Below are 57,671 nucleotides of genomic sequence, written 5' to 3' on the forward strand. Positions count from 1 at the left end.
GGCAGAGCCCGCTCCCACATTCTGGTGCGAGGGCACCCTTCGCGGACATAGCTTGCTTCTGCTTCCCTGTGGGAGCGGGCTCTGCCCGCGAAAGCCACACCGCGCTTCGCCTGACACAGCGCATTCCAGAAGCAGGGTCAGCCGCGTTCGGCCGGTACCGAGGACAGTTCGAACGGGCTGCTGCTGCGGCGCTGGTTGCGGTCTTCGCGGGGGGTGGCGCCGAAGAAATTGCGGTAGGCACTGGAGAAGTGCGGCCCGGAAGAAAACCCGCACGACAGGCCGATCTGGATGATCGACTTGCTGGTCTGCATCAGCATCTGCCGAGCCTTGTTCAGGCGCAGCTCAAGGTAGTACTGGCTCGGCACCCGATTGAGGTACTGCTTGAAGATGCGCTCCAGCTGACGCCGCGACACACACACGTGCTGGGCGATCTCGTCGGTGGTCAACGGTTCTTCGATGTTGGCCTCCATCAATAATACCGCCTGGGTCAGCTTCGGGTGGCTGGAGCCCAGGCGATTCTGCAGGGGAATGCGCTGGCGCTCCCCGCCTTCGCGGATACGCTCCACCACCAGTTCCTCGGAGACCGCCCCGGCCAGTTCGGCGCCATGATCGCGGGCCAGCACCGCCAGCAGCAGGTCGAGCACCGACAGACCGCCGCAGGCCGTCATGCGGTCGCGATCCCAGTCGAACAAATGGCTGGTGGCGATGACCTTGGGGAAGCGCTCGGCGAAATCATCCTGCCAGCGCCAGTGCACCGCCGCGCGATAACCGTCGAGCAGCCCCAATTGCGCCAGCGGGTACACCCCGGCCGACAGTCCACCGACCATGCAGCCTGCTCGGACGGTTTGCTTGAGCGCGGTGGACAGTGCCGGCGCCAACGCCGCCGGTGGCTCGTCGGCCAGCAGAAACAGCTTGTGGCACCCTTCCAGGCGACCGTTCCACGCCTCCCCCGGCAGCTGCCAACCACCCGGCACGGGCGGCTCGGCCTGCAGGAACAGCAACTCGTAGGTCACGTCCGGGTGCACCTTCTGCGCCACCCGCAGGGCCTCCTCGGCCAGCGCCAAGGTCAGGGCTCGCGTGCTGGGCCAATAGAGGAAACCGATTCGTTGGGCTGTCATCTGATGCGGACCGAAACCTTAAGTATCAAAAACCGAATGGGACATGGTACTGCGCCGGATCAGGCATGCCTGCCCTGCCCACACGAAAACACTCGGCAAAATGTTTCAAGCAACGATCACTTGAGGCTGCCGGACAAAAACTGCTGCAACCGCTCGGAGCGCGGATTGGCCAACACCTCGCGGGGGTCACCGGTCTCCTCGACCAGCCCCTTGTGCAGGAAGACCAGCTGGTTCGAGACTTCGCGGGCAAAGCCCATCTCGTGAGTCACCACGACCATGGTCCGCCCTTCCTGGGCCAGGGCCTGCATCACCTTGAGCACGTCACCGACCAGCTCAGGATCCAGCGCCGAAGTCGGCTCGTCGAACAGCATCACCTCAGGCTCCACCGCCAGCGCGCGAGCGATGGCCACACGCTGCTGCTCGCCGCCGGACATGTGCCCCGGATAGGCATCCTTGCGGTGCGCGACGCCGACCTTGGCCAGATAGTACTCGGCTTTCTCCAGGGCTTCCTTCTTCGAAACACCCAATACGTGCACCGGCGCTTCGATGATGTTTTCCAGCGCGGTCATGTGCGACCACAGGTTGAAGTGCTGGAACACCATCGACAGCCGCGAGCGCAGGCGCTGCAACTGCTTGGGATCGGCCGCCTTGAGCGCACCGTCCTTGCCGGGCACCAGCTTGAGTTCTTCGTCATTGAGCAGGATCTTGCCCGCATGGGGCTGCTCGAGCAGGTTGATGCAGCGCAGGAACGTGCTCTTGCCCGATCCGCTGGAGCCGATGATGCTGATCACATCGCCCGCCTTGGCCGCCAGCGAGACACCCTTGAGCACCTCGTGCGAGCCGTAGCGCTTGTGCAGGTCCTGAACTTGAAGTTTGTACATGATCGGGGGTCTCGCAGATCGGTCAGTCACGGCTCACTGGCTCGCGACGAAAGGGTTTTCGCTGCACGCGGTCAGTGCCTGCGTGGCGCGAGATAGGCCAGCCAGCGGCGCTCGGCCAGCTTGAACAGGCGCACCAGAATGAACGTCAGACACAGGTAGCAAACGCCCGCCGTGATGTAGGCTTCGAACGGCAGGTAGTACTGGGCGTTCACCGTACGCGCCGCGCCGGTGATGTCGATCAGGGTCACGATCGAGGCCAGACTGGTGGTCTGCAGCATCATGATCACTTCGTTGCTGTACTGCGGCAGCGCCCGACGCAGTGCCGACGGCAATAGAATGCGTCGATACATCCCGGCCTTGGACATGCCCATCGCCCGCGCCGCTTCGATCTCGCCCGGCGGCGTGGCGCGCAGGCTGCCGGCGATGATCTCGGCGGTGTAGGCGCTGGTGTTGATGGCAAACGCCAGGCAGGCGCAGAACGTGGCACTCGACAACCAGGGCCAGAGCACACTGTTACGCACGACCTCGAACTGGGCCAGGCCGTAGTAGATCAGGAACAGCTGCACCAGCATGGGCGTGCCGCGGATGACATAGGTGTAGAGCCACGCGACACCGTTGACCAGTGGCTGCCGGGACACCCGCATCAAGCCCAGTGGCAGTGCCGCCAGCAGACCGAAGAACAGCGAGATGGCCAGCAGTTTCAAGGTTTCCAGCATGCCGCTCATGTACAGCGGCAGGCTGTCCCAGACGACGTTGTAATCGAAGATCATAGTTCAGCCGCCTTGATGCCCACCGAATAGCGTTTTTCGACGGCGCGCAGCAACAGCAGCGACACGCTGGTGATCACCAGGTACATCGCCGCTACTGCGAGGAAGAAGGTGAACGGCTCGCGGGTGGCATCCGCCGCCTGCTTGGCCTTGAACATCATGTCCTGCAGGCCGACCACCGAGATCAATGCCGTGGCCTTGGTCAGCACCAGCCAGTTGTTGGTCACACCGGGGATCGCCAGGCGAATCATCTGCGGCACCAGCACCCTGAAGAACACCTGCAGGCTGCTCATGCCATAGGCCATGCCAGCCTCGGCCTGGCCCTTGGGAATGGCCATGAACGCACCGCGGAAGGTTTCCGAGAGGTACGCCCCGAAGATGAAGCCCAAGGTGAAGATACCGGCGAGCAGTGGATTGAGGTCGATGTAGTCGTCGTACCCCATCAGCGGCGCAACGCGGTTGATGATGTCCTGGCCGCCATAGAAGATCAGCAGGATCAACACCAGATCGGGAATGCCGCGAATCACCGTGGCGTACAGATCGCCCAGCCAGGCCAGCCAGCGTACCGGCGACAGGCGCAAGGCCACGCCCAACAGACCCAGCACGATGGCCAGCGCCATGGACGACAAGGCGAGCTGCAGCGTCAGCCAAGCGCCATCGAGAATGACGGCCCCGTAGCCTTTCAACATGTAGAGATCCTCGCCCGGAGAATGAAAAATGGTGCGAACCGCGGTTCCCCGCCGTTGGCACCATCAGTCAGGTAACGCCTGCCGGCTTATTTGCCGTAGATGTCGAAGTCGAAGTACTTGTCCTGGATCTTCTTGTACTCGCCATTGGCACGAATGCCCGCGATGGCCGCGTTGATGCGTTCCAGGTTGGCCTTGTCACCCTTGCGCACGGCGATGCCGATACCGTCACCGAAGTATTTCGGATCGTTGACCGATGGGCCGACGAAGGCATAGCCCTTGCCCGCGTCAGTGTTGAGGAAACCGTCCTGCAACAAGGTGGCATCGGCCAGCGTACCGTCCAGGCGACCGGCAGCCACGTCCAGATAGATCTCGTTCTGCGAGCCATACGGCATCACTTCCACGCCCAGCGGCTTGAGCACTTCAGTGGCATAACGGTCATGGATCGTGCCGCGCTGCACGCCAATCTTCTTGCCCTTGAGCTCGCTCATGTCGTCACTGACCGTGGTGCCCGCCTTCATGACCAGGCGCGCCGGCGTGGCGTAGTATTTGTTGGTGAAGTCGACGGATTTCTTGCGGTCATCGGTGATCGACATCGACGACAGAATAGCGTCGATCTTGCGCACCTTGAGGGCTGGAATGAGGCCGTCGAATTCCTGCTCGACCCAGGTGCACTTGACCTTCATCTCGGCACACAGCGCGTTGCCGATGTCGTAGTCGAAGCCAACGATGCTGCCATCCGGCGCCTTGGAGGCGAATGGTGGGTAAGCGGCCTCGATGCCGATCTTCAGCGGCTTTTCATCGGCGAACGACGCCGCCGACAGCACGGACAGTGCCAATGCGCCAAACAGTGCGAGTTTCTTCATTGGGTGAGCTCCAGCGAAAAGGGCAGTATGGGCAAAGTGAGCGCAGGCCCAGAATGCGAAAAAATGAAGCTGAACAGGCGACGCCGCAGGGTCCGGCGAGTGAGCGCATTCTAACGGCACTGTGCCAGTCGATATTTCGTCAATGCGACAAGTAGTTACAGAAGCAACGAGACACCCAGACCAGGGGATTGACAGCCCTCATCGAGTGTGATTTGGAAAAATGAGAGGCAATCTGAGACTGAAGCAATTAGCGCGCCCATTATTGGCAAAGCCTTCTAGGACGGCAAGTGTGGCGTTGCAGGTGGAAGCAGGTAGGCGTTGCAGTGGGGTATTGAGTGGCAGGTGGTGTGTGCTGAACCTTCATGCAGTAACACAGGCAATCGTCGATAAGCCTTGATGGCCCCTTCGCGGGCAGAGGGCTCGGCGGCCCGCCCCCGCTCCCACATGAGCGTGCATTGACGCGCACATGTGGGAGCGGGCTCTGCCCGCGAAGAGGCCCTCAAGATCACCTCAAATCACGCAGAAGCCCGATGCATGTCCTTGTGGGTATCGATCAACTGCTGCACCACCCCCGGATCGGCCAAGGTAGAGATATCACCCAGCGCGTCGTACTCGGACGTGGCGATCTTGCGCAGAATGCGCCGCATGATCTTGCCCGAACGCGTCTTGGGCAATCCCGGCGCCCACTGGATCACATCCGGCGACGCGATGGGACCGATCTCCTTGCGCACCCAGTTCTTGAGCTCCAGACGCAATTCCTCGCTGGCCTGCTCGCCGCCATTGAGCGTGACGTAGACGTAGATGCCCTGCCCCTTGAGGTCGTGAGGCACGCCCACCACAGCGGCTTCGGCCACTTTGGGATGGGCGACCATCGCACTTTCGATCTCGGCCGTGCCCATGCGGTGTCCGGAGACGTTGAGCACGTCATCGACCCGCCCGGTGATCCAGTAGTAGCCATCTTCGTCGCGACGCGCACCGTCGCCGGTGAAGTACATGCCGCGGAATGTCTTGAAATAGGTGTCGACGAAGCGATCGTGATCGCCATACAGGGTGCGCGACTGGCCCGGCCACGAATCGAGGATCACCAGATTGCCTTCGGCCGCCCCCTCGATGATGTTGCCCAGGTTGTCCACTAGCGCCGGCACCACGCCGAAGAACGGCTTGGTCGCCGAGCCCGGCTTGAGGCCGATCGCACCCGGCAGCGGGCTGATCAGGATGCCGCCGGTTTCGGTCTGCCACCAGGTGTCGACGATCGGGCAGTTCTGCTTGCCGACCGTGTTGTAGTACCAGTTCCAGGCTTCCGGGTTGATCGGCTCGCCCACCGAACCGAGCAGGCGCAGGCTCGAGCCATCGGCGCCCTCGACCGCCTTGGAGCCCTCGGCCATCATCGCTCGGATCGCCGTGGGCGCCGTGTAGAGGATGTTGACCTTGTGCTTGTCGACGATCTTCGACACCCGGGTGATGTCCGGGTAGTTGGGTACGCCCTCGAACAAAAGCGTCGTGGCCCCGTTGGCCAGGGGACCATAGACGATGTAACTGTGGCCGGTGATCCAACCCACGTCCGCAGTGCACCAGTAGACGTCGCCGGGCTTGTAGTCGAATACCCGCTCATGGGTCAGCGCGGCATACACCAGGTAGCCGCCGGTGGTGTGCAGCACGCCCTTGGGCTTGCCGGTGGAGCCGGAGGTGTAGAGGATGAACAGCGCTTCCTCGGCGCCCATTTCCTTCGGCGCGCAGGTGCTCGACGCCACTTCCAGCAGCGAGTGGTACCAGATGTCGCGATGACGGTTCCACTCGATGTCGCCGCCGGTGCGCTTGCACACGATGACCTTTTGCACGCTGCTGGTTTCAGGGTTGGTCAGGGCCCGGTCGACGTTGGCCTTGAGCGCCGTCTTACGCCCGCCGCGCAGACCTTCGTCGGCGGTGATCACCACCTTGGACTGGCAGTCGATGATGCGTCCTGCCAGTGCTTCGGGTGAAAACCCGCCGAACACCACCGAATGCACCGCGCCGATGCGCGTGCACGCAAGCATGGCCACCACCGCCTCGGGGATCATCGGCATGTACAGGGTCACCACGTCGCCACGGTGCACGTCCTGGCCGCGCAGGGCATTGGCGAACTTGCACACTTCGGCATGCAGCTCACGGTAAGTGATGTGACGGCTCTCGGAGGGATCGTCACCCTCCCAGATGATCGCGACCTGATCGCCGCGCTCGGCCAGGTGCCGGTCCAGGCAGTTGTAGGAAACGTTGAGGGTGCCGTCGGCGAACCACTTGATGTCGACATGGTGGTCGTCGAACGAGGTCTGCTTGACCTTGGTGAAGGGCTTGATCCAATCGAGACGCTGCGCCTGCTCGCGCCAGAAACCGTCCGGGTTGACCACGGACTGCTGGTACATGGCCTTGTAGGTCGCCTCATCGGTCAGCGTGGACGCTGCCACTTCGGGACGAACGGGATACAGGGAAGCCGCACTCATCATTCTTACCTCGGTTGAATAGTTGTTGTTGTATAGACCTGTTTTAAGGGTATCTGCCCCAGGCAGCCATTCGACGATGGTAGTACCAAGACCAGTACCGAGGTCCGTACCCAGACCAGTATCGGTGCCTGCTCAGCGAGGCGGGATTAATGCAGATTCGGATAAAACTGTTTATCCAAACCCGCTCTGTTTACCACAGGCACCGGGGCTTAGAATCGTTTTCGCCAGCAACGGCACTGCGATCGACAAAGACTGTATCCCCCACGAAGGCTGTCGATCGCAACTTCCCCACTCCCAAGTTTCACACGTGACCTCACAAGGGCCGCGTGCACCCTGACGACTGCAAAACAGGAAAATCGACATGAAAGCTTTGTTAATTCTTGCGCTGATTGGCTCGAGCGGTATCGCCCTGGCCGAAGAGACCACCACTGCCGCCACACAGAAACCCGTGGTGGAACCCTATGACTATTCACAGCACCCGGACATCGCCCATGTCATTTCCAACTCGGCGATCCCCAATGTCTGCGCCGTGGTGCCAGCGCGCTTGACCTACGAGGACTCGCAGGGCAAGCGCCACATCATGGAATACCACGTCATGGGCAACGGCTGTACCAACAGCTGAGCACCTTTCAGCGCCGGGGCCCAGGCCCCGCTGCTGGCTCCTGCCACACGCCACTGGCGCTGCACGCAAACCAAGCCTTTCCTCTCCCGACCTCTCTTTTTGTGCCTCGTGCCTCTATCATGAGCGTCACGTAAGCCTGTCCATGCTTTCACGCGCATCGAGTACTCCACCTGCCTGGCGGTGCCTGCGCCTACTTTCTGCTTTTGCGACGGATCTGCCCATGCCCCACTCCCAGCGCCCCCTGACGGTCACGCTGCAAGTCGTTTCCATCGTGCTGTTCACCTTCATTGGCTACCTGAGCATCGGCATTCCCCTGGCGGTATTGCCCGGCTTCGTCCACAGCGATCTGGGCTACGGCGCGGTGATCGCTGGCCTGGTGATCAGCGTTCAATACCTGGCCACCCTGCTCAGCCGTCCCCAGGCGAGCAAGATCATCGACAACCTGGGCAGCAAGAAGGCCGTGATCTACGGGTTGGTCGGCTGCGGCATCAGCGGGTTGTTCATGCTGTTAGCCGGCTGGTTGCAAAGCTGGCCGGCACTGAGCCTCACCAGCCTGCTGCTGGGTCGGGTGTTGCTCGGGTCGGCGGAAAGCCTGGTGGGCTCCGGCTCCATTGGCTGGGGGATCGGTCGCGTCGGGGCGGCCAACACGGCCAAGGTCATCTCCTGGAACGGCATCGCCAGCTACGGCGCGCTGGCCATCGGCGCGCCGCTGGGCGTGTTGATGGTCAAGCATCTGGGCTTGTGGAGCATGGGCGCGAGCATCATCGTTCTGGCAGGCGTGGGTATCGCCCTGGCCTGGAACAAGCTTCCCGCGCCAGTGGTGGCCGGCGAGCGCCTGCCGTTTCTGCACGTTCTGGGTCGGGTGCTACCCCACGGCACCGGACTGGCCCTGGGCGGCATTGGCTTCGGTACCATCGCCACGTTCATCACCCTGTACTACGCCAGCAATGCCTGGGACAACGCAGCGCTATGCCTGAGCCTGTTCGGTGCCAGCTTTATCCTCGCTCGGCTGTTGTTCGGCAACCTGATCAACCGTCTGGGTGGCTTTCGCGTGGCGATCGTCTGCCTGAGTGTAGAAACCCTGGGTTTGCTGCTGCTGTGGCTGGCGCCCAGCCAGGAACTGGCCATGGCCGGCGCGGCCCTGACCGGTTTCGGTTTTTCCCTGGTATTCCCGGCACTCGGCGTCGAAGCGGTCAATCTGGTGCCAGCGTCGAGCCGCGGTGCGGCAGTGGGGGCCTACTCGCTGTTCATCGACATGTCGCTGGGCATCACCGGGCCGGTGGCCGGCGCCATAGCCGCCGGCTTCGGCTTCAGTTCGATCTTTCTGTTTGCCGCCGCTGCTGCGTGCACGGGCCTGGGCCTGACCTTCTATCTGTACCGCCAGGCCGCTCGCCTCCCACCATCGGAAGACGAGCTGGTCTGAGGATAACGCCCTTCAGAAGTCGATCTTGCCGCGCCCGGCCTTGATCGCGCCACGCTTGGTCTTGCCTTCCAGGCGGCGGGTCTTGGAGCCCAGCGTGGGCTTGGTCGGCCGCCGCTTCTTCTCGACCTTGGTGGCCATTAGAATCAGCTCACGCAAGCGCTGCAACGCATCGGCCCGGTTCTGCTCCTGCGTACGGAACTGCTGCGCCTTGATCACGATCACGCCATCACCGGTGATCCGGCTGTCACGCAGCGCCAGCAGCCGCTCCTTGTAGAACGGCGGCAACGACGAGGCGCCGATGTCGAAGCGCAGATGCACCGCGCTGGAAACCTTGTTGACGTTCTGCCCACCCGCGCCTTGCGCGCGGATGGCGCTGAGTTCGATTTCAGCGTCGGGCAGATGGACGGCGTTGGAGATATCCAGCATGCGGCACTCCGCTCAGGACAGGGGTTTGGGCTTGAGGCGATAGCACAGGTACATCCCGCCGACCCACAGTGGAATGGCATACACCGAAATGCGAATACCCGGAATCATCAGCATGATGATCAAGATGAATGCCACGAACGCCAGGCACAGGTAGTTTCCGTACGGATACCACAGCGCCTTGAACAACGGCACCTGGCCCTGGCGCTGCAGGTGCTGGCGGAACTTGAGGTGCGAGTAGCTGATCATCGCCCAGTTGATCACCAGGGTCGCGACCACCAGCGACATCAACAGCTCCAGCGCCTGCTGTGGCACGAAGTAGTTCAACGCCACGGCCACCAGCGTGATTGCCGCCGACACCAGCAGCGCACGTACCGGTACGCCGCGCGCATCCACCTTGGCCAGCGCGCGCGGTGCGTCGCCCTGCTCGGCCATGCCCAGCAGCATGCGGCTGTTGCAGTAGGTGCCGCTGTTGTACACCGACAAGGCTGCGGTCAGGACCACGAAGTTGAGCACATGCGCCGCCGTGTCGCTGCCCAGCATCGAGAACACCTGCACGAACGGGCTGCCGCTGTAGGCGTCGCCCGAGGCATTCAGGCTGGCCAGCAGGCCATCCCACGGGGTCAGCGACAACAGCACCACCAGCGCGCCGATGTAGAAGATGAGAATACGGTAGATCACCTGATTGATGGCCTTGGGGATCACCGTCTTCGGGCTGTCCGCCTCGGCCGCCGTGAAACCGAGCATTTCCAGGCCGCCGAACGAGAACATGATGATCGCCAGGGCCATGACCAAGCCGCCAACACCGTTGGGGAAGAAGCCGCCATGCTCCCAAAGGTTGCTGACACCTGCCTGCGGACCACCATTGCCGCTGACCAGCAGGTAGCTGCCCAGGGCGATCATGCCGACGATCGCCGCCACCTTGATGATGGCGAACCAGAACTCGGCTTCCCCGAACACCTTGACGTTGGTCAGGTTGATGGCATTGATCATCACGAAGAACACCGCGGCCGATACCCAGGTCGGTATCTCCGGCCACCAGTAGTGCACGTATTTGCCGACGGCGGTCAGCTCCGACATGCCCACCAGAATGTACAGCACCCAGCAGTTCCAGCCCGACAGGAACCCGGGAAACCGGCCCCAGTAGCTGTGGGCGAAGTGACTGAAGGAACCGGCGACCGGCTCCTCGACGATCATCTCGCCCAGCTGGCGCATGATCAGGAAGGCGATGAAGCCGCAGATGGCGTAACCCAGGATCATCGACGGCCCGGCCGATTTGAGCACGCCCGCAGACCCCAGGAACAACCCGGTGCCGATGGCTCCACCCAGGGCGATCAATTGGATGTGGCGATTCTTCAGCCCACGCTTGAGCTGGTTTGGTTCAGTCATAAGGGAGAAGTCACTTCTTCGACGTTCAAGGTATCAAGAGTGCAATGGTCCGCCGCAGGCAGACCTTGTGGGAGCGGGTCTCTGCCCGCGAAGAGCCCCCCCACCGACACCCCACAAAAAAACGCCAACCCTGGAAGGTTGGCGCACGCGGACATCAGCTGTCCTTACTCAGGCTTGGGCTTGCGACGGCCGAAGCCTGGACGCTGACCCGTGCCTGCTGCCGGACCGCGACGATTGCCCGAAGGCGCGTCGTCCACCAGCTTGATGCCCGGACGCTTGGCCGCAGGCTTGGCACCTGGCTTGCCCGCAGGCTTGGCCGGACGCTTGTTCATGTCCGCCGGACGCTCAGCCACGGGCGTGCCACGGCCGCTGTCCTTGCGCGAAGCCGGCGCCGAATCGCCACGCGGCTGGCGAGCCGGGCGCTGTTCGGTGGACGGCGCGCCGTCGTGGGCCGGACGCAGGGTACGCACACGCTCGCCACGGCCCATCGGGCGCGAGGATTTGCGCTGCATGCGCTCCAGCTTGTCCTTGGTCTTGGTGGTCATCGACGGCATGGCGACCGCTGCCAGGCCCACCTCGGCGCTCAGGGTATCGACTTCACCCTGGGTCAGCTCACGCCACCGGCCCATCGGCAGATCGGAATTAAGGAACACCGGACCGAAGCGCACACGCTTGAGGCGGCTGACCACCAGGCCTTGGGATTCCCACAGGCGACGCACCTCACGGTTACGGCCTTCCATGACCACGCAGTGGTACCAGTGGTTGAAGCCTTCACCGCCCGGTGCTTCCTGGATGTCGGTGAAACGCGCAGGGCCGTCTTCCAGGATCACGCCGTTCTTGAGGCGCAACAGCATGTCTTCGTCGACTTCGCCGCGTACACGTACGGCGTACTCGCGGTCCATTTCGAACGAAGGGTGCATCAGGCGGTTGGCCAGTTCGCCATCGGTGGTGAACATCAACAGCCCGGTGGTGTTGATGTCCAGGCGGCCGACGTTGATCCAGCGGCCTTCGCGCGGGCGCGGCAGGCGGTCGAAGACGGTAGGACGGCCCTCAGGGTCGTCGCGGGTGCAGATTTCACCGTCGGGCTTGTTGTAGATGATCACGCGGCGCACGGTTTCCGAGGCTTCCTCGCGCTTGATCACCTTGCCGTCCACGGTGATGGCGTCGTGCAGATCGACGCGCTGACCGAGTGTGGCGACCTTGGCGTTGACCTTGATCCGGCCTTCGCTGATCCACGCCTCTACGTCACGGCGCGAACCCACGCCGATACGGGCCAATACTTTCTGTAGTTTTTCGCCGGCGGGGCCGATTTCCTGGCTGCCGTCTTGCTGATCGAGATCTTTCATCGTAAGCACCTCCCGGTGGGTCGAATGGAATACTGCTCGGCGCAGGCGCGCCGGAGGGCCGCGAATGATACGCGCAACACAGGTGTTGCGCATCCAAGGCTAGCCGATTTTTTCAGCCTTTCTTCTTTTTCCGCTTGGCGGTGCCCTTCATGTCCTTCAACCGCTGCGCCGCCTGCTCGTTCACCTCGCGGCGCTCATCCTTGTCCATCTTCTTCCAGGCCTTGCACTCAGGCTTGGTCCGTCCGCAGGCGATGCAGGTGTCATCGGTGAACTTGCAGACGCTGATACAGGGGTTCTTGCTGCTCATGGGGTACGACACCGGATTCGTGATTGATCCATTGATAGACATTGCCAAACCCGTAACGCACCAAAGAATGTCGGGTATCGGCAAACACCTGCCCGATCGACCAGTTGCTGACCGCGAGACCCTACCCATTCCGAGCATCTTATTGCTTGCATCAACGTGCAATTCTTTGGCGATTGGCTACGCTCTGAGTTAAGTCTGATGTCGAGCAAAACTCCTCGGTCGTAGCCCGAATGCGACTGGTCCAAATGGGTTCCAGTCGCTCAAGAATGTCTATTCGCTGCCATTGCCACTAGGCAGCGAATACCCTCTCTTGCTCAGGAGCCCTCGAGAATGCAGACGTCGATCTTCCTCACAGCACGGCTGCTGCGTAAAGCACATTCTCGCGCGAAGCCAAATATCCTACGCGCGCTTCCCGGTGTGTTCTTGCTGGGCTTGCTCGACACAAGCTTTGCCTACGACGCCGCACGCCATCCTGTCTATACGAATCAAGCCGTAATCGCTTTTCGAGGATGCGGGTACACCTTGCCCGCAAGCGCAGCAGAAGCACTGGCGGCTGGAACACAGGATGAGGACACTGCCCCTCTCAATCTCTATGACCGCAGCACTAACTGGCACTTTTACAACCGCGAGGGCCGCCTGCGACCGTGGGCCCTCGGTCATCGTAGCCTTGATCGTATTTTCGCAAAGCGTGCTCAAGCCTTGGAAATCGCGCTGCGCGGCGAATCGAATATCAACGATGTTTATCACAGAGCGGGTCAGGTACTTCACTACATACAGGACATGAGTGTGCCTGCCCATGTAGCACCTGCTTTCCACATGAAACTTCCTCTTTGGGACCGTTCCGATCCCTTCGATAACTTTACCGCACCCGTTGACTCAGCTCCGTTTGCCCTGACAAGCAAACAGTGCAGTGAACTGAGCGACCAAATCACCACGGACCCGGTCACTGCAACCACGCTATTAACTAATGCTGCCAAGCGAACGTTGAGCGCTATATCCCCATCCGCGGGGCGCGACCAAACCAATGATACTGACTGGCAGGACTACTGGATTTACCCATCGAACGACCGGACCGATGCGGCGCATGGCTGGGGCGCCTACGGACATTGTGTGTTTGCCAAACGTCCTCAGCAGTCTGGATGTAAAAACCAGAAACAAGAAGAAGCGCTGTTCGAACTCCAATATCAACGCACCTTAGCTGATTCGGTTCGCATACTCATCTATCTGGACAAGCGCAGAGCGCAGTACACCGCCACTGCTCTCCCGCTACAGCAATGACCAAGCGGTTAACACTAGGGAGCGATCGCCATGGGTAACTATCCGAAACTTCTACGTTTGGCCAACTGGCGCATCGGCTCACGCGCTTGCCTCTATGCCTTCGCCATTGCAACTATAGCCACGCTGATCATCATTCTGCAAAGTTGCTCATGGATCGTTGGTGGCGCCGCCAACACAGTCTATCCAAGCCTCGCCTCACCGGAAGAGACCGAAGCGCCCCCAACGTTCACCACGTATTACCCCTCGGCCGCCACTGAAGCGATTTTCGGCGGCCGCGGTGTTGGACTAGATTGCTCGATACCCAAGCCACTGAAAGCCTTTGCGTTCAAAACCGGCGCTGGAGGCGCACCTATTTCGTTACAGTTCAGACAATCCTGCATTATGCATGACCTGTGCTATCGCCATGGCTACGCGACCTATGGATACACTCAGGCCCAGTGCGATGTCATGCTTCAAGAGTCCGCTTATCGCCTGTGCCGTCAGATAAACAAGTCCAATAGAGAGGAAACCAGGTCGAGCGTCGCAGCGGCGTACACCGAGTGTGAAACCGAGGCTCGTAAAGTCCTTCTTGGAGTAACACTCGGCGGAGGCGGCTCATTCAAGTCCAAGGGACGATCCACATACTTCGAATACGACCCTATGCCAACACACGCTGACGACTACGTCGTGGGGCGTGCAGTAGACGACGCTACTGCGCGCGCAACAGTCGGCGACTTGGGTATCAGAACGTTTCACATCCTGCGGCAGACAATGTCGATGAGCAAGCTGGTCAATGACCGAGCCTCATCGACCGGCGAAAAGCAAACGACGACGCCTCGACTGTTTCCCGATCAGAGAATCGCTACCCCCCCACAGCTCACAGGCTACCCCGACGCCGGATCGAGAGTCGCTGTGGCCAGCCTTGTCTCCATAGCGAGAAAAGATCTGAAAAGCACTGACCTGAAGCTCTATGAGTTGCAGACACTCGCCCCGTCACAAAGCGGGACAGGCGCATACGAATTGCAATTCAAAGCATGTCCTGACAGGCACAACTCTCCCTGCAGTACGGACGTAGATGCACCTATTCACAAGTTTGTAACGGTAGACCACAAACCTTTGCTGTTGTCGGTCACCCACCGGGGAAGTATTCCTGAGACAGATTCAAATCCATGCCCAAGCGGCCATAACGTCTTGGGGAGCACTGTCAAAGTAGTGCAGAAATCCGTCATGTTTGACGAGACGCAACCTTTGGAGTCGCCCCAGATAGTCTGCAAAGATGGGAAAAAAACTCCTGCCTGGCCTATGGATGACTACCCGCTAAATGCAAAGACGCTGATGAGACAAAAATATCGGTTCATGCAGCATGACGTGCTGATCGAAAAGAATGCTGCCAATCAGGCAACACATGCGTGGGTTCTGGGTCGAGGTGCAAAACTATCGACTAGGACAGCAGGTCATGAACCCCTGTTCGAAGAAGACAGCGCTGGAAGCACCTATCAGACCCATGTGTTAGTGGCCCGGCAAGCACTGGGTAATCGCAAATTCACCGAGATCGATCGATTCGAACTCGAAGCATCCGAGACCGACGAGCCCTTCCAACTGGTCCGTCTCGGCGGATCACAAGGGGTAGCGCTCATGTCGCTCGGCTGGCAGGCTGCCGACCGCGCACGGGTAAGCGATGATCAGACTCCGTGGGCTCCGCCCATACTCAAACTATGGAGAGTTCCTGGCAAAGATCGTGATGCCAGTCAGCAACCGATGACAGTATCACTTCCCGAAGCCCTCAGAGACCGCTACACCGACATCCCACCTGTCGTGGCACGGCTAAGCACTCGGAAAGAACCTATTTTGATTTTCGCAAAACTCAGTCCGCCGCCTACGCTCAACCAGGAAGAGGAAGCTGCAGCTTTGGACTTCAAAGACACCACAGCAGCGAGCTCTATCGTCATGGACTTAGTCGTGATCAGTCTCATGCCCGAGGCGGACACCCGTATTAGACCATTGATAGTGCAGCAACTGAGCTGCAAAATCGATTTATGGAAACAGATGAATAATGCTAAGGCCTCCATCCTCAAAACAAGGGCTTATGGTGCGGAAGGTATATCGCCGCCCGCTAAAGCCGAACCACCCCTTAAAGAAAATTCGCACGCTACCGCCCGAGGCATGACCGATCTAGCCAACCGCTGGCGGATGAGCCAGCTCATAGCGTCAGAGCGGTCGAGCAGCGACAGCTCCAGAGCGCTGGAGCTCACGATGGTCTTCAATGGATTTCCCAGCATGTCTGTTCAAGTACGGTTTAAAACCTATGATGGCAAGATCGAAGGTGGGCAGCCAGCAACCTTGAATGACTACTTTAGCTGTGCACCACCCTCTATCGTGGCCAAAACCTGAAAGCAACAATTCAAAAGTTACAAGACACAAAAAAAGCGACCCTAAGGTCGCTTTCTTTGTTCGCTTCGAGGAGTTCAAGGGCCTCGGAGCTATGTATGGCGCAGCGGACGGGACTCGAACCCGCGACCCCCGGCGTGACAGGCCGGTATTCTAACCGACTGAACTACCGCTGCGTATCGCTCGGACTTGCGTCCGTTTGAAACCTGTTGATCGAGAACTTTCGAGTTTCTCGATCGCTGACCCGGAGAACCGAATCAGTGCAAAAAATGGCGCAGCGGACGGGACTCGAACCCGCGACCCCCGGCGTGACAGGCCGGTATTCTAACCGACTGAACTACCGCTGCGCAGTGTGTGCTCTCGAACTTCAGCACGTGTTGCTCTTTGTTGCGTTCTCAGCTGCATTTCAACGAAATGGTGGGTGATGACGGGATCGAACCGCCGACCCTCTGCTTGTAAGGCAGATGCTCTCCCGGCTGAGCTAATCACCCTTTGCTTCGCTGAGGCCGCGAAATTTACGCAGGTACCGAACCTAAGTCAATACCCTGTATGAAGTTTTTTTGAAAAAGGTGTCAAACCCCAGAGCTTGTGAAACCTTGCGGACCTCTTCGCGGGCAGAGGGCTCGCCGCCCGCCCCGCCCCCACACAACCCCAGTTCATCCGAGGACCCTGTGGGAGCGGGCTCTGCCCGCGAAGAGGCCTTCAGCCCTTACAGCGCAGCCAGCCCGCGCGCGAGATCGGCTTGCAGGTCGCCCACGTCTTCCAGGCCTACCGCCACCCGGATCAGGCTGTCACGAATCCCTGCCGCTTCGCGCTCGGCTGGCGACAGGCGCCCGTGCGAGGTGGTGGCCGGGTGGGTGATGGTGGTCTTGCTGTCACCCAGGTTGGCGGTGATCGAGATCAGACGCGTGGCATCGATGAAGCGCCAGGCGCCCTCCTTGCCTCCCTTGACCTCGAAACTGACCACTGCGCCAAAACCCTTGGTCTGACGCTTGGCCAGTTCGTGCTGCGGATGGCTCGCCAGACCCGAGTAATGCACCTTCTCGATCCCGTCCTGCGCTTCCAGCCACTCGGCCAGCGCCTGGGCACTGGCGCAATGAGCACGCATGCGCAGGTTGAGCGTTTCCAGGCCCTTGAGGAAGATCCAGGCGTTGAACGGGCTCAGGGTCGAACCGGCGGTGCGCAGGTAACCGAGCACCTCGTTCATCTCCTTGCTGCGCCCACACACCGCGCCGCCCATGCAACGACCCTGGCCGTCGATGAACTTGGTCGCCGAGTGCACGACGATGTCGGCACCCAGAACCAGCGGCTGCTGCAAGGCCGGCGTGCTGAAGCAGTTGTCGACCACCAGCATCGCACCACCGGCCCTGGCCACTGCGCTCAGGGCGGTGATGTCCACCAGCTCGGCCAATGGATTGGACGGCGACTCGACGAACAGCAGCCTGGTATTGGCCTTGATGGCCCGCTCCCAGCCGCCGACGTCAGCCAGTGGCACGTAGTCCACCTCGATGCCGAAGCGCTTGAAGTACTTCTCGAACAGGCTGATGGTCGAGCCGAACACGCTCTGCGAAACCAGCACATGGTCGCCCGCGCTGCACAGGCTCATGACCACCGCAGTAATCGCCGCCATGCCAGTGGCAAAACCGACGGCCTGCTCGGCGCCTTCCAGGGCGGCCAGGCGCTCTTCGAAGGAGCGCACGGTGGGGTTGGTGTAACGCGAGTAGACGTTACCCGGCACTTCGCCGGCAAAACGCGCCGCAGCATCGGCCGCGGTACGGAAAACGTAGCTGGAGGTGAAGAACAGCGGATCGCTGTGTTCGCCTTCCGGCGTGCGGTGCTGGCCGGCGCGAACGGCCAGGGTGTCGAAGGACACCCCTTCCAGATCGCTATCCAGTCGCCCGGCATCCCATTCCTGTGTCATGCCGTTGCTCCCAATCAGTTGTTGTAGAGGTCTATGATCGCGCTGACCGCCTGAGACTTGCTCTTGTTGGAGTCATTGCGCGCCTGTTCGATCTTGTTCAGGTAGAACTCGTCGATATCGCCGGTGACGTACTTGCCGTCGAACACCGCGCAGTCGAAGTTCTCGATCTTGACCTTGCCGCCACCGACCGCGTCGATCAGGTCGGGCAGGTCCTGGTAGATCAGCCAGTCGGCACCGATCAGATCGGCCACTTCCTGGGTACTGCGGTTGTGCGCGATCAACTCATGCGCACTCGGCATGTCGATGCCGTAGACGTTCGGGTAGCGCACGGCTGGAGCAGCCGAGCAGAAATAGACATTCTTGGCGCCCGCTTCGCGCGCCATCTGGATGATCTGCTTGCAGGTGGTGCCGCGTACGATCGAGTCGTCCACCAGCATCACGTTCTTGCCGCGGAATTCCAGCTCGATGGCATTGAGCTTCTGGCGTACCGATTTCTTGCGCGCAGCCTGGCCGGGCATGATGAAGGTACGGCCGATGTAGCGGTTCTTGACGAAGCCTTCGCGAAACTTCACGCCCAAATGGTTGGCCAGTTCCAGGGCTGCGGTGCGGCTGGTGTCCGGGATCGGGATGACCACGTCGATGTCGTGCTCGGGACGCTCGCGCAGGATCTTGTCGGCCAGCTTCTCGCCCATGCGCAGACGTGCCTTGTACACTGAGATGCCATCGATGATGGAGTCTGGACGTGCAAGGTAGACGTGTTCGAAGATGCACGGCGCGTATTGCGGGTTGGGTGCGCACTGGCGAGTGTGCAGCTTGCCGTCTTCGGTGATGTACACCGCTTCGCCCGGTGCGAGGTCGCGGATCAGGGTAAAGCCGAGCACGTCCAGGGACACGCTTTCGGAAGCGATCATGTACTCCACGCCTTCGTCGGTGTGCCGCTGGCCGAACACGATCGGGCGGATCGCATGCGGGTCGCGGAAACCGACGATACCGTAGCCGGTGATCATGGCCACCACTGCGTAACCGCCGGTGCAGCGCTTGTGCACGTCGGTGACGGCCGCAAACACGTCTTCCTCGGTAGGCTGCAGCTTGCCGCGCACCGCCAGTTCATGGGCGAAGACGTTGAGCAGCACTTCGGAGTCGGAGTTGGTGTTGACGTGACGCAGGTCCGATTCGTAGATCTCCTTGGCCAGCTGCTCGACGTTGGTCAGGTTGCCGTTGTGCGCCAGGGTGATGCCGTAGGGCGAGTTGACGTAGAACGGCTGGGCCTCGGCCGAGGTCGAGCTGCCTGCCGTGGGATAGCGCACATGGCCAATACCCATGTGCCCGACCAGCCGCTGCATATGGCGCTGCTGGAAAACGTCCCGTACCAGCCCGTTGTCCTTGCGCAGGAACAACTTGCCATCGCTACTGGTAACGATACCGGCAGCATCCTGGCCGCGGTGTTGGAGGACCGTTAGCGCGTCATACAGCGCTTGATTGACGTTCGACTTACCGACGATACCGACGATGCCACACATGCGACGCAACCCCTACTTAATGAATCTGAACTGAGCACCACTCACTGCGCTTTCGCGGCAGGCAAGAGGTGTTCCTTGAACGGAATGTCAGCCGGTGCGCTGATTCCGCTGGCGAGCCACTGACTGGACATCCCCAGGATGAGGTTTTTCGACCAATCAGCAACCAAAAGAAATTGCGGCAGCAGGCGTGATTCCTGCCACCAGGCATCCTGTTGAACCGGCCCCAGGCTCAGCAGTCCGGCGGCCACCACCACCAGCAAGCCACCGCGCGCGGCGCCGAAGACCATGCCCAGAAAGCGGTCGGTGCCCGACAGTCCGGTGACGCGAATGAGTTCGCCGATCAGGTAGTTGACCATGGCGCCGACCAGCAAGGTGGCCACGAACAGCACGGCACAGCCTGCGATGACACGTGCCGATGGCGTCTGGATGTAGTTTTCGAAGTAACCGGCGAGCGAACCGCCGAACAGCCAGGCCACGCCACCTGCGACTATCCACGTGACCAGCGACAGGGCTTCCTTGACGAAGCCGCGTGTCAAGCTGATCAGTGCGGAGATGGCGATGATCGCAATGATCGCCCAGTCGACCCAGGTAAATGCCACGGTGCGGCCTGCATACGGATAAGGCGGCGCATTTTAGCAGAGCGCGGGCGCGGTAGTAAGCGGCGATTGTCGCCTGCACCGTAGCGCGCCCTTTCGCGGCCGCTGAGCGCTCCTGCAGCTTCCCGCAGGAGCGCTCAGCGGCCGCGAAGAAAGCGACACGATCCAACGGCGGACCAAGTCCTCAGCCGCGCTCAGGCTCGAAGCGCACCACGAAGCCCTGGAGCTTCTGCTGGCGATTGATCACGTCACGCAACCGTTCGGCCTCGGCGCGTTCGACCAATGGCCCGACGAATACCCGGTTCTTGCCATCGGCCGAGCGCACGTAGGCGTTGTAGCCCTGTGTACGCAAGCTCTTCTGCAGAGCGTCGGCACTGGCACGGTTGGACAGACTGGCCAACTGCACCGACCAGCTGACCGGCAGCCCGTTGGGGTCGATCTTGCTGGCGGTGTCCGGCTTGGCAGCCGGTGCCACCTTGGCGGCTGCAATCGGTGCCGAGGGCTGCACCGATTCCACTGGCTTCTTCGCAGCTGCGGCAGGCGCTGTGGGCACCGGCTGGATGGGCTGGCTCGGCGCGCTCGCTTGCACCGGGGCCTGCTGAGGCACTGGCTCGGACTCGATGATCTGCGGCTCGGGCACGGCAACCGGCTCGACCTGTACCTGTGGCGCGGCCGGCGCCTGGGGTGCTGCCGGGGCCTGCACCTGAACCTGGCGCACGGTGTCGTCCTGCCGCGAAAACAGCATCGGCAGGAAAATCACCGCCAGCGCGATCAGCACCAACGCGCCGATCATGCGCTGCTTGAACACCTTACTGGGCAATGCCATCCACGTTCTCCCGTTCTACGTTGCCATACATCCATTTCAAGGCCTGGGCGACACAGTGGAACGAGCCGAACACCAGAATCTCGTCACCCTCGCCCGCTGCTTCGCACTGCGCTTCGAGTGCATCGGCGAGGCTGCCATGAGACGTCGTGGTAGCGCCAAGGTTCAGGAGTGCAGCATTCAACTCGGCGGCTGGCCGGGTGCGAGGCGTTTTCAGCGGTGCCACCGCCCACTCGGCGATGACAGGAGCCAATGGCTCGACCACACCGGCCAGATCCTTGTCGGCCAGCAGGCCGAACACCGCCAGACGCCGGCCCGTCAAAGGCTGGCGGGCCAGACGCTCGGCCAGGAAGCGCGCAGCGTGCGGGTTGTGACCCACGTCCAGGAGAATGTCGAGCGTCTTGCCTGCCACGTTCACCCGGTGGCGATCCAGGCGACCGGCCACTCGGGTATGTGCCAGTGCCCACCCGATGCGCGCGGCGTCGCGCGGCAGATCCAGGGCGACGTAGACCTGCAGGGCCAGCGCCGCGTTCTCCAGCGGCAGGCTGGGCAGCGGCAACGACAGCAGCTCGACCGGGTAGCCTTCGACGTCCACGCCTCGCCACGACCAGTGATCGTCATGCTCGGTGAAATCGTAGTCGCGACCACGCAGATAGAGCGGACAGCCCAAGGTGGCCACCTGATCGAGCAATGGCTGTGGAGGATCGATATCGCCGCACAAGGCCGGCACGCCGGCACGCAGGATACCGGCCTTCTCGAAGGCCACCGACTCGCGGGTATCGCCCAGGTATTCGGCATGATCCAGACCGATGCTGGTGATCACGGCGAGGTCGGCATCCACCAGGTTGACGGCGTCGAGCCGACCACCCAGGCCGACTTCCAGAACCACGGCGTCGAGCTCGGCACGCTGGAACAACCAGAACGCGGCCAGGGTGCCCATCTCGAAATAGGTCAGGGTGGTCGCACCACGCGCCGCTTCAACGGCCGTGAACGCTTCGCACAACTGGGCGTCGGTGGCCTGCTGGCCATCGATCACGACCCGCTCGTTGTAGCGCAACAGATGCGGCGAGGCATAGACCCCGACCTTCAGCTCGCGGTCCTGCATCAGTGCAGCGATGTAGGCGCAGGTCGAACCCTTGCCGTTGGTGCCGGTGACCGTCACCACACGTTCGGCCGGCCTGCCCAGGCCCAGGCGTTGCGCGACTTCGCGGCAACGGTCCAGGCCCATGTCGATGGCCGCCGGATGCAACTGCTCCAGGTAGGCGAGCCACTGGCTCAGGCTACGCTCGGTCATACGTTGGCAGGCGCCGGTGGCACCACGATGGGCTCGATCGGAGCGGCCACGTAGGTGGGCGTCGGCAGGCCCATGAACTGAGCCAGCAGGCTGCCCAGGCGCGGACGCAGTTCCTGGCGCGAAATGATCATGTCGATGGCGCCATGTTCGATGAGGAACTCGCTGCGCTGGAAGCCTTCGGGCAGCTTCTCGCGCACGGTCTGTTCGATCACGCGCGGGCCGGCGAAACCGATCAACGCCTTGGGCTCGGCGACGATCACGTCACCCAGCATGGCCAGGCTGGCAGAAACGCCGCCGTAGACCGGGTCGGTCAGCACCGAAATGAACGGAATGCCCTCTTCGCGCAGGCGCGCCAGGACCGCCGAGGTCTTGGCCATCTGCATCAGCGAGATCAGCGCTTCCTGCATGCGCGCACCACCGGAGGCGGCGAAGCAGATCATCGGGCAGCGATTTTCCAGGGCATAGTTGGCGGCGCGCACGAAGCGCTCGCCGACGATGGCGCCCATGGAGCCACCCATGAAGGAAAATTCGAAGGCGCTGGCCACCACCGGCATGCCCAGCAGGGTGCCGCTCATGGAGATCAGCGCATCCTTTTCACCGGTCTGCTTCTGCGCGGCGGTCAGGCGATCCTTGTACTTCTTGCCGTCGCGGAATTTCAGGCGATCGACCGGCTCCAGATCGGCGCCCAGCTCGGCACGGCCCTCTTCGTCGAGGAAGATGTTCAGGCGCGCGCGTGCACCGATACGCATGTGGTGGTTGCACTTGGGGCAGACGTCGAGGGTCTTCTCCAGCTCCGGACGGTACAGCACTGCTTCGCAGGACGGGCATTTGTGCCACAGGCCTTCGGGCACCGAGCTTTTCTTCACTTCCGATCGCATGATCGAAGGGATCAGCTTGTCTACCAACCAGTTGCTCATGCTTTATTTCTCCAGTACCGGGGACTGCTGGCCTGGCCAGGTCCCGCGCATGCTCTTGAGCGTGTTCAGATATGAAACGAATGCGTGGGCGAGCGTGGCGCAGGCTTGATACCTGCGTGCCGCGCGTTTCGCGAAACGTATGGACGGTGCCGGGCAGCGCGCCGTCACATGCCGCTCCCACGCACCGCCTTGATGAAAGCGTCGATCTTGCCGTGGTCCTTGATGCCCTTGCTCGACTCGACCCCGCCGCTGACATCCACCGCCCAGGGTTTGACCTGAGTGATGGCCTGGGCGACGTTGCCCGCGTGAAGCCCGCCGGCCAGCACGATCGGCTTGTCCAGGTGCTCGGGCACCAGCGACCAGTCGAAGGCTTCGCCAGTACCGCCGGGCACGCCGGACACGAAGGTGTCGAGCAGAATGCCGCTGGCGTTGCGATAGGCGCGGCAAGCCGCCTGCAGATCGTCGCCGGGGCGCACGCGCAGGGCCTTGATGTACGGACGGTGGTAACCCTCGCACTCGGCCGGCGTTTCGTCGCCATGGAACTGCAGCAGGTCCAGCGGCACGGCATCGAGGATTTCGCCCAACTCGCAGCGGCTGGCGTTGACGAACAGGCCCGTAGTGGTCACGAACGGCGGCAGCGCGGCGATGATCGCGCGGGCTTGCTGGACGTTCACCGCCCGCGGACTTTTGGCATAGAACACCAACCCGATCGCATCGGCACCGGCGTGCGCAGCGGCCAAAGCATCCTCTATGCGGGTAATACCGCAGATTTTGCTGCGAACGGCTGACATGTCGGCGAGTACCTCGACTTGGCTAGGGAACGGCGGATGTTAGCAAATGCTGTCGGTAACGTCAGCCAGTGTGTCGAACCCGGTCAGGAAGTGGGGGCCGATATAGCGTTCGGGCAAGGGAAACTCGTCACGGTACTCGACCTGCACCAGGTACAGCCCGAACGGATGGGCAGTGACACCGCCGGTCCTGCGCACCCGACTCTGTAACACTTCCGCGGCCCACTCGATGGGCCGCTCGCCGGTGCCGATGGTCATCAGCACGCCGGCGATGTTGCGCACCATGTGGTGCAGGAAGGCATTGGCGCGCACGTCGATGACGATCATCTTGCCGTGCTGGGTGACCCGCAGGTGATGCAGTTGCTTGATCGGTGACTTGGCCTGGCACTGACCGGCGCGGAAGGCGCTGAAATCATGGGTACCGACCAGTGCCTGCGCGGCGGCGGCCATGCGGGTGACGTCCAGCGGGCGGTGATTCCAGGTGATTTCCTCGCCCAGGTGCGCGGGCCTGATCTGGTCGTTGTAGATGACGTAGCGGTAGCGTCGGGCGATGGCCTTGAAGCGCGCGTGAAAATTGGGCGGCATGACCTTGGCCCAGGTGACGCTGACGTCGTGGGGCAGGTTGATGTTGGCGCCCATTACCCAGGCTTTCATGCTGCGTTCGGCCTGGGTGTCGAAGTGCACCACCTGGCCGCAGGCATGAACCCCGGCGTCGGTGCGGCCGGCGCACATCAGCGAGACGGGCGAGGCTGCGACCTTGCCCAGAGCGTCTTCGAGGGTTTCCTGGACGGTGCGCACGCCCGACGCCTGGCGCTGCCAGCCGCGGTAGCGCGAGCCTTTGTACTCCACGCCCAGCGCGATACGGTAAAAGCCGTCGGCCGCCGATTCGGCGGCCGAGTTGTCGATGTTTTGCACGAAGTTGCAGCCTGTTGGTTAAGCGATGGCGGCGATTATACCGGATCCTGAAATTGCGACGCCTGGTCCGCCGCCTTCACGGGCAGAGCCCGCTTCCACAGGGGGCCGGCGACGGCACCCCCGGATTATCGGCTGATACGCCCCAGCATTTCGCGTGCCTCGCCCTGCTGCCCGGCGCTGCCTTCCTTGAGCACTTCACCCAGGATGTCGCGCGCGCCGTCGTTGTCGCCCATTTCGATGTAGGCACGAGCCAGGTCCAGCTTGGTGCCGGCCTCGTCGCCACCGTCGAGGTAGTCGAAATCATCTTCGCCTTCGATCGGCGGGAGGTCTTCGGGTTTGGGTGGCGTGGCGAACGGTTCGGCCATAGGTGTGCGGGCAAAGCCGTCGGAGAGTTTTTCCAGCTCCGCGTTGATCTCGGTCAGGCGCGATTCCTGTGTCTGCGGCTTCTGAGCATCTTCGGCCAGGGACAGGTCGAAATCTTCCGGCAATGTCGTGTCTTTGTCGTCGGCCGGGCTCGCGGCTGCCGCTTTCTGTTCGGCCAGCAGGGTGTCGAAATCGATGTTGCTGTCCGTGGTGGGCGCGGTGTCCTGAGTGTCGTCCAGGTTCAGATCGAAATCGGTGTCGAAGGTGCCGTCCAGCGAATCGGCCGCGCCAGGCTCGTCCTGCAGCAGCTGCTTGACATACTCCGCATCCATTTGCGCAGCAACCGCCGCCGCACCGGCAGCTGCCGCAGCGGCGCCGAGCATGGCCGGGAAGCGGGTCTTCAAGCGCTCGACATCGGCGTGGTTCTGGCCCGTGGCAATCAGCTGTCGCTCCTGACTGACGAAACCATCGCGGTCACCTTGCAAGCCGTAGACTTCCATCAGCTTCAAGCGCAGGTCGCTGCGCTTGGGCTCACGTTCGGTCGCAGCTTCCAGCAATTCGGCGGCGTGATTGAGACGGCCACGGGCTATGCTCTGTTCCACTTCCGCGAACAGACCTTCATCGGTGTCGATGCTGGGGCGCAGTGGTGGCGTGGGCAGTACGGTCTGCTCAGGCGCCGCAGCGAACGTGGAAGGCGCGGCGCTGGCTCGGGCGCCGGCTACCGAGGCGGCGACCATGGCCGGGGTCAGGTGCACGGTCGCGGCCGGGCGCTCCAGCCCTTCGAAGCTGTTGGGCGGCAGGTCGAGGTCCGGGCCGTGGTCCGGCTCTTCGGCCAGGGCACGGGCCATGCGCATGTGCTTTTCGGCTTCCTGTTGCGCCTTGCGGCGGCGGGCCAGCAACAGCAGCAGCAACAGCAGCGCGGCCAGGGCGCTGGCACCGACCACCATCAGCAGGGTGGAATTGTCGGCGGGCTGGTCGGAAGCGGCGGCGTCGGCCGGATCGTTGACGGCGTCCAGCGGCTCACCCTGAGGCGCTACCGGCGTACTGGCGGCAGCGTCCGGGTTGACCTGTTCGGTGGCACCCGGCACGGTCGGTGCCGGAACCAGCTCGGCGTTGGTTGTCGCAGTGGGGTCACCGGTGGCAGGCGCGCTGCCATCGGCTGTGGGCGCCAGCGCCTCGGCCGGGACCAGGGCTTCGGCAGGCACCGGCACATCGGCGCCAGCCGCCTGCATCTTGGCCAGTTGGTCGTTCTTGAGCTGGATCAGCTTCTGCAACTTGTCGAGCTGGCTCTGCAGGTCGGCGTTGCGGCTGCGCAGTTCTTCGTTGTCACGCCGGGTGGCATCCAGCGCTTCCTGGGTCACGGCAAGCTTCTGGTCCAATGCCTTGGCATCGCCTGCCGGACCGTTGGCCTCGCTGGCACCCGACACCAGGCTGAGGTTGTCCTGCGGCGGCGCAGCGGCCGGGGCCGGTGTGCCATTGCCGCGCCGCGTGGCGTCGACCTGCTGGGCACGCGGGCCCAGCCGACGGCCTTCGCGCCACGCAGCATTCTGTCGCGCGACTTCGGCCACTGCCGGCCCAGGCGCAGTGGCCGATGTCTGTTGCACGTCAGGCATGCGCAGGACCTGCCCGGTCTTGAGACGGTTGATGTTACCGTCCAGGAACGCGTCGGGGTTGAGCGCCTGGATGGCCAGCATGGCCTGCTGGACCGAACCGCCCTGGCGATTGCGCGCGGCGATTTCCCACAGCGTATCGCGCGAACCGGTTGTGTAGGACGCCTGGTTGACGGTGGCCGCCGGCGCACTCACTGCAGGTCGAGGAGCGTTCTGCGCGGCTTGCGCGGCCTGCGGAGCAAACTGCGCCGGATCGAGCAGCATGCTGTAGTCGCGCAGCAGACGACCGCTGGGGAAGTTGACCTGAACCAGAAACTTCACCAGCGGCGCGGACAAGGGTTGGGTCGAGGTCACACGGATGATGCTGCGGCCATTGGCGTTGATCACCGGCGTGAAGCGCAGGCTGTCCAGAAACGCCTGGCGCTCGACGCCCGCCTTGCTGAACTCCTCGGCCGGGGCCAGCACGGGCTGGACCTCGGCGGCGCTCAGACCGCGCACGTCGAGCAGTTCTATCTCGGCCAGCAGAGGCTGGTTCACCGCGGACCTGAGGGTCAATTCCCCCAGCTCCAGGGCGTTGGCGATACCGGACGACAGCGCCGAAGCGGCAGCCATTGCTAACACCAGTTTGCGAACTTGAACCATGGCCTAATCCTTGTTTGAACATTCCTCGGCAAGCGAGAAGAAGCTTGCACTGTCGCACGAACGACTGTCACACGCGATCAGCTGGGCAAAGCGTGCCAACCCTCTGCAAATTGTCGGCAAGTATCTTTTAGCCATGACCTTTAATCAACAACTCGGCCACTTGTACCGCATTCAGGGCTGCACCCTTGCGCACGTTGTCCACCGTGGCCCACAGGCTAAGCGCCTGGGGATCATCAATGCCGGTACGCACACGGCCCACGTACACCACGTCCTGGCCCACCGCATCGCCCACCGCTGTAGGGTAGTCGTCTTCCACCGTTTCGATACCCGGCGCTGTCGCCAGGACCTGGTTGACGGCGGCAAGGTCGAGCGCGGTGCCGCTCTGCACGGCGATGCTGTAGCTGTCGCCGAAGAACACCGGGGCCTGCAAGCAGGTCACCGAAATCTTCAAGGTCGGCATGCCGAGCAGCTCACGCAGTTCGCTCACCAGACGGCGTTCCAGCGGCACATGGCCCTGCGCGTCGGGCGTGCCAACCTGCGCCAGCAGGTTGAAGGCCATCTGGCGGTCGAAGAAGCGCGGCTCCAGCGGCCGTACATTGAGCAGTTCGGCAGTCTGCCGGGCCAGTTCGCTGACCGCTTCGCGACCAAGGGCCGACACGGCCAGGCACGCCGTGACGTGGACCTGCTGGAGATCCAGCACAGCGCGCAGGGGCGCCAGGATCACGGCCAGGGCAATGGCGGCGGCGCTGGGGCTGGCCACCTGCACGGGCAGCGGTAGATCGGCAAGTATGGCGGCGTTGGCTTCCGGCACCACATTGGGCGCCTCGTTCACCGGCAGGCCGCCCGAAAGATCGATGATCGTGCAACCGGCCGCCGTCGCACGCGGGGCGAAGCTGCGGGTCACTGCGGGACCGGCTGCGAAAAACACCCATTTGACCAGACTGAAATCGAACTGATCGACTTCACGCACACGCACGTTCTTGCCGCGATACGCCACCGACGCGCCAGCCGATTCGCTGCTGGCCAGCAGATGCAATGCGCCGACCGGAAAGTCCCGTTCTTCCAGCACCTGCACAAGCGTTTCGCCGACCGTACCGGTGGCGCCGATCACGGCGATGTCGAAAGTCTGGGGCATGGGCAGGTCCTCGAAGTATGAACAGGCCGCGCACTCTATCGGTTATCGACCGTTTTGTCCGCGTCGCATCCCGCAGCAGCGGTCATCGGCCGCGAAACAGACGCCGGGGCTCGCCAGAACCAGCGCGGCGCACTCTTCGCGGCCACGGACCGCTCCTACGAACATGCGCACGCCAGAAGTAGGAGCGGTCATCGGCCGCGAACGGTGCGATGCGATCGCTCAGTCCTTTTTGTCTCTTTTGAACGCCGCTTCGAGTGCGTCGTTGATCGTGCGCAGCACCTTGACCCGTGCCCAACGCTTGTCATTGGCCTCCACCAGCGTCCAGGGCGCCACCTCGCTGCTGGTGCGGTCGACCATGTCGCCCACGGCATCGCGATAGGCGCCCCATTTCTCACGGTTGCGCCAATCGTCTTCGGTGATCTTGAAACGCTTGAAGGGGATCTGTTCGCGCTCCTTGAAGCGCTCGAGCTGGGTCTGCTCGTCGATGGCCAGCCAGAATTTGACCAGCACCACGCCGGCCTCGGTGAGTTGTTCTTCGAAGTCGTTGATTTCGCTGTAGGCACGCATCCAATCAGACGCACTGCAAAAACCCTCGACCCGTTCCACCAGCACGCGGCCATACCAGGAGCGATCGAACACGGTGAATTTGCCGCGCGCCGGCAGCTGGCGCCAGAACCGCCACAGGTAGGGCTGGGCCAGTTCGTCCTGAGTGGGCGCGGCGATGGGCACGATGTGGTACTGGCGCGGGTCCAGCGCAGCGGCGACGCGTTTGATCGCACCGCCCTTGCCGGCCGCATCGTTGCCTTCGAACACGGCCACCAAGGCATGACGGCGCATGCGCTTGTCGCGCATCAGCCCCGCCAGACGCGCCTGCTCGGCGATCAGTTGGCGTTCGTAATCGTCTTTTTCCAGCCGCTTGCTCAGGTCCAGGCTGCCGATCAGGCTGCGCTTGTCGATGCTCTCGCCCAAAGTGGCCACAGCCTGAGCCTTGGGTTTGGCAGGCGCCTTGAGGGCGGCCTGCAAACCCTCCAGAAGAATCTGTCCAACCGCCAGGCTGCGGTAGTGGGCATCGGCACCTTCGATCACATGCCACGGCGCATAGTCGCGGTCGGTCCTGCGGACCACGCGTTCGCCGAAGCGTACGAAGCGGTCGTAGGTCTTGGACTGTTGCCAGTCCAGCGGGCTGATTCGCCAGCTGTGCAATGGATCGTCACGCAGCGACTTGAGCCGCGCCTTCATCTGCTGTTTGGACAGATGGAACCAGAATTTGAAGATCAGCGCGCCTTCGTCGTAGAGCATCCGCTCCAGCCGCTGCGCACCGTTGATGGCTTGTTCCAGACGGCCGTCCTTGATATCGCCATGGACGCGATCCTGGATCATCTGGCTGTACCAGTTGCCAAAGAACACGCCCATGCGGCCCTTGGCCGGCAGCTGACGCCAGTAGCGCCAGGCCGGTGGGTGGGCGAGTTCTTCGTCGGTCTTGTCGTCGAAGGTCCGCACCTCGATCAGGCGCGGGTCCATCCATTCGTTGAGCAACTTGACCGTCTCGCCCTTGCCGGCCCCTTCGACCCCATTGATCAGCACGATCACCGGAAAGCGCGCCTGCTCCTTGAGCTCGTACTGGGCCTCGAGCAGCGCTTCGCGCAAGGCTGGCAAGCGCGCTTCATAGGTGTCCTTGTCGATGGCATGACCAATTTCAGCAGATTCGAACATGGGGCAGGCATTCCTCGTCGGTTAGCTTGACTGAACCTCGCTGGGCTCGGCGCTACGCTGTGTATCACTATTGAAGCCGACCTGTTCGAGCAGGGTTAGTTCGGCAAGCAAGGTGTTCTCGGCGTCCTGGCGACGCCGGGCGATGTCGTTGGCGCGACGCAGGTAATCACCACTGCTGCCCGGCTCCTGGCTGTCATCGAGCGCAGTGAGTTCGTCGGCGAAGGGCGCCAGGCGCACCTCCAGGGTTCGTGCGTAGCGTTCGCGCAGGTAGTCGGCCCAGAAGGTCTGACGCGGCATGAACGTCGCGAAGGCCGCTCCGTTTTCGGTTTGCAGGACCTCGGTCTGCGCCGCGTCGTAGATCTCGACACCAATGCCGGCAGTCGCCGCATAAGCCATGCTGTGCGGCTGCCCGGGCAAGCTCAGACGACGAGCCAGGTAGGTCCGCAAGGCCATGCGCACTTCCGCTTCATCGACGACGATGCCCCGGCGTCGGCGCTCGGTGATGATACGGCGGGCGATGGCTTCGAGCTGGTCGAGCCTGAACAGCCCACGGGCCAGTTCATAAAGGCGCTGGCCACGCTGCGCCCAAGTGGCGCCTTGCAGGGCGTCGTGCTGCAGCACCTGCACCTCCATGTCGCTGAACATCAGCCGCTCGCCATCCACGCAGGTGTCCAACTGCTCGGCCATGGTGTAGAGACGCTGGCGCAACTGACGATTCGCGGAGGCACCGACGATGACGTTCCACACGCGCCGCGTCATTTCGGCCGCATTGCTGATGAAATCCGGCGTACGGCGCAGATTGTCGATCAGGTCGATGAAGGCCGCCGACCCCTCTTCTTCGGTCAGTCCCTGCCAAAGCTGCGCGCGATGGCGTCGCTCCACTTCACTGGCACCCTGCAGCCAGGGGTCGACCGAAGGCCGTCCCACCCGAGTCGGACGGACGTCGTTGGTGCGGTGGGTATAAAACTGGAACCGTCGTTGCGGCCGTGCGCTGCCCAGCTGACGCAGCGTTTGAGTGTCCAACGAATTACGATCGAGAAAGACATCGACACTGCGCTCCTCGGCCATTTCGGCAAATACTGCATCGGGGATGTGACGCAGTCGAGTGCGGTACAGGTTCAAGGTGCGCAACGCTGGCAGACGCGAAGCCCACTGTGGCCAATGAGGCAGAGCCAGGCCTGCCAGGTTCAGTTGCTGAAGCTGGGCGAAGCCGCTGGACGAAGCGATCTCGCCCACGGTGTTGCCGCTCAGGTTCAGCATGCTCAGATTGGGCAGGCGGCCAAGCCGGTCGAGTAACGCCTGATCCAGGGTCAGATTGCACAACGTCAAGTCCAGCTCGGTCAGTTGAGTCAACCGATCGACCGCTTCGGGTAGATGGCCGAGGGCGCATTCACGCAGCGTCAAACTGCGCAGTTGCGCAAAGCTGCCCAATAGGTTGGTCAGCGCCTGAGCATCTATCGTGCTGCCGGTCAGGTTCAGGTGTGTGACGAAGCGCAGGTCAGCGCTCAGGGCGGGAAAGTCGAGCAGCGGCACGTAGGTGAGGTTGAGGTAATAGTTGAAGCCATGGGCGGCGCGCTCGGAGGGCAGTTGGCGGCGCCAGGCAATGTCCAGCCGTGCCGTGACATCGGCGCGGTAGTACACCAGGTCGCCGCTGCTGGCGTTGTACCGCGCCGGTAGATTGGCCGGCGCCGGTCGACGGGACCAGGCTTCCAGTTGAGCGTGCATTTGCCCGCGCTCGTAGGTCAGGTTGTCCAACCCCTGCATGATGCCGGCGCGACTCATGCCGGTCTCCTCGTACAATCCCAACAATTCGCGCGCGGCCCGTTCGCTGGTGCCGGGGTAGACACGACGAATGCGCGCCACCAGCACTCGGCGCGACAGGGCCACCTCGCGCCGGCCGCTCATGGGGTAACCCGCGCGCCCGTACCCATCGCGCATCGGTGCTCTGAAGCGATCCAGTGACGGCGTCTGCCCCAGCCAGCGGGCACAGTCGTCGCGATGGGCGAAAGCGTAGTCACGCACCGCATCGGCCTGGGCGGTTTCACCCAGCACCACCTTTATGGCCTGCGCCAGCTCGAGGCTGTCCACCGACTGCGCGACGCTGAAGCACAGGCCTTCGAACGCGCGGTTCAGGCGTTGGCACTGCTGATAGATGCGGGCACGTTCGGCCAGTTTCAGGGGAATGCGGCGGTTGGACAGCATCTGCGCCTGTTCGCCCGGCGGTACATCAAGCAACACCTCTTCGGCGGCTGCCACGCTCAGGGCAGGAAAATCGCGACGAATCAGTTGGCTGGCAGAGCCGCTGCCGAAATGGGTGGCGTCGTAGAGTGCTTCGAACCGGGCCTGAGCGGCGTCGTCGGCCAGTCCGGCGCTTTGCACCTGACGATGCAGGGCGAAGCGTTGCAGCGCGTCGGTCAGCAGGGCGGCGGGTTGATCGGCCTGGGCATGGATGTCGTCCAATGCGGCCTGTGGCAGACCGGTGCTGGCCAGGGCATGGTGAAGATCCTGCGGCTCCATGCCTGACAGCCGCCAGCCCAGGCGGTCACGTAGCGTAGTGCCAGGTGCCTCGGGTTGCTGCTCGGCGGCCAGTCGCCAACCCGTACTGGTTTCTTCAATAAGGGGCTCATAGGCCTGTGTGTCGCTTGGGTGAGTGATGCGCCATTGCCGGTAGCGATCGTCGAAGCGCAGGTCGTGGACGCGGCCATCGATGACTACGCTGTCACGCGTTTCATCGTGGTAGAGGCGATCGGTTTCTGGCAGCAAATCGGCAGGCAAGGCCTGAACGGCGACGTATTCGTCCAGGTTGGGATGCCAGAGATGGTGGCGACCGTCAGTGAGCGTTACCGGTATCAGCTCTGCCAACTGGGTCTGGGCAGCCACTTCGGGCACTTTGGGCGCTATCCATGTCCGGCCGGCGTGCACGGCGCCTGCGAAGACCGCCATGGTCGCCAGGTTCTCGGCCACGCCCATGACGTGGGTGAACGCGGCGTGGTCATCGCCCTGGCGCCAATCGTCGATGCCGCTGAGCACCTCATGCAGCAACTGTGCAGCAGCGCAGGCGAGCATCGCCGTACCCAGTGCCGGGACCAGCAGCCCGGCAATATTGAGCAGGGTCATGCCGGCACCCAGGTACCGTCGACGCTCACGCTCCAGGGCAATGGCGTCTTCATCGGCGGTCGGCACCGCCATCACTCGGGCATCCTGGTAGACCTTGATCAAGCGATCGCTGTGCTGCAACTCGAAAAGATCGCCCAGCACCGGGCGCTTTTCCAGGTTCAGGTGCTGTTGCCAATCGCCAGCCGGGTTTTCGAGCCGTTGCAGCAGACGCTGGATGAACGGTGCGGCGAACTTCTCGCCAGCCAGTGCGCCGAAATAGCTTCGGAAATCGGTCTGCTTCAGCTTCTCTCCCAATGCTGCGGCAAAGGCCTTGAACGACGGGTATTGCTTGACCGGATGATCCGGCTCGCCCGGCATCAGCACCACGCAGCGGCCATCCACGGTCGATTCGATCAACTGCACGCCGTAGAGCGCCACGGCGGCGAAATCGGTGCTGCCCAGCAGACGCAGCCAGTGATAGCGCACCGCGTTGCCCGCCCAGGCCGGCGTTGCACCTTCGGCAACCTGCAGGAGCATGCGGTAGGCATCTTCGTCGATATCGTCACGCAACCGGGCGATGTGGGTCAGCACCGCAAAGTGGGCGCGATCATTGCGCTTGAACAGTGCCGCCACGTGTTCGGGTTTGAACACCGTATCCAGATGAGCCTGGTACTGCTTGCCCAGGTCCAGGCTGCGGCACATCGTGGTGAATCGCTTCGGATCGATGGCGATCGCCGGCTTGTCGCTGCGGGCGCGGAAATCGATGTCCTTGTCGGCCGTGACGTACTCGACCCCGCCGACCGGCAGCACCATCGAACCCTGCGCAAACTGCAGGTTCGCCTCGAAGTTCTGCATGGCGGCAACCAGCAGGTTCTGCTCGATGGGCCAGCGGTGGCTGAAACCCATCCCAACGTTGTGCATGGCGCGCACCAACGAATAACGACGCGGGTCGATGTCGAGTTGAAACTGCTCGCGGATCGCTTCGCTCACCAGGTCGGCGCAGAACTCGGTGACATCGCGCAACTCGGCCAGCACTGGAGCAAGGGCCAGCTTGGCGGCATGGCTCTCGTTCTGACTGGCGCTCAAGGCCTGGCGCATCGCCGGGCTGGCCTGGGTCAACCAGGTGGGCAGCCGCTGCGCGACGATGCGTGCGTGGCGACTGTCTCGGGCACTGGCCGCTTCACTCATTGGGGGGTAGATCGTGTGCATGCTCGGCTCCTTGCCGAAAGAGGAAGCGTGCACGGTAGCCAGTGCGGAACCTGCCGGGACGTGTATTAATCACCACCTGAAGACGGCCATGAGCTGCGCTGCGGCCCAAGCGTCCTTGCGCTCGCGAACCCAGGCCTGCGCGTTACAATGCCCGCTTGCCCATTGCCGAAGCCGTCATGAAAACCCCGAGCCTTCTCGCCCAGCTGGACTGGACCGACACCGGTCACCCTCGATCGCGCGCCTTTGGCGACGTGTATTTCGCCGCCGACGGCCTGGCCGAAACCCGCCATGTGTTCATCGAGCAGAATCAGTTGGCCGCACGCTTCGCCGCCCTTCCGGACGACGGTCGTCTGGTGATCGGGGAGACCGGCTTCGGCACCGGGCTGAGTTTTCTCTGCGCCTGGCAATGTTTCGCCGCCTCGGCCGCACCGGGCGCCCGTCTGCATTTCATCAGCGTGGAAAAATACCCCCTGAGCGCCGCAGACCTGACCCGTGCCCTGGCCCTGTGGCCGGAGCTGTCGGCCTACAGCGACGCATTGCTGAGGCAGTATGTGGCCGTGCATGAAGGCTTCCAGCGGCTGATCTTCGACGGCGGCCGGGTCACCCTGACGCTGCTGATCGGCGATGCGCTGGAGCAGCTGCCATGCCTCGAGGGCCAGGTCGACGCCTGGTTTCTGGATGGTTTCGCCCCGGCGTGCAACCCCGACATGTGGACCCCCGAGCTGTTCGCCGAGCTGGCGAGGCTGGCGGCGCCCGGGGCGACGCTGGCAACGTTCACCAGTACCGGCTGGGTGCGCCGCGGTCTGGCGGCGGTCGGCTTCAAGATGAAACGGGTGCCGGGCATCGGCAACAAATGGCATGTGTCCCGAGGCATGTTCCTGGGCGATAGCGGCGCGCCTGCGCCTGCGGCCAAGCCCTGGTTCGCCCGCCCCGAGCCGGTCACGGGGGAGCGCCACGCGCTGGTCATCGGTGCCGGCCTGGCAGGGTGCGCCACCGCAGCCAGCCTGGCGGCGCGCGGCTGGCGCGTGTCGTTGCTCGAACGGCATGCCGAGGTCGCCCAGGAAGCGTCGGGCAATCCCCAGGGCGTGCTGTATCTGAAACTCTCGGCCCACGGCACGGCGCTTTCGCAGTTGATCCTGGCCGGTTTCGGTCATACCCGTCGCCTCCTCGAACAACTGCAACGCGGGCACGACTGGGACGCCTGCGGCGTGCTGCAACTGGCCTTCGACGACAAGGAAGCGCAGCGCCAGCAGCAACTGGCCGATGCATTCCAGCCGGAACTGCTGCACCGACTGGATCGTCTCGAAGCCCAAGCGCAGGCAGGTGTCGAACTGCCCAGCGGCGGTCTGTTCTACCCTGAAGGTGGCTGGGTCCACCCGCCGGCGCTGTGCGAGCATCTGGCCCGCCATCCGCGCATCACCTTGCTGCGCCATCATCACGTGGCCGAACTGCGCTACCTCGACGGTCAATGGCAGGCCTTCGACGGTGACCACCACCTGGCCAGTGCGCCAGTGGCCGTGCTGACGTGCGCCGCCCAAGTCAGTGCCTTTGCCCAGACCGCCGCGCTGCCGCTCAAGCGCATTCGCGGACAGATCACCCGCCTGCCCGAAACGGCGCGCAGCGCTGCGCTGTCGACGGTGATCTGCGCCGAAGGCTACGTCGCCCCTGCCCGTTCGGGCGAACACACGCTGGGCGCCAGCTTCGATTTCCACAGCGACGACCTGACACCGACCCAGGCCGACAACCTCGACAACCTCGCACTGCTCGAGGCCATTTCCCCGGATCTGGCAAGTCGCATCGACAGCGCCTCGATACCTATCGAGCAACTGCAAGGCCGGGCCGGATTTCGCTGCACCAGCCCTGACTACCTGCCGATCATCGGGCCGGTGGCCGACGCTCAGGCCTTCGCCGAGCGCTTTGCGATCCTGGCCAAGGACGCCCGTCAGGTGCCCGAGCAGCCTTGCCCGTGGCTGCCGGGGCTGTACGTGAACAGCGGGCATGGCTCGCGGGGGCTGATCACTGCCCCGCTGTCGGGTGAACTGATCGCTGCCTGGCTGGACGACGAGCCTTTGCCTCTGCCACGCGAGGTGGCCTGGGCGTGTCATCCGAATCGCTTCGCGCTGCGGCGCCTGATACGCAACAAAGCTTGAACCTGCTTGGGGGCCGGTACTCACAGTCACAGCCCCTTCCGCTGCCGAGGCGTGAGCGTCGCGGCTTCACCGTCATGAAGAAACCAGCCCATGTTGCGTATCCAGGGTTTGCACAAGACCTACTCCACACCGCAAGGCCCGCTGCCCGTGCTGCAAGGCATCGACCTGCACCTGGAGCGTGGCGCCAGCCTGGCCCTGATGGGTGAATCGGGCAGCGGCAAAAGTACCCTGCTGCATCTGGTGGCCGGTCTGGATGTCGCCGACAGCGGACGAATCGAAGCCGCCGGGCAGGTGCTTACCCAGATGAGCGAACGGGAACTGGCGCGCTGGCGGCGCTGCGACATCGGCCTGATCTTCCAGCAGTTCAACCTGATCGGCAGCCTCAGCGTGGCCGATAACCTGGCCTTCCAGGCCCGTCTGGCCGGACGCCTGGACCCCGCCTGGCAGCGCGAGCTGGCCGAACGGCTGGGCCTGTCGGCCCTGTTGCAGCGCTACCCCGAGCAACTGTCCGGCGGGCAGCAGCAGCGCGTGGCCTTGGGCCGCGCCCTGGCCTCGCGCCCGCCGCTGTTGCTGGCCGACGAGCCCACCGGCAACCTCGATGAGGCCACCAGCGAACAGGCGCTGGAGCTGATGCTGGAGCTGCTGCAAGCCACGGGCAGCACGCTTTTGATGGTGACTCACAGCCCGCTGGTGGCCGCGCGCCTTGAACATCGCGTGGTACTCAAGGCCGGCCGCATCGTCGCCGGGGCGGATCGCTAACGTGGCGGTGCTGTACTGGACCCTGCGCAGCCTGCTCAGCCATTGGCGCCGGCATCCGGTCCAGGGCGTGGCACTGATCACCGGCCTGTGGCTGGCCACTGCGTTGTTTACCGGCGTGCTCGCGCTGAACAGCCAGGCGCGGCAGAGCTATGCACTGGCCAGCCAGATGATCGGCGGGCAGGCCCAGGCGAACATCGTGGCACGCGACGGCGCAGAGCTGGCGCAATCGACCTTCGTTGACCTGCGCCTGCAGGGTTGGCCGGTCTCGCCGGTGCTCGAAGGTCGAATCACCCTGCCCTCCCACCCGCAACTGCGCCTACAGGTGGTGGGGATCGAACCCTTGACGTTGCCGGTGGGCAGTCCCGTGGCGGGCGCGGTGCCCAGTGTGGATGAGCTGAGCGCCTTCATCGGCGCACCCGGCCGAACCTGGGTGGCACCACAGACCCTGCGCGAACTGGGCGCAGAGGAAGGCGCACGCCTGCAGACCAGCAACGGCAGCATGCTGCCTCCCTTGCAGACACGCGCCCAGGCGGCACCCGGGGTGTTGCTGATGGACATCGGTGCGGCGCAGACGGTCCTGCAGATGCCCGACCAGTTGAGCCGACTGCTGCTGCCCAGGACGTTCCAGCACGCTCTTCCCGAGGCTTACACCGAGCGCCTGCAGATCAACCGCAGCGACGCCGATGGCGACCTTGCCCGCCTGACCGACAGTTTCCACCTGAACCTGACCGCCCTGGGCCTGCTGGCCTTCGTGGTCGGTCTGTTCATCGTCCACGCCGCCATCGGCCTGGCGCTGGAGCAACGCCGCGCCCTGCTGCGCACCCTGCGCGCCTGTGGCGTCAGCGCCGCCTTGCTGGTGCTGGCCCTGGTGCTGGAGCTGGGCCTGCTGGCGCTGCTCGGTGGCCTGGCCGGCATTGCCAGTGGCTACGGACTGGCCAGCCTACTGCTACCGGACGTCGCCGCCAGCCTGCGCGGTCTGTATGGTGCGGAAGTCGCCGGGCAATTGAACCTGAGTCCGTCGTGGTGGCTGGCAGGCCTGGCGCTGAGCCTGGGCGGCGTACTGCTGGCCGGTGCCGACAGCCTGTGGCGCGCCGCACGCCTGCCGCTGCTGTCTCTGTCGGGCGGCGAAGCCTGGCATCAGGCCCATCGCCAATGGCTGCGGCGTCAGGCCGTGGTGGCTGCGGCGGCAGCCGTATTGGCGCTGGCGTGTGCCGTGTTCGGCAACGGTCTGGCCAGTGGCTTCGTGCTGATGGGCAGCCTCTTGCTGGCGGCGGCACTGGCCCTGCCGGTCCTGCTCAGCACTGTCCTCGCCCTGCTTGCCCGGCGTCGTTGGGACGTACTGGGACAATGGTTTCTCGCCGACTGTCGCCAGCAGTTGCCTGGCCTGAGCCTGGCGCTCATGGCATTGCTGTTGGCCTTGGCCGCCAACATCGGCGCCGCGAGCATGACCGAGGGTTTCCGCCAGACTTTCAGCGGCTGGCTGGAACAGCGCCTGAGCGCGGAGTTATACCTGCGCCCGCTACACCCCGAGCAGGCTCAGGCGTTGCAGCAATGGTTGCAGCAACAGAATGAAGTGCAACAGGTCCTGCCCGGCTGGGAAATGCAGATCCGTCAGCAAGGCTGGCCAACCGAATTGGCGGCGGTGATCGATGCCCCTCTCTATCGCCAGCACTGGCCGCTGCTCGAACAGGCCGCCGGCAACCCGTGGGATCAATTGTTTTCCGGCGACAACCTGATGCTCAGCGAGCAACTGGCCCGCCGCCTGAATGTGGGCATCGGCGCGCGGCTCACACTGCCCGCCGCCCAGGGGCAATGGAACCCGACGGTGGTAGGTATCTACGCCGACTACGGCAACCCCAAGGGGCATATCCTGGTCAGTGCCGAGCAGTTCCAGCGTCACTGGCCCGGTACCCCGCCCGCGCGCTTCGCGCTGCGCATGGCCGAGGCCGATACCGCCTCCCTGAAAAACAGGGTGCAGCAAGCGTTCGGCCTAGACGACAGCCATGTGGTGGAGCAACAACAGCTCAAGCGCTGGGCCTCGCAGGTTTTCGAACGCACCTTCAGCGCCACCGCCGCGCTGAATGCGCTGACCCTGGGTGTGGCCGGGGTCGCCCTGTTCATTGGCTTGCTGACCCAGAGCCAGAGTCGCCTGGGCCAGCTTGCGCCGCTGTGGGCGATGGGTGTCGGCCGTCGCCAGCTGATCCTGTTGAGTGTGGCGCAGACCTTGATCCTGGCCCTGCTGACCTTGCTGCTCGCCGTGCCGCTGGGCATTCTGCTCGCCTGGTGCCTGGTCGCGGTGATCAACGTGCAGGCCTTCGGCTGGCGCCTGCCGTTGCAAGTGTTTCCCCTGCAGATTCTGCAACTGTGCGGCTTGGCACTGATCGCCGCGATGCTGGCTTCGGCCTGGCCCATGCGGCGTCTGCAACGCAGCCAACCCACCGACCTGCTGCGAGTGATGGCCAGTGAACGTTAAGCTGATCCAAACCCTGTTGCTGACTGTATTGCTCGCAGTGAGCGGGTGCGACCCGACGCCGCCGCCGGCCGGTTTCGCCGGTCTGGGCGGACAGGCTGGCGACTTCGCCCAGGTCAAACCGGGCAAGGTCTTCAGCTTTCCGGCCGATCATGGCGCCCACCCGGACTTCCGCATCGAATGGTGGTACCTGACCGCCAACCTCGAAGACGACCAGGGCCAGCGCTTCGGTGTGCAGTGGACACTGTTCCGCAGCGCCCTGGCGCCGGGCAGCACGGCGTCCGGCTGGAACAACCGCAATCTGTGGATCGGTCATGCCGGACTTACTTCGGCGACTGACCACTACAGCGCGCAGACCTTGGCCCGAGGCGGTATCGGCCAGGCGGGTGTAGAGGTCAAACCGTTCAACGCCTGGATCGACGATTGGCACCTGCGTAGCCAGCCGGGCGCTGCGGACAGCCTCGCGGCCATGGACGTGCAGGCCAAAGGCCAGGGCTTCGCCTACCAATTGGCACTGACCAGCGAGCGTGCGCTGGTGCTTCAGGGCGAGCAGGGCTACAGCCGCAAGTCCGATGCCGGACAGGCTTCGTATTACTACAGCCAGCCGTTTTTCAGCGCAGCCGGGCAGGTGCAGATCGAAGGCAAGCGCTATCAGGTCAAGGGCCGTGCCTGGCTCGACCGGGAATGGAGCAGCCAACCGTTGGCCGCCGATCAGTCCGGCTGGGACTGGTTTTCCCTGCACCTGGACGACGGTCAGCAGTTGATGGTGTTTCGTCTGCGTGGCGCCGGCGAACAACATTTTCTCAGCGGCAACTGGATAGACGCGCAGGGCCATAGCACGCCGTTGGCACCGGGCAGCATCAGCCTGCGCCCACTGCAGGACACTCTTGTGGCCGGCAGGCAGGTGCCCACGCGCTGGGCCATCGACATCCCCAGCCATGCCTTGCATGTGGAAACCACGGCATTGAACCCCAAGGCCTGGATGGCGGTAGGCACGCCCTACTGGGAAGGCCCGGTGACCCTGACCGGGAGCCACGGCGGCGAAGGCTATCTGGAAATGACCGGATACTGATACACGCACGGCTTTTTGTACAAATATCAAACCAACCGGCGTCGCAGCGGTCCTTGTACAAATACCTCAGGACGCTCCGTCAAGGCATGCCGACCCCCAGCGCTTTTGCCAAACACTGGTTCGCCAGCCGCCAATGGAAGCCGTTTCCTTTCCAGAAGGACGTCTGGGCCGCCGTCAAACGCGGCGAGTCAGGCATGCTTCACGCCAGCACCGGTGCCGGCAAGACCTACGCGGTCTGGTTCGCCGCCCTGCAACGTTTCGCCAAGGCCGGTCCCGTCATACCCAAGGGCAAACGCAAGCCCGTCATGGCACCGTTGACGGTGTTGTGGATCACCCCCATGCGCGCCCTGGCCGCCGACACCCTGCGCGCCCTGCAGGTACCGGTCGACGAATTGCAGATCGGCTGGAGCCTGGGCCTGCGCACCGGCGACACCAGCAGCAGCGACCGTGCCAAGCAAACCCGCCGGCTGCCGTCGGCGCTGGTGACCACACCGGAAAGCCTGACGCTGCTGCTGGCCCGCGACAAGGCCTGCGAAGAGTTGAGCAGCGTCGCCATGGTTGTCGTCGATGAATGGCATGAACTGATCGGCAACAAGCGCGGGGTGCAGTTGCAACTGGCCCTGGCGCGGCTGCGGCAGTGGAATCCGCAACTCATCGTCTGGGGTATTTCTGCCACCTTGGGCAACCAGGCTCATGCGCAGGAAGTTCTGCTACCCGGCCAACCGAGCGTCAGCGTACAGGGAGCCCAGGCCAAGACCATCGAGGTCGACACCCTGTTGCCCGCAGCCATCGAACGGTTTCCCTGGGGCGGTCACATGGGCCTGCGCATGCTCGATCAGGTGGTGGCCGAAATCGATCGCAGCAGCAGCTGCCTGGTGTTCACCAACACCCGCGCGCAGTCCGAAATCTGGTTCCAGGCGATCCTCGACGCCCGTCCGGATTGGGCGGGCATCATCGCCCTGCACCACAGCTCGTTGTCGCGTGAGGTGCGCGAGTGGGTCGAACGCGCCCTCAAGGATGGCCAGCTCAAGGCGGTGGTGTGCACTTCGAGCCTGGACCTGGGGGTCGACTTCCTGCCGGTGGAACGGGTGCTGCAAATCGGATCGGCCAAGGGCATTGCGCGCTTGATGCAACGAGCCGGCCGCTCCGGGCATGCCCCGGGCCGGGCTTCGCGGGTCACCCTGGTACCGACCCACAGCATGGAACTGGTGGAAGCGGCGGCGGCCCATGATGCGGTCGCACAGCGGCGCATCGAGCCGCGCGAATCACCGGAAAAACCGCTGGATGTGCTGGTTCAGCATCTGGTCAGCATGGCCCTGGGCGGCGGCTTCCTGCCCGAACGACTGCTGGCCGAGGTGCGCACGACCTGGGCCTACCGCAACCTCAGCGATGACGAATGGCAATGGGCCCTGGCGTTCGTTCGCTACGGCGGCCACTCGTTGACGGCCTATCCGGACTACCGCCGAGTCGAGCCGGACGAGCACGGCCTGTGGCGCGTGCCCGACGCGCGCCTGGCCCGCCGTCACCGCATGGGCATCGGTACCATCGTCAGCGATGCCAGCCTGCAGCTCAAATACTGGAGCAAGGGCGGCGGCGGACGCTCCCTGGGCAGTGTCGAGGAAGGTTTCATCGCCCGCCTCAAGCCGGGCGATGGTTTCCTCTTCGCTGGTCGCCAACTGGAACTGGTGCGGGTCGAGGACATGACTGCCTACGTCAAGCGCAGCACCGCCAAGAAAGCTGCCGTGCCGCGCTGGAATGGCGGCCGCATGCCGCTGTCCGGCGAATTGGCCGACGCGCTGGTGGCGAAACTGGGCGCCGCCGCCCGCGGCGAGTACGACAGTCCCGAGATGCGCGCCGTGCGCCCGCTGCTCGACGTACAGCAGCAATGGTCAGCGCTGCCCAGCGAAATCACGCTGCTGGCGGAAACCCTCAAGTCGCGCGAGGGCTGGCATCTGTTCCTCTACCCCTTCGGCGGTCGTCAGGTGCACCTGGGACTAGGCAGTCTGCTCGCCTGGCGCCTGGCCCAACGCCAACCCCTGACCTTCTCCATTGCCGTGAACGACTACGGCCTGGAGCTGCTAAGCGCCACCGAAGTGGACTGGGCCACCCAACTCGACCCGGCGCTGCTCAGCGCCCAGGGTCTATTGAACGACGTGCTGGCCAGCCTCAACGCCGGCGAGTTGGCCCTGCGACGCTTTCGCGAGATTGCGCGGATCTCCGGGCTGGTCTTCGGCGGCTATCCCGGATCGCAAAAAAGTACCCGACAGGTGCAGGCCTCCAGCGGTCTGTTCTTCCAGGTATTCAAGCAATACGATGCCGGCAACCTGCTGCTGACCCAGGCCCAGGAAGAGGTCCTGAAACAGGAGCTCGAAGTCGAGCGACTGGAGCACGTGCTGGAACAGATCGCCAGCCGTCGACTGGATCTGCACGCCGTCAAGCGCCCCACACCGCTGGGCTTTCCGCTGCTGGTGGAACGCTTCCGCGAAAGCCTGAGCTCGGAGAAGCTGGCCGATCGTATCCGCCGCATGGTCGGCGACCTGGAGAAAGCCGCAGGATGAGTGAGTATTGCAGCGTACAACTGGCGGGTGCCGAACTCTGGTTGCTGGCCGAAAAGGCCATCTACTGGCCTGAACGTGAAGTCCTGCTGATCGCCGACGCGCACTTTGGCAAGGCGGCCGCCTACCGCAAGTTGGGGCAACCCGTGCCCCATGGCACCACCGCCAGCAATCTGCAGGTGATCGATCGGATCATGGGCAGATACCCGACCCGGCACCTGGTCTTCCTGGGCGATTTTCTTCACGCACCGGGGTCGCACTCGGCAGGAACGCTGGGCGCGCTGGCCGCCTGGCGTGCGGAAGTCGCAGATCTGCGCATCACATTGATTCGAGGCAACCACGACAAGCGCGCAGGCGACCCACCGTCCGAGCTGCGTTTCGACGTGGTGACGGAGCCATTGGAAATGGGCCCGTTCGCACTGCAACACGAACCGGACGTGCATCCGACCCTGCACGTGCTGGCCGGACACATACACCCTGTGTACCGGCTGCATGGGCGGGGGCGACAGAGCTTGCGGCTGCCGTGCTACCTGCTGGGCGGCAAGGTCAGCCTGCTACCGGCGTTCGGCGCGTTCACCGGCGGATTCAACATGAACAACGACGCCAACCAGCGTGTGTACGTGGTCGGCGACGGTGGCGTCTGGCAGGTCGCCTGAGCGATCAGGCCACGGGCGCGGGCGGTGGCTCGTCGGGGACGGTCGGGCTGCCGGGTTCGGTCGGCTGCGGGGTATCAGGATCGGGTTGGCCGGGTACTCCACCGGCCATGTGGCCGTAAGAGTCGGCCAGAAGCGACCAGGCAAGTATGCCAATCTGGTTGGGTTGCAGCTGAGCCAGTTGAGCACTGATAGTCGGGTCGATTTTCATAGACACTCCTGAGCGTTGGCCCGGCCTACGGTAAGCAAGCCGGGGAGTTCACTCATATGGAGTGGGAAATGGGCAACTAGTTCGCCCATCGCTGGTTTCAGGTACGCGGCAGGGTGACGCCGCGCTGACCTTGATATTTGCCACCGCGGTCCTTGTAGGAGACTTCGCACTCCTCGTCGGACTCCAGGAACAGCATCTGCGCCACCCCTTCATTCGCATAGATCTTGGCCGGCAACGTCGTGGTGTTGGAGAACTCCAGGGTCACGTGCCCTTCCCATTCCGGCTCCAGCGGCGTGACGTTGACGATGATGCCGCAACGCGCGTAGGTGCTCTTGCCCAGGCAGATGGTCAGCACGTTGCGCGGGATGCGGAAGTACTCGACGGTGCGCGCCAGGGCGAAGGAGTTCGGCGGAATGATGCAGACGTCGCTCTTGATGTCGACGAAGCTCTTCTCGTCGAAATTCTTGGGGTCGACGGTGGCCGAATTGATGTTGGTGAACACCTTGAATTCGTCGGCGCAGCGCACGTCGTAGCCGTAGCTGGACACCCCGAAGGAAATCACGCGATCGGCGCCCTCGCCGCGCACCTGGCGTTCGACGTAGGGTTCGATCATGCCGTGTTCTTGCGCCATGCGGCGAATCCACTTGTCCGATTTGATGCTCATGGCGGGTGTCCTGAATAGCGAGGTGAATAGAATCCGAGCGGCATCTTACCGGGCCTCGCGCCAGGGTTCAAAGACTGCCTCGTCCAATGCCCGACCAACCTGCCACAGGCCGACGCGAGGCCGCCGATCAACATTTGCAAGAAACCCTCAAAAGACCATTGGCACGTTCCCGAAAAAGGGTTAAGGTGGCGTCACTGTGTTGCTTGTGTCACTGAGAATCTCTACCCGATGTCCAACATCTTCATGAATTTTCCTGCTCTTTGCACTCAGTCTCGGCCAGGGCTCTTCCCGAACCGCAGTTAACTTTGTCCAAGGAGATACACCATGTCCAATCGCCAAACCGGTACCGTCAAGTGGTTCAACGATGAAAAAGGCTTCGGCTTCATCACTCCACAATCCGGTGACGACCTGTTCGTACACTTCAAAGCCATCCAGGCTGACGGCTTCAAAAGCCTGAAAGAAGGCCAGCAGGTCTCTTTCATCGCTACCCGCGGTCAGAAAGGCATGCAAGCTGAAGAAGTTCAAGTTGTCTAACTTGAGCTGAACAGCTTCTAAAAGACCCCGCCCTCACCGGCGGGGTTTTTTTATGCCCGCGATTCGTCGACTTTCCGCAAAAGCGGCGAGCGCACCCCAGTGCACCCGCCGCCCATTCGACGGCAATCAGTCGTCAGTCATGGTAATGCTGGGCATCGCCGGTGCATCGGCTTCCTGTAGGACGATCCGCGCGCCGACGTGCCGGGCCAGTTCCTGATAGACCATGGCAATCTGGCTTTCCGGCTCGGCCGCTGCGGTCGGTTTGCCGCCGTCGGCCTGCTCGCGAATCAGCATCGACAGCGGCAACGACGCCAGCAGCTCGACCCCGTATTGCGACGCCAGCTTCTCGCCCCCGCCTTCGCCGAACAGGTGCTCGGCATGGCCGCAGTTGGAGCAGATGTGAACGGCCATGTTCTCGACCACGCCGAGCACCGGGATGTGCACCTTGCGGAACATCTCAACCCCTTTGCGAGCATCCAGCAAGGCCAGGTCCTGGGGCGTGGTGACGATCACCGCACCCGCCACCGGCACCTTCTGCGCCAGGGTCAGCTGGATGTCGCCGGTGCCAGGCGGCATGTCGATGACCAGGTAATCGAGGTCGTCCCAGGCGGTCTGGGTGACCAGCTGCAACAGCGCCCCGGACACCATCGGACCACGCCAGACCATGGGCGTGTTGTCATCGGTGAGGAAGGCCATCGACATCACTTCCACGCCATGGGCCTGGATGGGCACGAACCATTTCTGATCCTTGACCTTGGGCCGGGTGCCCTCGGCGATGCCGAACATCACGCCCTGGCTGGGGCCATAGATGTCGGCGTCGAGAATCCCCACGCGGGCGCCTTCGCGGGCCAGGGCCAGGGCCAGGTTGGCCGCGGTCGTCGACTTGCCGACCCCGCCCTTGCCCGAGGCCACGGCCACCACGTTCTTGACGTTGGCCAGGCCGGGAATCTGCGCCTGCGCCTTGTGCGCCTGGACCACGCAATCGATCTGCACGCGGGCACGGTCGACGCCGGCGATGTTTTCGACGGCGGTCTGCAACACCTGGGCCCAGCCGTTCTTGAACAGGCCGGCGGCGTACCCCAGTTGCAGGCGCACCTGCACCTGCCCGCCGTCGATATCGATGGCCTGCACACAGCCGGCGCTGACCGGATCCTGGTTCAGGTAAGGGTCGGTGTACTGGCGAAGGACGGCTTCCACCGCTGCGCGATTCACGGTGCTCATGGCTACTCCCGATCAAAGACTGAGCAAAACAGGCGGCTATCCTAACGCGTCTGCCCGGGCACCGGCAGATTGGATTTGCGCGCGCGCCGGCAGGCCGTCCACGGCATCGGTGCCCGGCGCCCAGATTATTCAGCATACCTTTGGCCCTGCGCCCCCCAATCCGTTAGAATCAGCGCCTTTTCAAAAGCGGGAGACAGGCAGCATGGCGCAGCAGTATCAACCGGGGCAACGCTGGATCAGCGACAGCGAAGCGGAACTCGGCCTGGGCACCGTCCTGGCCCAGGACGGTCGCTTGCTCACCGTGCTCTACCCGGCCACCGGCGAAACCCGCCAGTACGCATTGCGCAATGCCCCATTGACGCGCGTGCGTTTTTCCCCAGGCGACGTGATCACCCACTTCGAAGGTTGGAAACTGACCGTACGCGAAGTCGACGACGCCGACGGCCTGCTGGTCTACCACGGCCTGAATGCGCAGAACGAGCAATGCACGCTGCCTGAAACCCAGCTGTCCAACTTCATCCAGTTCCGCCTGGCCAGCGACCGCCTGTTCGCCGGGCAGATCGATCCGCTGCCGTGGTTCTCGCTGCGCTACAACACGCTGGAACACACCAGCAAGCAGTTGCAGTCCTCGCTCTGGGGCCTGGGCGGCGTGCGTGCGCAACCCATCGCGCACCAGTTGCACATCGCTCGCGAGGTGGCCGATCGGATCGCCCCGCGTGTACTGCTGGCCGACGAAGTGGGTCTGGGCAAAACCATCGAAGCCGGCCTGGTGATTCACCGCCAGCTGCTGTCTGGCCGCGCCAGCCGCGTGCTGATCCTGGTGCCGGAAAACCTCCAGCACCAATGGCTGGTGGAAATGCGTCGACGCTTCAACCTGCAGGTGGCGCTGTTCGATGCCGAGCGCTTCATCGAAAGCGATGCCAGCAACCCGTTCGAAGATGCGCAACTGGCGCTGGTCTCGCTGGAATGGCTGACCGAAGACGAGAAGGCCCAGGATGCGCTGTTCGCCGCTGGCTGGGACCTGCTGGTGGTCGACGAGGCGCACCACCTGGTGTGGCACGAGGAAAAGGCCAGCCCGCAGTATTCGCTGGTCGAGCAACTGGCCGAGGTCATTCCCGGGGTGCTGCTGCTCACCGCTACCCCCGAGCAATTGGGCCAGGACAGCCATTTCGCCCGCCTGCGCCTGCTCGATCCGAACCGCTTCCACGACCTGGCCGCCTTCCGCGCCGAAAGCGAGAACTACCGCCCGGTCGCCGAGGCCGTGCAGGAGCTGCTGGACAAGGGTCGGCTATCGACCACCGCGCAGCAGACCATCCATGGTCTGCTTGGCGCTGATGGCGACACCTTGGTCGCGGCGGTCAACGCCGGCGACGAGGAAGCCGGCCCGCGCCTGATCCGTGAACTGCTCGATCGCCACGGCACCGGGCGCGTGCTGTTCCGCAACACCCGTGCGGCGGTGCAGGGCTTTCCCGAGCGCAAGCTGCACCCCTACCCGCTGCCGAGCCCGGACCAATACCTGGAACTGCCTCTGGGCGAACACGCCGACCTGTACCCGGAAGTCAGCTTCCAGGCCCAGGCCGAGGACGCAGAAGCCGAGCGCTGGTGGCGTTTCGATCCACGGGTGGAATGGCTGATCGACACCCTCAAGATGCTCAAGCGCACGAAGGTGCTGGTCATCTGCGCCCATGCCGAAACCGCGATGGACCTGGAAGATGCACTGCGCGTGCGCTCCGGCACCCTGGCCACGGTCTTCCACGAAGGCATGAGCATTCTGGAACGGGACCGTGCGGCGGCCTACTTCGCCGACGAGGAATTCGGCGCACAGGTCCTGATCTGCTCGGAAATCGGCAGCGAGGGCCGCAACTTCCAGTTCGCCCACCACTTGGTGCTGTTCGACCTGCCTGCGCACCCCGACCTGCTGGAGCAGCGCATCGGTCGTCTCGACCGGATTGGCCAGAAGCACATCATCGAGCTGCACGTGCCGTACCTGGAAAACAGCCCGCAGGAGCGTCTGTTCCAGTGGTACCACGGTGCGCTCAATGCCTTCCTCAACACCTGCCCGACCGGCAACGCGCTGCAGCATCAATTCGGTCCGCGCTTGCTGCCGATGCTGGAAAACGCCGACGACGGTGAATGGCAAGCGTTGATCGACGAAGCCCGCGGCTGTCGCGAAGCGCTGGAAAGCGAGCTGCATACCGGGCGTGACCGGCTGCTGGAGCTCAACTCCGGCGGCGACGGTGAAGGTCAGGCCCTGGTGGCGGCGATCGAGGAGCAGGACGACCAATTCGCCCTGCCGATCTACATGGAAACCCTCTTCGACGCCTTCGGCATCGACAGCGAGGACCATTCGGACAACGCGCTCATCCTGCGCCCCAGCGAAAAGATGCTGGATGCCAGCTTCCCGCTGGGCGACGACGAAGGCGTGACCATCACCTACGACCGCGAGCAGGCGCTGTCGCGTGAAGACATGCAGTTCATCACCTGGGAACACCCCATGGTGCAGGGGGGCATGGACCTGGTGCTGGCGGGTTCCATGGGCAACACCGCCGTGGCGCTGATCAAGAACAAGGCGCTCAAGCCTGGCACCGTGCTCCTGGAGCTGCTCTACGTGAGCGAAGTGGTGGCACCGCGCTCGTTGCAGTTGGGGCGTTACCTGCCGCCCGCTGCCCTGCGCTGCCTGCTCGACACCAATGGCAACGACCTGGCGTCGCGCGTGTCTTTCGAAACTCTCAACGACCAGCTCGAAAGCGTGCCCAAGGCCAGCGCCAACAAGTTCATCCAGGCCCAGCGCGATGTGCTGGCACCGCGTATCACTGCCGGTGAAAGCAAGATCGCGCCGCGTCATGCCGAACGCGTGGCCCAGGCACAACATCGCCTGGCCGCCGAGACGGATGAAGAACTGGCCCGCCTGACCGCTCTGCAGGCAGTCAATCCAACCGTGCGTGACAGTGAGCTGGTCGCTCTGCGTAAACAGCGCGAGGAAGGCCTGGCCATGCTCGAGAAGGCCGCCCTGCGCCTGGAAGCGATCCGGGTTCTGGTAGCAGGCTGATCCATCACTTGCCCCGCAGGCCCAAGCCTGCGGGGCAAGGCGTTACGGTTTCACCCCACCTGTTACTGAGCGTGTCGCTCGCTCACTCTTACGCCCTGCGCTTGTCTCGCCATCGGATGCAGCGCCGAACAGCCCCCGCCAATAATGATCCAGTGCCGCACCAGTGCGGTGCAGCTTTTACTGCGACGCCCTTTCCTGGATCACCACCCAGGGCGAAACCACCACCGCCCATAGCGTCGGATCGCGCTCGCAGAAATCCAGAGCCCGCGGCGCAGACAGCTTCTCGACCTGCCCATCGGCCAGCCATTGAGCTACCAACGCGTGTGCGTCTTCAGCCAACGCTTGCGCCACCGTGATCAAATCCAGCGCAGGATCGACCCACAACAGGGCACCCTTGGCGAAAAAGGGTTGCAGCGCCTGCCATTCGATAATTGCAGTCTCGCCCAGCAGCTTGGCATAGAGGGTGCTAGCGTTTTCAGTCATGGGTTTTACCGTCAGGAAAAAAATCGGCGCCATGATAGCCGTCCGAATCACCTGGAAAAACCCGGTTGCAATATACAGCTTCGAGTTTTGCCCTTGTAATCGGGGCTTTCTGGCGCTGTCACCCGCCGAAATGTACTCGAATCTGTAACTTTATGTCGATTTAGCGACAACCGATCGATTTCGCTGCAAACGCCAGCTTTCCAACGGATAAAGCGGCGCTCTACACTGTACCGGTACAGTTGTCGGGTGCAGATTCGGATGTCGTCTGCCATGTCTCGCCGAGGGGGTAAAGCGGTGGGGATGGCCAAGATTCGGTCCGTCGCCTGTTCGGCCAGGACTATAAAAAATACAACGCAAAAAGGGAGCACTAATGAATAAGCAGATTTCCAAACTGTTTGCCGCTCTGGTTCTGGCCGGCGTCGCCAGCCACTCGATGGCGGCCGATACCATCAAGATCGGTATCGCCGGTCCCAAGACCGGTCCGGTCGCCGAATACGGCGTGATGCAGTTCAACGGCGCGAAGATGGCCATCGAGCAGATCAACGCCAAAGGCGGCGTCGACGGCAAGAAACTCGAAGCGGTCGAATACGACGATGCCTGCGATCCCAAGCAAGCCGTTGCAGTCGCCAACAAGGTGGTCAACGACGGCGTCAAGTTCGTCATCGGTCACCTGTGCTCCAGCTCCGCCCAGCCTGCCTCCGACGTCTACGAAGACGAAGGCATCATCATGGTCACCCCGGCGGCCACCAGCCCCGAGCTCACCGCGCGTGGCTACAAGCTGGTCTTCCGTACTATCGGCCTGGACAGCGCCCAGGGCCCTGCCGCCGGCAACTACATCGCCGACGTGGTCAAGCCCAAGACCGTGGCCGTGATCCACGACAAGCAGCAGTACGGCGAAGGCATTGCCAGCGCGGTCAAGACCACCCTGGAAGGCAAAGGCGTCAAGGTCGCCGTGTTCGAAGGCATCAACGCCGGCGACAAGGACTTCTCCTCGCTGATCGCCAAGCTCAAGCAGGCCAATGTCGACTTCGTCTACTACGGCGGCTACCACCCGGAACTGGGCCAGATCCTGCGCCAGTCCAAGGAAAAAGGCCTGAACGCTAAGTTCATGGGCCCTGAAGGCGTGGGTAACGACTCGATTTCGCAGATCGCCGGCGAAGCCTCCGAAGGTCTGTTGGTCACCCTGCCCAAATCCTTCGACAAGGACCCGACCAACGTCGCTCTGACCAAGGCCTTCCAGGACAAGAAACAGGATCCTAGCGGTCCGTTCGTCTACCCGTCCTACTCGGCTGTGCAAGTGATTGCCGACGGCATCACCGCCGCCAAGAGCGAAGACACCGACAAGGTGGCTGCGGCCATTCACGCCGGTACCTTCAAGACGCCAATGGGTGAGCTGAGCTACGACACCAAGGGCGACCTGAAGAACTTCCAGTTCGTGGTCTACGAGTGGCACTTCGGCAAGCCGAAGACCGAAGCCGCCCAGTAAGCCTGGCAACACCCCCACAAAGCCCACTGCACCGCAGTGGGCTTTGTTTTACGAGTGACGGGTACAGCCGGTGCAATCCACCGACTGGCCCCCTGAAAATCTTGAAACCGTGACCAGCGGTTCACCTGCCCTGCCCGGTAACACTGCACCAAGGAGAGCGCTCGGACATGGCTGGAGAAATGCGAACAGGTTTTTAGGAGCGCGGTAAATGCCTGAACTATTCCACTACATGCAGCAGTTGGTGAATGGCCTGACCATCGGCAGCACCTATGCATTGATCGCCATCGGCTACACGATGGTGTACGGCATCATCGGCATGATCAACTTCGCCCATGGCGAGGTGTACATGATCGGTTCGTATGTCACCTTCATTGTCCTGGCGGGCCTGGCCATGCTGGGCATCCACAGTCTTCCGATCCTGATGATCGCCGGCTTCGCCGCCGCCATCCTGGTCACCAGCGCCTATGGCTACAGCATCGAACGAGTCGCCTATCGGCCGCTGCGCAACAGCAACCGGTTGATCCCGCTGATCTCGGCGATCGGCATGTCGATCTTCCTGCAGAACTCGGTGCAGCTGTCCCAGGGCTCGGGCAACTTCGCCATTCCCAACCTGCTTCCCGGCAGCCTGACCTTCGGCCCCGGTGGCGCCGAGGAAGTGCAGATTTCCTACATGCAGATCCTGGTGTTCATGGTGACGCTGGCCGCGATGTACGGCCTGACCCTGTTCATTTCCCGCTCGCGCATGGGCCGCGCCTGTCGCGCCTGCGCCGAGGACATGAAGATGGCCAACCTGCTGGGCATCAATACCAACGCGATCATCGCCCTGACCTTCGTCATCGGCGCGGCCCTGGCGGCCGTCGCAGCGGTGCTGCTGAGCATGCAGTACGGCGTGATCAACCCCAGCGCCGGCTTCCTGGTCGGGCTCAAGGCCTTTACCGCTGCTGTTCTGGGCGGCATCGGCAGCATTCCAGGTGCCATGCTCGGCGGCCTGGTTCTGGGCGTGGCCGAAGCCTTCGGCGCGGATATCTTCGGTGACCAGTACAAGGACGTCGTTTCGTTCGGCCTGCTGGTCCTGGTTCTATTGTTCCGGCCGACCGGCATCCTGGGCCGTCCGGAGGTTGAGAAAGTATGAGCAAGTCTCTTCGATCCGCGCTCTTCAGCGCGGCACTGGTGTGGGCCGTGGCCTACCCGGTACTGGGCCTGAAACTGGCCTTCTCCGGTGTCACCCTGGTTGTGCAGAACGCCAGCACCGGCACGCTGCTGACCATTGCCGGCTGCTCGGTGCTGATGTTCCTGAGGGTGCTGTTCGCCGAGCGCATCGGCGGCTTGCGCCGCGATACGAGCCGCCCGTTGATACCGGCCAAGGCCTCGAACTTCCTGACCCTGCCCAGCACCCAGCGCTGGGCCATCCTGGCCTTGGTGGTGCTGGCGTTCATCTGGCCGTTCTTCGGCTCCCGCGGCGCGGTCGACATCGCGACCCTGATCCTGATCTACGTCATGCTCGGCCTGGGGCTGAACATCGTGGTCGGTCTGGCGGGCCTGCTCGACCTGGGCTACGTCGGTTTCTACGCCGTCGGCGCCTACGGCTACGCCCTGCTCTCGCACTATTTCGGCCTGAGCTTCTGGGAATGCCTGCCGCTGGCAGGCCTGCTGGCGGCCACCTTCGGCTTCCTGCTGGGCTTCCCGGTGCTGCGTCTGCGCGGTGACTACCTGGCTATCGTGACGCTGGGCTTCGGCGAAATCATCCGGATCTTCCTGCGCAACCTCACCGACATCACCGGTGGCCCGAACGGCATCAGCAACATCGAGAAACCGACGTTGTTCGGCCTGACGTTCGAACGCCGCGCCGCCGAGGGCAGCCAGACCTTCCACCAGTTCTTCGGTCTGGAATACAGCCCGATCAGCAAGGTCATCTTCCTCTACCTGATCGCCCTGCTGATGGCCCTGGCCGCACTGTTCGTCATCAATCGCCTGTTGCGCATGCCCATTGGCCGCGCCTGGGAAGCCTTGCGCGAAGACGAGATCGCCTGCCGCGCGCTAGGCCTGAACCCGACCGTGATCAAGCTTTCCGCGTTCACCCTGGGCGCAGCCTTCGCAGGCTTTGCCGGTAGCTTCTTCGCCGCGCGCCAAGGCCTGGTTACCCCGGAGTCGTTCACCTTCATCGAGTCGGCGATCATTCTCGCCATCGTCGTGTTGGGTGGCATGGGTTCGCAGCTGGGGGTGATCCTTGCCGCCATCGTGATGATCCTGCTGCCTGAGCTGATGCGTGAGTTCAGCGACTACCGCATGTTGATGTTCGGCGCCCTGATGGTGCTGATGATGATCTGGCGTCCGCAAGGCTTGCTTCCGATGCAGCGTCCCCACCTGGAGCTGCGCAAATGAGCCAGAACATTCTGCAAGTCACTGACCTGAGCATGCGCTTCGGCGGCCTGCTGGCGGTCAACGGTGTGGCCCTGAGCGTGAAGGAAAAGCAGGTGGTGGCCCTGATCGGCCCCAACGGCGCCGGCAAGACCACGGTGTTCAACTGCCTGACCGGTTTCTACAAGCCCAGCGGCGGGACCATTCTGCTCGATGGCCAGCCGATCCAGGGTCTGCCAGGCCATCAGATCGCCCGCAAGGGCGTGGTGCGCACCTTCCAGAACGTACGCCTGTTCAAGGAAATGACCGCGCTGGAGAATCTGCTGATCGCCCAGCATCGCCACTTGAACACCAACTTCTTCGCCGGTCTGTTCAAGACGCCGAGCTTCCGCAAGAGCGAAAGGGACGCCATGGAGTACGCCGAATACTGGCTGGAAAAGGTCAACCTCAAGGAGTTCGCCAACCGCACTGCGGGCACGCTCGCCTATGGCCAGCAACGCCGCCTGGAAATCGCCCGCTGCATGATGACGCGACCGCGCATGCTGATGCTCGACGAGCCTGCGGCCGGCCTCAACCCGCGTGAAACCGATGACCTGAAGGCACTGATCGGCGTTCTGCGTGAAGAACACAACGCCACCGTGCTGCTGATCGAGCATGACATGAAGCTGGTGATGAGCATTTCCGACCACATCGTCGTGATCAACCAGGGCACCCCCCTGGCCGATGGCACGCCCGAACAGATCCGTGACAATCCTGACGTCATCAAAGCCTACCTGGGGGAAGCGTAAATGCTGCAGTTCGAAAACGTTTCCACCTTCTACGGCAAGATCCAGGCGCTGCACGGGGTCAACGTGGAGGTCCGCCAAGGCGAGATCGTCACGCTGATCGGCGCCAACGGCGCGGGCAAGTCGACCCTGCTGATGACCCTCTGCGGCGCGCCAAGGGCGCACTCGGGGAGCATTCGCTACATGGGCGAAGAGCTGGTGGGCAAGGAATCGGCGGAAATCATGCGCAAGAGCATTGCCGTGGTGCCCGAGGGCCGACGGGTGTTCGCGCGCCTGACCGTCGAGGAAAACCTGGCCATGGGCGGGTTCTTCACCGACAAGGGTGATTACCAGGAACAGATGGACAAGGTCCTGGCGTTGTTCCCGCGGCTCAAGGAGCGCTTCAGCCAGCGCGGCGGCACGATGTCCGGCGGTGAGCAGCAGATGCTGGCCATCGGTCGCGCGCTGATGAGCAAACCCAAGCTGCTACTGCTCGACGAACCCTCGCTGGGCCTGGCGCCGATCATCATCCAGCAGATCTTCGACATCATCGAACAGCTGCGCCGCGACGGCGTGACCGTGTTTCTGGTGGAGCAGAACGCCAACCAGGCCCTGAAGATCGCCGACCGCGCCTATGTGCTGGAAAACGGCCGAGTGGTCATGCAGGGCAGCGGCGAAGCCCTGCTGACCGATCCAAAGGTGCGCGAGGCCTATCTGGGCGGTTGAGTGGGCCGCCAGGCTCATACATGGGAGTTGCCGCTCCGCTACCCGTAGGAGCGGTCTGCGGCCGCGAAGGCATCACCGCAGCTCGACTGACAGACCGCGGTAGGGCCCTCGCGGCCGCGGACCGCTCCTACGGTAGACCGTGAAATGGCGTGAGCGGCGTAGCCCAATCCCCATGAACACGCTTTTCACGCCCCCTGTGCTACCGTGCCCTCCATTGTTCAGGAGACCCACGATGCACCTGCCCCGCTCCCTTGCCATGCTCGTCCTGCTGCCGCTGCTCGCCAGTTGCCAATCCTTCTTCAACCGCGCACCTAACGCGCCCTCCACCGCCGGTCTGACGCGCATGCAAGGCGCGCTGCAAGGTGACAACGGCCGGCTGTTCTTCCAGCCGTGCGGCGATCCGCGCCGCTACGCGGTCATCGACAGCAACGACACCGGCGTGCTGCAGGAGGCCTCGCAGCTGGCGGGCAATCGCCCGGTGATCTACGCCGACCTGCGCGGGCGGTTCGATGCCAGCACCAACGGCGGCACCGATGGCCAGTTGCGCCTGCATCAACTGTATCGACTCGATCGCTCGCTGGCCGCGTGCAAGGATCCTGACTTCAAACCGTCCAGCCTGAGCGCCGGTGGCGAGTCCCCGCGCTGGCAGGTCAAGGTCACGGGCCAGGGCATGGTCGTGGACCGTGAAGGTCAGGCTCCCCTCGCGTTGCCCTATGTCGAAGAGCAGGTCGGCGGCGGTCGCTTCAACCTGTCCACCGAAGCCAACAACCAGCGCATCGAGCTGTGGGTGGCTCCCCAGCGCTGTGTCGATTCGCGCAACAACGGTGTGCAGTTCCTCTCCGCCGAACTGCGCGTGAACGGCGAGGTACAGCGTGGTTGCGCTACCTTCGGCGGAGCGCGCAACCAGTAACCCGCACCGTCCGGCATTTTTTACCTGACGTCGGGCGGCGCATCGCGTTTATAATGCCGGGTTCTGTTATGCCCCCGGGGCGCGCCCGGATTTTTGGACCTGTCATGCTACGAATCACCGAACTCAAGTTGCCCCTGGACCACTCCGACGACGCCCTGCGCCCTGCCATCGTGCAGCGCCTGGGCATCGCCGACGCCGACCTGCTGGACTTCACCCTGTTCAAGCGCAGCTACGATGCGCGCAAGAAGAACAGCGAACTGCAGTTCATCTACACCATCGATCTGCAGGTGAACGGCGAAGCCGACGTGCTCGAGCGCTTCGTCGATGACCACAACGTCAACGTGGCTCCGGATGTCAGCTACAAGGTCGTCGGGCATGCACCGCAGGACTATGCCCAGCGTCCCTTGGTGGTAGGTTTCGGACCTTGCGGGATCTTTGCCGCCCTGCTGCTGGCCCAGATGGGCTTCAAGCCCATCGTGCTCGAGCGTGGCAAGGAGGTGCGTCAGCGCACCAAGGACACCTGGGGCCTGTGGCGCAAGAACGTGCTGAACGCCGAATCCAACGTACAGTTCGGCGAGGGTGGCGCCGGTACCTTCTCCGACGGCAAGCTCTACAGCCAGATCAAGGACCCGTACCACCATGGGCGCAAGGTCCTGCACGAGTTCGTCAAGGCCGGCGCGCCCGAGGAAATCCTCTACGTCAGCAAGCCGCACATCGGGACGTTCCGCCTGACCGGCATGGTCGAGAACATGCGCCAGCAGATCATCGCCCTGGGCGGCGAGATCCGTTTCGAGCAAAAGGTCACCGATCTCCTGATCGATGGCGAGCGCCTGCAGGGTGTGGTCTTGGAAAGCGGCGAGCAGCTGCATTCCAATCACGTGATCATGGCCTTGGGGCACAGCGCCCGCGACACCTTCCGCATGCTCCACGCACGCAACGTGTTCATGGAAGCCAAGCCTTTTTCCATCGGTTTCCGTATCGAGCATCCGCAAGGCATCATCGACCGGGCGCGGCTGGGCAAATACGCCGGGCATCCGAAGCTGGGCGCGGCTGACTACAAGCTGGTGCACCACGCCAAGAATGGCCGGTCGGTCTACAGCTTCTGCATGTGCCC

45 protein-coding genes and 3 tRNA genes (1 of these 48 running past the window's edge) are annotated in these 57,671 nt (G+C 63.2%); 19 read left to right on the plus strand and 29 right to left on the minus strand.

Features of this window, described 5'->3' with window-relative positions; all coding sequences use genetic code 11:
• Positions 1 to 137: 137 nt before the first annotated feature.
• From argR to acs, 6 genes are all read right to left on the minus strand, one after another.
• A complete protein-coding gene (gene argR / locus QMX89_RS00005; protein WP_049862160.1) occupies positions 138 to 1,118 on the minus strand; it encodes a transcriptional regulator ArgR in 981 nt (326 codons plus the stop codon).
• 116 nt (positions 1,119 to 1,234) lie between these two features.
• Positions 1,235 to 1,999 (minus strand): ATP-binding cassette domain-containing protein, encoded by a 765-nt coding sequence (locus QMX89_RS00010; protein WP_049862161.1) that lies wholly within the window; start codon positions 1,997 to 1,999, stop codon positions 1,235 to 1,237.
• 71 nt (positions 2,000 to 2,070) lie between these two features.
• On the minus strand, positions 2,071 to 2,769 hold the full coding sequence (locus QMX89_RS00015) for an ABC transporter permease (protein WP_049862162.1): 699 nt from the start codon (positions 2,767 to 2,769) through the stop codon (positions 2,071 to 2,073).
• Complete coding sequence (locus tag QMX89_RS00020) at positions 2,766 to 3,455, minus strand: ABC transporter permease (protein WP_282345597.1); 690 nt, start codon at positions 3,453 to 3,455, stop codon at positions 2,766 to 2,768. The genes QMX89_RS00015 and QMX89_RS00020 overlap by 4 nt, the downstream gene beginning before the upstream one ends.
• 86 nt (positions 3,456 to 3,541) lie before the next feature.
• Positions 3,542 to 4,318: an ABC transporter substrate-binding protein gene (locus tag QMX89_RS00025; RefSeq protein WP_056843781.1), complete on the minus strand. Its 777-nt coding sequence runs from the start codon at positions 4,316 to 4,318 to the stop codon at positions 3,542 to 3,544.
• 515 nt (positions 4,319 to 4,833) lie between these two features.
• Entirely contained in the window at positions 4,834 to 6,795 is a 1,962-nt protein-coding gene (acs, locus tag QMX89_RS00030) for an acetate--CoA ligase (protein ID WP_056843945.1), read from the minus strand.
• Between the two features lie 361 nt (positions 6,796 to 7,156).
• On the opposite strand from acs, the gene QMX89_RS00035 reads away from it, so the two are divergent.
• Together QMX89_RS00035 and QMX89_RS00040 are read left to right on the plus strand one after the other, a co-directional pair.
• Positions 7,157 to 7,417: a DUF2790 domain-containing protein gene (locus QMX89_RS00035; protein WP_282345621.1), complete on the plus strand. Its 261-nt coding sequence runs from the start codon at positions 7,157 to 7,159 to the stop codon at positions 7,415 to 7,417.
• A gap of 220 nt (positions 7,418 to 7,637) precedes the next feature.
• Positions 7,638 to 8,840, plus strand: a complete 1,203-nt coding sequence (locus QMX89_RS00040; protein WP_282345623.1) for an MFS transporter — start codon at positions 7,638 to 7,640, stop codon at positions 8,838 to 8,840.
• A gap of 12 nt (positions 8,841 to 8,852) precedes the next feature.
• Here QMX89_RS00040 and arfB read toward each other — a convergent pair whose 3' ends face one another.
• The 4 genes from arfB to QMX89_RS00060 form a co-directional block, all read right to left on the minus strand.
• Positions 8,853 to 9,266 (minus strand): alternative ribosome rescue aminoacyl-tRNA hydrolase ArfB, encoded by a 414-nt coding sequence (gene arfB / locus QMX89_RS00045; RefSeq protein ID WP_282345626.1) that lies wholly within the window; start codon positions 9,264 to 9,266, stop codon positions 8,853 to 8,855.
• A 12-nt stretch (positions 9,267 to 9,278) separates the two neighbouring features.
• A complete protein-coding gene (locus QMX89_RS00050) occupies positions 9,279 to 10,652 on the minus strand; it encodes an amino acid permease (protein ID WP_090359594.1) in 1,374 nt (457 codons plus the stop codon).
• A 164-nt stretch (positions 10,653 to 10,816) separates the two neighbouring features.
• Positions 10,817 to 11,998, minus strand: coding sequence for a 23S rRNA pseudouridine(2605) synthase RluB (gene rluB, locus QMX89_RS00055; protein ID WP_049862170.1), 1,182 nt, complete (start codon positions 11,996 to 11,998; stop codon positions 10,817 to 10,819).
• Between the two features lie 112 nt (positions 11,999 to 12,110).
• Positions 12,111 to 12,305 carry a DUF1289 domain-containing protein gene (locus QMX89_RS00060; protein WP_049862171.1) on the minus strand — a complete coding sequence of 65 codons (195 nt, stop codon included), beginning with the start codon at positions 12,303 to 12,305 and terminating at the stop codon, positions 12,111 to 12,113.
• Between the two features lie 330 nt (positions 12,306 to 12,635).
• Here QMX89_RS00060 and QMX89_RS00065 point away from each other — a divergent pair, with 330 nt between their 5' ends.
• Positions 12,636 to 13,583 (plus strand): hypothetical protein, encoded by a 948-nt coding sequence (locus QMX89_RS00065; protein WP_282345634.1) that lies wholly within the window; start codon positions 12,636 to 12,638, stop codon positions 13,581 to 13,583.
• 30 nt (positions 13,584 to 13,613) lie between these two features.
• Positions 13,614 to 15,953: a hypothetical protein gene (locus tag QMX89_RS00070; protein WP_282345635.1), complete on the plus strand. Its 2,340-nt coding sequence runs from the start codon at positions 13,614 to 13,616 to the stop codon at positions 15,951 to 15,953.
• A gap of 96 nt (positions 15,954 to 16,049) precedes the next feature.
• Here QMX89_RS00070 and QMX89_RS00075 read toward each other — a convergent pair.
• From QMX89_RS00075 to QMX89_RS00145, 15 genes are all read right to left on the minus strand, one after another.
• Positions 16,050 to 16,126, minus strand: a tRNA-Asp gene (locus QMX89_RS00075).
• Between the two features lie 94 nt (positions 16,127 to 16,220).
• Positions 16,221 to 16,297: transfer RNA gene (locus tag QMX89_RS00080), tRNA-Asp, on the minus strand.
• Positions 16,298 to 16,365: 68 nt separating this feature from the next.
• A tRNA-Val gene (locus QMX89_RS00085) sits at positions 16,366 to 16,441 on the minus strand.
• A gap of 218 nt (positions 16,442 to 16,659) precedes the next feature.
• Complete coding sequence (locus QMX89_RS00090; protein ID WP_122743681.1) at positions 16,660 to 17,871, minus strand: O-succinylhomoserine sulfhydrylase; 1,212 nt, start codon at positions 17,869 to 17,871, stop codon at positions 16,660 to 16,662.
• Between the two features lie 14 nt (positions 17,872 to 17,885).
• A complete protein-coding gene (gene purF / locus QMX89_RS00095; protein ID WP_056843788.1) occupies positions 17,886 to 19,391 on the minus strand; it encodes an amidophosphoribosyltransferase in 1,506 nt (501 codons plus the stop codon).
• Between the two features lie 41 nt (positions 19,392 to 19,432).
• Positions 19,433 to 19,990, minus strand: coding sequence for a CvpA family protein (locus QMX89_RS00100; protein ID WP_049862174.1), 558 nt, complete (start codon positions 19,988 to 19,990; stop codon positions 19,433 to 19,435).
• A 181-nt stretch (positions 19,991 to 20,171) separates the two neighbouring features.
• On the minus strand, positions 20,172 to 20,813 hold the full coding sequence (locus QMX89_RS00105; protein ID WP_282345642.1) for an SPOR domain-containing protein: 642 nt from the start codon (positions 20,811 to 20,813) through the stop codon (positions 20,172 to 20,174).
• Positions 20,797 to 22,104: a bifunctional tetrahydrofolate synthase/dihydrofolate synthase gene (gene folC / locus QMX89_RS00110; RefSeq protein ID WP_049862176.1), complete on the minus strand. Its 1,308-nt coding sequence runs from the start codon at positions 22,102 to 22,104 to the stop codon at positions 20,797 to 20,799. The genes QMX89_RS00105 and folC overlap by 17 nt, the downstream gene beginning before the upstream one ends.
• On the minus strand, positions 22,101 to 23,021 hold the full coding sequence (accD, locus tag QMX89_RS00115; RefSeq protein ID WP_049862177.1) for an acetyl-CoA carboxylase, carboxyltransferase subunit beta: 921 nt from the start codon (positions 23,019 to 23,021) through the stop codon (positions 22,101 to 22,103). Before accD ends, folC begins: the two co-directional genes overlap by 4 nt.
• A 164-nt stretch (positions 23,022 to 23,185) precedes the next feature.
• Entirely contained in the window at positions 23,186 to 23,812 is a 627-nt protein-coding gene (locus QMX89_RS00120) for a phosphoribosylanthranilate isomerase (protein WP_192068880.1), read from the minus strand.
• Between the two features lie 39 nt (positions 23,813 to 23,851).
• Positions 23,852 to 24,724, minus strand: coding sequence for a tRNA pseudouridine(38-40) synthase TruA (truA, locus tag QMX89_RS00125; RefSeq protein ID WP_049862179.1), 873 nt, complete (start codon positions 24,722 to 24,724; stop codon positions 23,852 to 23,854).
• A 125-nt stretch (positions 24,725 to 24,849) separates the two neighbouring features.
• Positions 24,850 to 27,339, minus strand: a complete 2,490-nt coding sequence (locus QMX89_RS00130; protein ID WP_282345652.1) for a FimV/HubP family polar landmark protein — start codon at positions 27,337 to 27,339, stop codon at positions 24,850 to 24,852.
• A gap of 127 nt (positions 27,340 to 27,466) precedes the next feature.
• The gene (locus tag QMX89_RS00135) at positions 27,467 to 28,474 is read right to left on the minus strand and encodes an aspartate-semialdehyde dehydrogenase (RefSeq protein ID WP_282345654.1); all 1,008 of its coding nucleotides are present in this window, start codon (positions 28,472 to 28,474) and stop codon (positions 27,467 to 27,469) included.
• 219 nt (positions 28,475 to 28,693) lie between these two features.
• The gene (pap, locus tag QMX89_RS00140; protein ID WP_056843793.1) at positions 28,694 to 30,187 is read right to left on the minus strand and encodes a polyphosphate:AMP phosphotransferase; all 1,494 of its coding nucleotides are present in this window, start codon (positions 30,185 to 30,187) and stop codon (positions 28,694 to 28,696) included.
• A gap of 21 nt (positions 30,188 to 30,208) precedes the next feature.
• Entirely contained in the window at positions 30,209 to 34,492 is a 4,284-nt protein-coding gene (locus QMX89_RS00145) for a DUF6543 domain-containing protein (protein ID WP_282345657.1), read from the minus strand.
• Positions 34,493 to 34,668: 176 nt separating this feature from the next.
• Between QMX89_RS00145 and mnmC the strand changes: the two genes are divergently transcribed.
• The 6 genes from mnmC to pdeM all read left to right on the plus strand — a co-directional run bounded on the left by mnmC (position 34,669) and on the right by pdeM (position 44,154).
• Positions 34,669 to 36,642: a bifunctional tRNA (5-methylaminomethyl-2-thiouridine)(34)-methyltransferase MnmD/FAD-dependent 5-carboxymethylaminomethyl-2-thiouridine(34) oxidoreductase MnmC gene (gene mnmC / locus QMX89_RS00150; RefSeq protein ID WP_282345659.1), complete on the plus strand. Its 1,974-nt coding sequence runs from the start codon at positions 34,669 to 34,671 to the stop codon at positions 36,640 to 36,642.
• A 90-nt stretch (positions 36,643 to 36,732) separates the two neighbouring features.
• Positions 36,733 to 37,401: an ABC transporter ATP-binding protein gene (locus QMX89_RS00155; RefSeq protein WP_282345661.1), complete on the plus strand. Its 669-nt coding sequence runs from the start codon at positions 36,733 to 36,735 to the stop codon at positions 37,399 to 37,401.
• A 1-nt stretch (position 37,402) separates the two neighbouring features.
• The gene (locus QMX89_RS00160; RefSeq protein WP_282345663.1) at positions 37,403 to 39,874 is read left to right on the plus strand and encodes an FtsX-like permease family protein; all 2,472 of its coding nucleotides are present in this window, start codon (positions 37,403 to 37,405) and stop codon (positions 39,872 to 39,874) included.
• On the plus strand, positions 39,864 to 40,943 hold the full coding sequence (locus QMX89_RS00165; protein WP_282345665.1) for a lipocalin-like domain-containing protein: 1,080 nt from the start codon (positions 39,864 to 39,866) through the stop codon (positions 40,941 to 40,943). Before QMX89_RS00160 ends, QMX89_RS00165 begins: the two co-directional genes overlap by 11 nt.
• 86 nt (positions 40,944 to 41,029) lie before the next feature.
• The gene (locus QMX89_RS00170; RefSeq protein WP_282345667.1) at positions 41,030 to 43,501 is read left to right on the plus strand and encodes a ligase-associated DNA damage response DEXH box helicase; all 2,472 of its coding nucleotides are present in this window, start codon (positions 41,030 to 41,032) and stop codon (positions 43,499 to 43,501) included.
• Positions 43,498 to 44,154 (plus strand): ligase-associated DNA damage response endonuclease PdeM, encoded by a 657-nt coding sequence (gene pdeM / locus QMX89_RS00175; protein WP_282345669.1) that lies wholly within the window; start codon positions 43,498 to 43,500, stop codon positions 44,152 to 44,154. Before QMX89_RS00170 ends, pdeM begins: the two co-directional genes overlap by 4 nt.
• A 4-nt stretch (positions 44,155 to 44,158) precedes the next feature.
• Here pdeM and QMX89_RS00180 read toward each other — a convergent pair whose 3' ends face one another.
• Both QMX89_RS00180 and dcd read right to left on the minus strand, forming a co-directional pair.
• The gene (locus QMX89_RS00180) at positions 44,159 to 44,362 is read right to left on the minus strand and encodes a hypothetical protein (protein ID WP_122743695.1); all 204 of its coding nucleotides are present in this window, start codon (positions 44,360 to 44,362) and stop codon (positions 44,159 to 44,161) included.
• A 97-nt stretch (positions 44,363 to 44,459) separates the two neighbouring features.
• Complete coding sequence (gene dcd / locus QMX89_RS00185) at positions 44,460 to 45,026, minus strand: dCTP deaminase (protein ID WP_043185284.1); 567 nt, start codon at positions 45,024 to 45,026, stop codon at positions 44,460 to 44,462.
• A gap of 324 nt (positions 45,027 to 45,350) precedes the next feature.
• On the opposite strand from dcd, the gene QMX89_RS00190 reads away from it, so the two are divergent.
• The gene (locus tag QMX89_RS00190; protein WP_049862192.1) at positions 45,351 to 45,560 is read left to right on the plus strand and encodes a cold-shock protein; all 210 of its coding nucleotides are present in this window, start codon (positions 45,351 to 45,353) and stop codon (positions 45,558 to 45,560) included.
• 126 nt (positions 45,561 to 45,686) lie between these two features.
• On the opposite strand, the gene apbC is transcribed toward QMX89_RS00190, so the two are convergent.
• Positions 45,687 to 46,781 (minus strand): iron-sulfur cluster carrier protein ApbC, encoded by a 1,095-nt coding sequence (gene apbC / locus QMX89_RS00195; RefSeq protein ID WP_056843801.1) that lies wholly within the window; start codon positions 46,779 to 46,781, stop codon positions 45,687 to 45,689.
• Between the two features lie 202 nt (positions 46,782 to 46,983).
• Between apbC and rapA the strand changes: the two genes are divergently transcribed.
• Positions 46,984 to 49,830 carry an RNA polymerase-associated protein RapA gene (rapA, locus tag QMX89_RS00200; protein ID WP_049862194.1) on the plus strand — a complete coding sequence of 949 codons (2,847 nt, stop codon included), beginning with the start codon at positions 46,984 to 46,986 and terminating at the stop codon, positions 49,828 to 49,830.
• Between the two features lie 177 nt (positions 49,831 to 50,007).
• Here rapA and QMX89_RS00205 read toward each other — a convergent pair whose 3' ends face one another.
• Positions 50,008 to 50,313, minus strand: a complete 306-nt coding sequence (locus QMX89_RS00205; protein ID WP_049862369.1) for a DUF2288 domain-containing protein — start codon at positions 50,311 to 50,313, stop codon at positions 50,008 to 50,010.
• Positions 50,314 to 50,683: 370 nt separating this feature from the next.
• Here QMX89_RS00205 and QMX89_RS00210 point away from each other — a divergent pair, with 370 nt between their 5' ends.
• The 7 genes from QMX89_RS00210 to QMX89_RS00240 form a co-directional block, all read left to right on the plus strand.
• Positions 50,684 to 51,799 (plus strand): branched-chain amino acid ABC transporter substrate-binding protein, encoded by a 1,116-nt coding sequence (locus QMX89_RS00210; protein WP_282345684.1) that lies wholly within the window; start codon positions 50,684 to 50,686, stop codon positions 51,797 to 51,799.
• A 208-nt stretch (positions 51,800 to 52,007) separates the two neighbouring features.
• A complete protein-coding gene (gene livH, locus QMX89_RS00215) occupies positions 52,008 to 52,931 on the plus strand; it encodes a high-affinity branched-chain amino acid ABC transporter permease LivH (RefSeq protein ID WP_049862196.1) in 924 nt (307 codons plus the stop codon).
• The gene (locus QMX89_RS00220) at positions 52,928 to 54,181 is read left to right on the plus strand and encodes a high-affinity branched-chain amino acid ABC transporter permease LivM (RefSeq protein ID WP_282345688.1); all 1,254 of its coding nucleotides are present in this window, start codon (positions 52,928 to 52,930) and stop codon (positions 54,179 to 54,181) included. Before livH ends, QMX89_RS00220 begins: the two co-directional genes overlap by 4 nt.
• The gene (gene livG, locus QMX89_RS00225; protein WP_282345690.1) at positions 54,178 to 54,945 is read left to right on the plus strand and encodes a high-affinity branched-chain amino acid ABC transporter ATP-binding protein LivG; all 768 of its coding nucleotides are present in this window, start codon (positions 54,178 to 54,180) and stop codon (positions 54,943 to 54,945) included. Before QMX89_RS00220 ends, livG begins: the two co-directional genes overlap by 4 nt.
• A complete protein-coding gene (locus QMX89_RS00230) occupies positions 54,946 to 55,647 on the plus strand; it encodes an ABC transporter ATP-binding protein (RefSeq protein ID WP_049862199.1) in 702 nt (233 codons plus the stop codon).
• 232 nt (positions 55,648 to 55,879) lie between these two features.
• A complete protein-coding gene (locus tag QMX89_RS00235; RefSeq protein ID WP_282345693.1) occupies positions 55,880 to 56,557 on the plus strand; it encodes a hypothetical protein in 678 nt (225 codons plus the stop codon).
• Between the two features lie 104 nt (positions 56,558 to 56,661).
• A protein-coding gene (locus QMX89_RS00240; RefSeq protein WP_192068894.1) for an NAD(P)/FAD-dependent oxidoreductase crosses the window boundary here: on the plus strand, positions 56,662 to 57,671 show its 5' portion. Its footprint extends 607 nt past the window's final position; the window shows 1,010 of its 1,617 coding nt (coding positions 1–1,010); the start codon lies at positions 56,662 to 56,664; its stop codon lies beyond the right edge, outside the window.

The organism is Pseudomonas sp. PS01301 (assembly GCF_029960215.1).
Classification (GTDB): domain Bacteria; phylum Pseudomonadota; class Gammaproteobacteria; order Pseudomonadales; family Pseudomonadaceae; genus Aquipseudomonas; species Aquipseudomonas coleopterorum.

What these genes read in the sequence shown, in the direction of transcription:
- QMX89_RS00170 (WP_282345667.1), top strand. Translation starts at nt 41,030, where the DNA reads ATGCCGACCCCCAGCGCTTTTGCCAAACACTGGTTCGCCAGCCGCCAA.
- accD (WP_049862177.1), bottom strand. Translation starts at nt 23,021, where the DNA reads ATGAGCAACTGGTTGGTAGACAAGCTGATCCCTTCGATCATGCGATCG.
- QMX89_RS00060 (WP_049862171.1), bottom strand. Translation starts at nt 12,305, where the DNA reads ATGAGCAGCAAGAACCCCTGTATCAGCGTCTGCAAGTTCACCGATGAC.
- QMX89_RS00130 (WP_282345652.1), bottom strand. Translation starts at nt 27,339, where the DNA reads ATGGTTCAAGTTCGCAAACTGGTGTTAGCAATGGCTGCCGCTTCGGCG.
- QMX89_RS00205 (WP_049862369.1), bottom strand. Translation starts at nt 50,313, where the DNA reads ATGACTGAAAACGCTAGCACCCTCTATGCCAAGCTGCTGGGCGAGACT.
- QMX89_RS00040 (WP_282345623.1), top strand. Translation starts at nt 7,638, where the DNA reads ATGCCCCACTCCCAGCGCCCCCTGACGGTCACGCTGCAAGTCGTTTCC.
- QMX89_RS00035 (WP_282345621.1), top strand. Translation starts at nt 7,157, where the DNA reads ATGAAAGCTTTGTTAATTCTTGCGCTGATTGGCTCGAGCGGTATCGCC.
- QMX89_RS00070 (WP_282345635.1), top strand. Translation starts at nt 13,614, where the DNA reads ATGGGTAACTATCCGAAACTTCTACGTTTGGCCAACTGGCGCATCGGC.
- QMX89_RS00120 (WP_192068880.1), bottom strand. Translation starts at nt 23,812, where the DNA reads ATGTCAGCCGTTCGCAGCAAAATCTGCGGTATTACCCGCATAGAGGAT.
- QMX89_RS00145 (WP_282345657.1), bottom strand. Translation starts at nt 34,492, where the DNA reads ATGCACACGATCTACCCCCCAATGAGTGAAGCGGCCAGTGCCCGAGAC.
- QMX89_RS00155 (WP_282345661.1), top strand. Translation starts at nt 36,733, where the DNA reads ATGTTGCGTATCCAGGGTTTGCACAAGACCTACTCCACACCGCAAGGC.
- QMX89_RS00025 (WP_056843781.1), bottom strand. Translation starts at nt 4,318, where the DNA reads ATGAAGAAACTCGCACTGTTTGGCGCATTGGCACTGTCCGTGCTGTCG.
- pap (WP_056843793.1), bottom strand. Translation starts at nt 30,187, where the DNA reads ATGTTCGAATCTGCTGAAATTGGTCATGCCATCGACAAGGACACCTAT.
- livH (WP_049862196.1), top strand. Translation starts at nt 52,008, where the DNA reads ATGCCTGAACTATTCCACTACATGCAGCAGTTGGTGAATGGCCTGACC.
- arfB (WP_282345626.1), bottom strand. Translation starts at nt 9,266, where the DNA reads ATGCTGGATATCTCCAACGCCGTCCATCTGCCCGACGCTGAAATCGAA.
- dcd (WP_043185284.1), bottom strand. Translation starts at nt 45,026, where the DNA reads ATGAGCATCAAATCGGACAAGTGGATTCGCCGCATGGCGCAAGAACAC.
- QMX89_RS00020 (WP_282345597.1), bottom strand. Translation starts at nt 3,455, where the DNA reads ATGTTGAAAGGCTACGGGGCCGTCATTCTCGATGGCGCTTGGCTGACG.
- QMX89_RS00230 (WP_049862199.1), top strand. Translation starts at nt 54,946, where the DNA reads ATGCTGCAGTTCGAAAACGTTTCCACCTTCTACGGCAAGATCCAGGCG.
- rluB (WP_049862170.1), bottom strand. Translation starts at nt 11,998, where the DNA reads ATGAAAGATCTCGATCAGCAAGACGGCAGCCAGGAAATCGGCCCCGCC.
- QMX89_RS00180 (WP_122743695.1), bottom strand. Translation starts at nt 44,362, where the DNA reads ATGAAAATCGACCCGACTATCAGTGCTCAACTGGCTCAGCTGCAACCC.
- rapA (WP_049862194.1), top strand. Translation starts at nt 46,984, where the DNA reads ATGGCGCAGCAGTATCAACCGGGGCAACGCTGGATCAGCGACAGCGAA.
- QMX89_RS00135 (WP_282345654.1), bottom strand. Translation starts at nt 28,474, where the DNA reads ATGCCCCAGACTTTCGACATCGCCGTGATCGGCGCCACCGGTACGGTC.
- livG (WP_282345690.1), top strand. Translation starts at nt 54,178, where the DNA reads ATGAGCCAGAACATTCTGCAAGTCACTGACCTGAGCATGCGCTTCGGC.
- QMX89_RS00220 (WP_282345688.1), top strand. Translation starts at nt 52,928, where the DNA reads ATGAGCAAGTCTCTTCGATCCGCGCTCTTCAGCGCGGCACTGGTGTGG.
- QMX89_RS00065 (WP_282345634.1), top strand. Translation starts at nt 12,636, where the DNA reads ATGCAGACGTCGATCTTCCTCACAGCACGGCTGCTGCGTAAAGCACAT.
- acs (WP_056843945.1), bottom strand. Translation starts at nt 6,795, where the DNA reads ATGAGTGCGGCTTCCCTGTATCCCGTTCGTCCCGAAGTGGCAGCGTCC.
- purF (WP_056843788.1), bottom strand. Translation starts at nt 19,391, where the DNA reads ATGTGTGGCATCGTCGGTATCGTCGGTAAGTCGAACGTCAATCAAGCG.
- QMX89_RS00105 (WP_282345642.1), bottom strand. Translation starts at nt 20,813, where the DNA reads ATGGCATTGCCCAGTAAGGTGTTCAAGCAGCGCATGATCGGCGCGTTG.
- argR (WP_049862160.1), bottom strand. Translation starts at nt 1,118, where the DNA reads ATGACAGCCCAACGAATCGGTTTCCTCTATTGGCCCAGCACGCGAGCC.
- folC (WP_049862176.1), bottom strand. Translation starts at nt 22,104, where the DNA reads ATGACCGAGCGTAGCCTGAGCCAGTGGCTCGCCTACCTGGAGCAGTTG.
- QMX89_RS00050 (WP_090359594.1), bottom strand. Translation starts at nt 10,652, where the DNA reads ATGACTGAACCAAACCAGCTCAAGCGTGGGCTGAAGAATCGCCACATC.
- QMX89_RS00235 (WP_282345693.1), top strand. Translation starts at nt 55,880, where the DNA reads ATGCACCTGCCCCGCTCCCTTGCCATGCTCGTCCTGCTGCCGCTGCTC.
- apbC (WP_056843801.1), bottom strand. Translation starts at nt 46,781, where the DNA reads ATGAGCACCGTGAATCGCGCAGCGGTGGAAGCCGTCCTTCGCCAGTAC.
- pdeM (WP_282345669.1), top strand. Translation starts at nt 43,498, where the DNA reads ATGAGTGAGTATTGCAGCGTACAACTGGCGGGTGCCGAACTCTGGTTG.
- mnmC (WP_282345659.1), top strand. Translation starts at nt 34,669, where the DNA reads ATGAAAACCCCGAGCCTTCTCGCCCAGCTGGACTGGACCGACACCGGT.
- QMX89_RS00190 (WP_049862192.1), top strand. Translation starts at nt 45,351, where the DNA reads ATGTCCAATCGCCAAACCGGTACCGTCAAGTGGTTCAACGATGAAAAA.
- QMX89_RS00210 (WP_282345684.1), top strand. Translation starts at nt 50,684, where the DNA reads ATGAATAAGCAGATTTCCAAACTGTTTGCCGCTCTGGTTCTGGCCGGC.
- QMX89_RS00010 (WP_049862161.1), bottom strand. Translation starts at nt 1,999, where the DNA reads ATGTACAAACTTCAAGTTCAGGACCTGCACAAGCGCTACGGCTCGCAC.
- QMX89_RS00090 (WP_122743681.1), bottom strand. Translation starts at nt 17,871, where the DNA reads ATGACACAGGAATGGGATGCCGGGCGACTGGATAGCGATCTGGAAGGG.
- QMX89_RS00015 (WP_049862162.1), bottom strand. Translation starts at nt 2,769, where the DNA reads ATGATCTTCGATTACAACGTCGTCTGGGACAGCCTGCCGCTGTACATG.